The sequence below is a fragment of the Saccharopolyspora sp. 6M genome, from assembly GCF_020176775.1.
In the GTDB taxonomy this organism is placed as follows: domain Bacteria; phylum Actinomycetota; class Actinomycetes; order Mycobacteriales; family Pseudonocardiaceae; genus Saccharopolyspora_C; species Saccharopolyspora_C gregorii.
Genome location: NZ_JAIUJZ010000021.1, coordinates 1 through 57493, shown reverse-complemented (window position 1 = coordinate 57493; position 57493 = coordinate 1). Strand labels below are relative to the sequence as shown.

Sequence of the window (57493 nt, the reverse complement as noted above, 5' to 3'; positions counted from 1 at the left end):
GCCCTGGCACAGCCATGATCGTTTCTCATGCGGTGGCGGCGGTGCTGGCCCTGGTGCTGCAGCGCTTCGCCGATCGGAACCGGGACCGGCGCGGCGCGGCGGCGCTGCTGGCGGTGCTGGTGGCGGTGTTCGGCACCCTCTGGTTCTGGTGGTGGTTGTAAGGCCCTCGGGCTCCGCGCTCGACGTCGTCCGCGAGGTCACCGCCGACCGGCTGGGCGATCCTGGTGCGGGCGGCGTGGGGAGGCTCCGGGCCGCGCTCGTCCCGAACACCGACGGCGAATCCGGCATTCCGGGCTGAAGCCGGGACCGGACGAACCGCAACACCGGCCGAATCCCAACACCGGCCGACCAGCCCGGCACCGGCCGAGTCAGCCCAGCGCGACCAGGTTCGGCCCGCGCTGTTCCAGGACGGTCGTGCCCGCGGAGTCCAAGCGCACCGGACCGTCCCAGCCCTGCCGGTCCACCGGGATCAGCCGCTCGCGCGCGCCCGTGAACCGGTCCAGCACCGCGATGCCCGCAGGCATCGGGACGAGCAGCTTCCCGCCGTGCAGCGCACCCGGCCCGAGCGCGCCCGGCACCTCCCACAGGGGCGCGAAGGTGGCGGCGTCCAGCGCGACCGTCGTGGCACCGTTGTTCCAGTACAGCAGGCCGCCGAAGGTGGCCCCGGGAACGTCGCCGATCTTGTCCTTGACCTGCCGGTACTGGTGGTCGTCGAGCACCGCGACGCGGAACGGCCGGTCCGGTCCGGCGGTGGCCAGCCCGTCCAGCACGCGCTGCTCGGTGATCGCCGGGTCGAACCGGTGCAGTGCGGCGGAGATCGACCGCGCGGCCCCGGCCTGCTCCGGACCGGGGACGGGGCGCAGGTTCACCGTCCACACCCGGTCGGCCGCGACGGCCTCCACCCCGGCGTCGGGGAAGGGCGCGCCCGCGGTGGGCAGCGGGTACTCGGCCTCGATGCCGCCGGTGGAGTTCGCGTACATCACGAGGGAGCCGCGGTCGCGTACGTACACGGCGGTCTGCTTGGTGGAGACCGCGACGGCGGTCGCCTCGGAGCCGCCGAGGACGGCGCTGCTGACCTCCTCCGGCTCCTCGTCGTCCTCCGGCTTGGTCTTGAGCACGGTGATGCGCTGCGCCGGGTCGTCCGGGCAGTCCTCCACCACCGCGATCCGCTCGCTGCCGACCGCCACCGACGGGTAGGTGCAGTTCGGGCGGCGGAGGTTGTTCCCCGCGTTCTTCAGCGCGGGCATGATCCCGTACTGCTGGGTGCGGACCAGGTCGGAGCGCCAGCTCTCCAGCACCCGCTCACCGGTCGCGGTGAGGTACTTGCCGTCGTCGAGCAGCCGGGTGCCGAACGGGGCGTCGGCGTTGCGCGCGGGCCCGCGCACCCCGGTGTCGCCCTGCAACGAGCTGACCTCGCTGCAGTTGGCCGATTTCCGGTACACGGCCACCGCGCGGTCCCACCCCTCGCCGACGGTGCACAGCGGCAGGTCGCGGGAGAAACGCCAGCGCACCGCGCCGGTGCCGGGATCCCGGCCGGACACGGTGCCGCCGTCGCCGGTGATCGCGGTCGAACCGGCGACCACCGGGACCGGGGTCGCCGGGCTCGGCGCGCGCCACAGCTCGTGCAGCGCGGCCGGTACCCGGGTGGGGGAGGTGAGGACAGGGGCCGGTGCGGCCGCGGGCTCGGACGTGGTGGCACGGGCGTCGCTGCGCCACCAGATCACCGCGGCGGCCGCGAGGACCACGACCAGGATCAGCACCACCGCGACGAGGTCGGACCGCGTCCGCCGTTCCGGCCGTACCACTGCACTCCTCACTGACTGCTCTCGGAAAGCCCGGCCGGTCCACGGGCCACCCGCTCCCGGGCAGCCCGCTCGCGGAACGGGATCAGTCGCCGGACGACTCGCCGCCGCCGGAACCGGCGCCACCGCCGCCGCCACGACGCCTGCGGCGCCGCTTGCGGGGACGGTCCGCGGATTCCGCGGTGCCGTCGCTCTGCGCGGTGGACTCGGCGGGCTGGGCCTCGCCGTCCGGGTTCACACCGCCGCGGGTGCGCCTGCGCTGCCGGGACCGGCCGCCGGGACGGGTCTCGCCCGCCGCGGACTCGCCGCCGGACTGCTCGCTACCGGAACCGCTGCGGGTGCGGCGGCGCGGCTTGCGGCTGCTGGAGCGCTTCGCGTCCTCGTCGGGTTCGGCGCCGAGGCCGGCGCGGGTGCGCTTGGACAGCGGGAGCCTGCCGGTCGCGTCCGCCGGGATGTTCAAGTCCTCGTACAGGTGCTTCGAGGTGGAGTAGGTCTCCACCGGCTCCGGCTTGCCCAGGTCGAGCGCCTCGTTGATGAGCTTCCAGCGGCTCTCCTCGTCCCAGTCGACGAGGGTGACGGCGACGCCCTCCCGGCCCGCGCGACCGGTGCGGCCGATGCGGTGCACGTAGGTCTTCTCGTCGTCGGGGCACTGCAGGTTCACCACGTGGGTCACCCCGGCGACGTCGATGCCGCGAGCGGCGACGTCGGTGGCGACGAGGGTGTCGACCTTGCCGGAGCGGAACGCCCGCAGCGCCTGCTCCCGGGCGCCCTGGCCGAGGTCGCCGTGCACCGAGGCCGCGGCGAAACCGCGCTCGGCGAGCTCGTCGGAGAGCTTCTGCGCGGTCCGCTTGGTCCGCGTGAAGATCATCGTCAGGCCGCGGTCCTGCGCCTGCAGCGCCCGGGCCAGCAGCTCCGACTTGTCCATGGCGTGCGCGCGGTACACGAACTGCTTGGTGCGCTCGTGGATCGCGTTCGCGTCCGCCTCCTCCGCCCGGATGTGCGTGGGCTGGTTCAGGAAGGTGCGGGCCAGCGTGATGATCGGGCCCGGCATGGTCGCGGAGAACAGCATCGTCTGCCGCTGCTCGGGGACCATGCCGAGGATCCGCTCGATGTCCGGCAGGAAGCCCAGGTCCAGCATCTCGTCGGCCTCGTCGAGCACCAGGCCGCGGACCTTGCCCAGCACCAGGTGCTGCTGCTCGGCCAGGTCCAGCAACCGGCCCGGCGTGCCGATCACCAGGTCGACGCCCTGCTTGAGCGCGTCGATCTGCTGCTCGTAGGGGCGGCCGCCGTACACCGCGAGGGTGCGGATGCCGAGGTGCTTGCCCGCGTCGGTGAGGTCGCGGGCGACCTGCACGCACAGCTCGCGGGTGGGGACCACGACGAGCGCCTGCGGCGTCCCGTCGCCGGGGACCTGCAACCGCTGCAGCAGGGGAACGCCGAAGCCCAGCGTCTTCCCGGTGCCGGTGCGGGCCTGCCCGATCAGGTCCTCGCCGCGCAGCGCCAGCGGCAGCGTCAGCTCCTGGATCGCGAAGGTGTGCTCGATGCCGGCCTCGCGGAGGGCGCGCACGATCTCCTCGTGCACGTCCAGCTCGGCGAAGGTCGGGGTGTTCGGGACGGTGCTCTCCGCGTGCAGCGGTGCGGCCTCCACGGCGGGGGCGCCGTTCTCGCTGTGCTCGATCGCGTGCACGTCCTCGGTTGTGCTGGTGGTCTCGGGGGCCTCGGGGGCCCGTTCGTTGCTGAGGGTCAGAGTGATCGCCTCTCTCAGTACCGGCGCGCTGCGGCCGATCGCTCGGCTGCACTCGTGGTGACGTCCTCCGGCATGGTGGCCGCGTTCGAGCCGCGGCCGGCCGCGTTGTTCGCGTGCTGCATGCTCGTGGTCACCGGTGCGATGGTCGCGCGCCCCTGTTCGATCAGCGGTTGTCCGCTGCTGGTTCGGTCGGCATCGTGGTGCGGCTCACGCCGTCGCCCACGCCCCCGGCTGCTCCGGCCGATGAGCCGGGCACAGGTGGCGCCCGCGCCCGGGCCTCCCGCACGGACCCCGGGCGACCGGCTGCTCACGGGGTGGGACCGTGGCCCGCGTCGAGCCCTGCCGGGTCCCGCGCGGGGAGAGGGGTCCACTGCCGGTTGCCTGATGCCGCATGGCTTCTGCGTCCGCCAGGATACCTGGTCCGAACCGGATCGAGGTCGGCGATGTGCGATGAGCTTTCGCGGAACGTCCCGCACCACCAGCGGCGAGCTCCCGGAGCGCCCGTCGGCCGCCGCGCGTGTCGGCCCGTGCCGCTGCGCGGACCGGGCGCGCGGGGTGGCGGTTAAGGTGCCCGGTATGAGCGAGCTCGACCCCTCCGCCGCCGGATCCACCGACTCCACCACCTACGCCGAGGGGGTCGTGGACCTGCTGGCCGCGCTCGCCTACGGCGAGCTGTCCGCCTTCGACCGGCTCGCCGAGGACGCCCGCACCGCGCCCACCCTGTCGGGCCGGGCCGCGCTGGCCAGCATGGCCGCCGCCGAGATCGGCCACTACCGGATGCTGGACGACGCGCTCGCCCGCCGCGGGGTCGCGGTGGACGAGGTGATGGCCCCGTTCGCCGAGCCCTTCGACGCGTTCAACGCCTCGACCGCCCCGCACTCGTGGCTGGAGTCGCTGGTGAAAGCGTACGTGGGTGACGGGCTCGCGGCCGACTTCTACCGCGAGGTCGCGGAGTGGCTGGACGATTCGACGCGGACGCTGGTGCTGGACGTGCTGGCCGACACCGGGCACTCCGCGTTCGCCGAGCGCGAGGTGCTGGCGGCCTGCGCCGAGGACCGCTCGCTGCGGGACAAGCTGACGCTGTGGGGCCGCAGGCTGCTGGGCGAGGCGGTCACCCAGGCGCAGCGCGTGGTGGCCGAGCGGGACGCGCTCGCCGAACTGATCATCACCGGGTCGGGCGATCTCACCGGCATCGTCGCGCTGTTCCGCCGCTTGCAGAACAACCACACGAAGCGGATGGCGCGGCTGGGCCTGGGCTGACGGGTTCCCGATGTTCGCCACCGGCGAAGGCGGGTCCGGCGTGGACTGGGATAACCTCTCGGACGTACGCATCGGTTCGCGAATTGTGGAGGTCAAGCGTGGAGGTCAAGATCGGCGTCGTGGACAGCCCGCGTGAGCTCACCGTGGCCAGCGGTCAGTCCTCGGCCGAGGTCGAGTCGCTGGTGGCCGACGCGCTGAAGACCACCGACGGGGTGCTGTCGCTGACCGACGAGAAGGGCCGGCGCTACCTGGTGCCCGCCGCCAAGCTGGCCTACGTCGAGATCGGCCCCTCGGAATCCCCGCGGGTCGGCTTCGGCGTCCAGTGATCTGCCGCGATGCCCCCGGCCGGAGAGCGCTCCGCCGGGGGCATCGTCGTGCCCGGGGTCGTCCACATCGGACTTCGGGGTTCCGTCAGAACGGCGGTCGGCCCACGCCGGTGATGCGGTAGCGGTGCCACGGGTCCGGCTCGGACAGGCTGCCCGCCGCCTCGCCGCGCGTGGTGCGCACCACGACCTCGGTCCGGCGCCCGGCCGCGAGCTCGGCGACCGCGTCGTCCGCGGCGACCCGGCCGTACCAGTGGAAGCGGCCGTCGATCGGCTGGAAGTGCCCGCGCAGCACCACCGACACCGGGACCTCGCGTTCGGCGGTGAACAGCACCGCCTCGCCCTCGTACTCCTCGTCGGGGCCTGCGTCGACGGTGGTCTCCTCGGACATGGTCGCTCCTTCCGCGGTCAGCTCCCGCCGCCGGTGTCGGTGATCAGCCGCAGGCCGGTGCTCGGCTCCAGCGGCTCGTCCGGGTCGAGCACGATGCCGCCGGAGCGCAGCACCCCGTCGATGGCGTGCCAGATGATGCGGGTCAGGTAGTCGGTGAGGTCGTCCCGGCTCATCGACTGCCGCTCCAGCCACCAGTCGCCGCTGGCCTGCACCATGCCGACGAGGCCGTGCGCCCACGGCTCCACGCCGCCGGAGTCCAGGCCCAGCGCGCGCAGGTACTCGCCGAGCAGCCGGGACAGCGAGTTCGCGATCTCCGTCTTCTCCGCGGTGACCGGGTCGGAGCGCACCGGCTTGTCGGTGAAGGTGCGGCGCACGACGAACCGGTACAGGTCCGGGTACTGCTCCAGGACGCCGAGGTAGGCGTCGAGCATCCGGCGGATGCGCTCGTTGGGGCTGCCGTCGGCGGCGATCTCGGGGGCGAGCCGCCGCATCAGCAGTTCGGTGCCCCATTCGCCGACGGCGACGTAGAGGTCGCTCTTGTCGTGGAAGTGCCGGTACAGCACGGGTTTGCTGACGCCGGCCTCGGCGGCGATCTCGTCCATGCCGACGTCGGCGCCGTGCTGGCCGATGGCGCGCACGGTGGCTTCGACGAATTCGGCGCGGCGGGCTTCGCGGTGCTCCCGCCAGCGCTCCCGGCGGGCGTCGCCGCGCGGCGGTGGGTCCGGGACGACCTTGACAGGCCGGGTGTGGTGGCTCACGCTACCCAAGGTAGCTGTTACTAGAAGTAACATGCAATGCCGGTGGCAGCCAGGGAGGCCCCGAGATGACCAGGACCGCGCAGGTGAACGACCGGGAGAAGACCGCCGCCCGGCTGCTGAAGTCGTCGGCGAAGAACAGCTACGACCCCGAGGTCGACATCGACTGGGACGCGCCGCTGCTCGACGACGCCCCCTACATCCCGTTCCACCGCAGCAGCCTCTACGGCACGGACCTGTGGGAACGCCTCGACCGGGCGCAGCGCGTCGAGCTGACCAAGCACGAGTTCGCCAGCATCGCCTCCAACGGCCTGTGGTTCGAAGTGCTGCTGATGCAGATCCTGCTCAAGGAGTTCTACGACTCCGACCCGCGCACCGACCACGCGCACTACGCGCTCACCGAGATCGCCGACGAGTGCAGGCACTCCACCATGTTCGGCAAGGCCGTCCGCCGCGTCGGCGCCCCCGCCTACGGGCCGGTGCCGCTGCTGCGCCAGGCCGGGCGGGTGCTGCCCGCGATCCTCAAGGGGCCCTCCGCGTACGCCGCGATCCTCGTCGCCGAGGAGATCCTGGACCGCTTCCAGCGCGACCAGATGAACGACGAGTCCGTGCAGCCGCTGGTGCGCATGGTCAACCGCATCCACGTGCTCGAAGAGGCGCGGCACGTCACCTTCGCCCGCGAGGAGGTGGTCCGGCGGATGGCCGGGTGCGGCCCGGCCGAACGCGCCTGGCACCAGTTCGCGACCGCGCTGGTCTCCTACGCGATCTGCTTCAGCCTGATCAACCCGCGGGTGTACGCGGCCGTCGGCCTGCGGCCCAGGGACGCGCACGCCGCGGCGTGGCGGAACCCGCACTTCCAGCACACCCTGCACTGGGGTGGCGAGAAGATCATGGGCTTCCTGGACGAGGCGGGCCTGATCGGCGGGCCCGGCATGCCCTTCTGGCGCAAGTCGTTCCTCATCCGCTGACCCCTCCTCCCAGAACAGGACCGCCATGACCACCACCGCCTCCGGCGCGGACACGAGCACCTTCACCACCGGCGACGGCGTCCGGCTCCGGGTGCACGAGCACGGCCCCGCCGACGCGGGCAGCACGCTGCTGCTCGTGCACGGCTGGACCCTCACCACGCACACCTGGGACCGGGTCATCGACGAAGTGCTGCACCAGGCGGACGTCCGGGTGCTGCGGTTCGACCTGCGCGGGCACGGCGAATCCGATCCGGCGCCCGCGGGCTCGGCCACCATCGAGCGCTGCGCCGACGACGTCGCCGAGCTCATCGAGCAGCGGGTGCCCACCGGGCCGATCGTGCTCGCCGGGCACTCCATGGGCGGTATGACGATCATGGCCCTGGCCGAGCGGCACCCGGAGCTGTTCGCGGCGCGGATCGCCGGCGCCGCACTCGTCGCCACCTCCAGCGGCGACCTGGTCGCACCCACCCTCGGCCTGCCCGCGCCGGTCGCGGCCGTCGCGAACCGCGCCGAGCTCGGCGTGCGCGGCCTGCTGGCGAAGGCGGGCGGCGGGCGGCTGGCGCGGAACTCCCGGCCGCTGCGGCCCGGCATGCGCTGGCTGCTGTTCGGCGGTTCTCCGGCCGCGGAGGACGTCGCCGCCACCGCCGACTGGGTCGCGGCCTGCCACCCCGCGAGCCTCGCCGGGTTCCGCGCCTCGCTCGCCGAGCACGACCGGGTGCACGCGCTCGCCGCGCTGCGGGACATCCCCGTCGTGGTGCTCGCCGGGCTCAAGGACCGGCTGTGCCCGCTGCCGCACGCCCGGCGCATCGCCGACGCGCTGCCGGACGCGCGCCTGCTGCTCTACTCCGGCGCCGGGCACATGCTGCCGCTGGAGCGCACCGACGAGGTCGCCGACCGCATCGTCGAGCTGATCCCCGGCTGAGCGGGACCGCGCCCGCGCCGGATGAACGGCCCGCTCGACATCGGTCGGGCGGGCCGTCCGCGGCTCAGCCGTTCTGGAGGGGGAAGCCGGAGAGGCCCTTCCACGCCAGCGTCGTGATCAGCGTGATCGCCTCGTCGCGGCGCACCGACTCGGTCTCGTCCAGCCAGTAGCGCGCGGTCACCTGGCTCAGCCCCACCAGGCCGAACGCCAGCAGCCGCGCCCGCTCCGGGTCGAGGCCCGCGTCCGCGGTGACGGCCTCGGCGACCGCGTCCACGCAGTCCGACAGCGCGCCGTCCACCGCCTTGTCCACCGACGGCTCCCCGCGCAGGTCCGATTCGAAGACGAGCCGGAACGCCTGCCCCTCGCCGTCGACGAACTCGAACAGCGCGCCGACCGCCGCGCGCACCCGCTGCTTGTTGTCCGGAGTGGTCTCGATCGCCTGCCGGACCCGGCGCACCAGCTCGCCGCCGTGCATCTCCACCAGCGCCAGGTACAGCTCCAGCTTGCCGGGGAAGTGCTGGTAGAGGACGGGTTTGCTGACGCCCGCGTGCTCGGCGATGTCGTCCATCGCGGCCGCGTGGTAGCCGTTGGTGACGAACACGTGCTGGGCAGCGGTGAGCAGTTGTGCCCGGCGGGCGTCGCGGGGCAGCCGAACGCCCCTGCTCGGCTGCGCGGCGGTCTCCGTCATGCCTGCCTCCACCCGTCCTTCCGTCACGTGCTGGGCTTCTCCAGCCGGGAAGCACAACCTTACTCGCCGGTAAAGGCCGTTCTCGACCTCATCCGGCGCCGCGTCGCACTCCCGGGGCATGCTGAAACCATGCGGACGAGCCCGCGACACCTCGACGCGGCGGCACCCGGCGGCGGGCTGACCAGGGTTCCGCTCCGGCTCGGCGCCGTCCCGGCGCGGTTGCCCGGCGTGCCGTCGCCCGGCAGGCACGTGCCGTTGATCACCGAATCCGGTCCGTTGCGGGTGCACGTCCGCGAGACGGGCGGGCCGGGCGCGGAGACCGCCGTCTACCTGCACGGACTCGCCGGATCCGCCTCGAACTGGACGGACCTCGCGGCGGCGCTCGCGCCGAACCTGCGCGGCCTCGCCGTGGACCTGCCCGGGTTCGGGCGCTCGGTGCCGCCGGACCGCTTCGACTACTCCGGCGAGCAGCACGCGCACGTGGTGATCCGGCTGCTGGAGGAGTCCGGGGCCGGCGCGGTTCACCTGGTGGGCAACTCCTTCGGCGGAGCGGTGGCGGTGCTCGTCGCCGCGCACCGGCCGGACCTGGTGGCCTCGCTGACGCTGATCTCCCCGGCCGTGCCCGACCTGCGCCCGGACCCGCGGCGGATGTCGGACCCGCGCATCCCGCTGACCCGGCTGCCGCTGCTCGGCCCGGCGGTGCGCCGCAGGCTGGCCGCGGTACCGCCGGGGGAGCGGGCCCGGCGGCTGCTGGAGCTGTGCTTCGCCGAGCCGGGCGCGGTGCCCGCGGACCGGTTGGACGCCGTCGTCGAGGAGTTCCGGGAGCGCGCCGGGTTCGACTGGGCCGAGGCCGCGCTGGACCGCACCACGACCGGGCTGGTCCGCTCCTGGCTCGCGCCGCCGTGGCGCTCCCCGTGGCGGCTGCTGCCGCTGGTGCAGGCCCCGAGCCTGGTGGTGTGGGGCGCCGCCGACCGCGTCGTCGGCGTCCGCAAGGCGCCGCGCACCGCCCGCGAGCTGCGGCGCGGACGGCTGCTGGTGCTGCCGCGCACCGGGCACGTCGCCCAGCTGGAGCGGCCGCGGGTGGTGGCCGCGGCGGTGCTCGGCATGCTCGACGAGGTCGAACTCGGGCATTGGTGACCAGCCGCCCCGAAACGGGTGATCTTCGAATCGGCGGCGGATCCCGCTGGCCACAGCCTCGTTGGCCACGATCGTGCTGTGGCAGGCTTGTACCGTGCCGCGCCCCCCGAGACGACCCCGTGACGCCGCCGCAGGCCGTTCGGACCCGGCGGGCGGTTCCGCCGCCCCCCACGCGCGCCGCACGCCCCGCCCCGACGAACCGCTGGCGGCCTCGTGGCGGCCGTTCGACGAGCGCGACTACGACCTGGACGAGCCGGAACCGCCGCGGCGCACGCGGAACGGGGCCTGGTCGCTGTACGGCTGGCGGATCTACGCGGTCCCGCTGCTGGTGGTGGTCACCGCGCTGGCCGTGTTCCAGTCCGTCGACCCGGACGCCCAGCAGCTCGGCGAGGGCGGCACCTCGCACCTGCGGGCACCGGACGTGCCGGAGGCCCCGGTCGTGACCGAGGCGCCGCCCGGCCGGACCTACCGCGCGGACATGTTCTCCGCCGAACTCCCGCCGGGCTCCCCGGTGCCGGAGGTCGGCGGGCGCACCTTCACCGTGCTGCCCGGCACCTCGCCGAAGGTCGGCACCGGCGGCGACCTGTACCGCTACACCGTGGAGGTCGAGGTCGGGGTGAAGCTCGCGGAGGGCAACGACTCGTTCGCCCAGCTCACCCAGGAGACCCTCGCCGACCCGCGCAGCTGGACCAACCCGGAGGCGGGCGACATCGCGCTGCAGCGGGTGGACGGCTCGGCGTCCCCGGACTTCCGGGTGACGCTGGTCAGCCAGAACACGGCGCGGGAGATCTGCGGCTACGGCAGCGGGTTGCCGTTCGACACGTCCTGCCGGATCTCCGACCGGGTCTACATCAACGCGGCCCGCTGGGTGCGCGGCGCGGTCGCCTTCGAGGGCGACATCGGCACCTACCGGCGGTACGCGATCAACCACGAGGTGGGCCACGTCTTCGGCAACGGGCACGTGCCGTGCGGGGAGCAGGGCGGCTTGGCGCCGGTGATGATGCAGCAGACGTTCAGCACGTCGAACAACGAGCTGCACGAACTGAACAAGGCGGTGCCGCAGGGCACCGAGATCCCCGCCGACGGCTTCGTCTGCAAGTACAACGCCTGGCCGTTCCCCGTCGGCGGATCCGGCAGCTGAGGCGGGTGCGCTCGACCACTCCGTTCCCGCATGGTGGGAGTAGTTTGGGAAGCGGGAAGACCATCCGCCACTCTGGCGTTGCACCTTCCGCGCCCGTCCGGCCCCGCCGAACTCGGGCGCGGACGCTCGTCGTGCTCGCGCCAGCGGGTGAACGACGAGGTGAGGACCACTGAGGAGGAGCTGGGAGATGTCCGGCGATTCAGCCCAGGCAACGACGCTACCGCCGCTCGTCGAGCCGGCGGCGGAGTTGACCAAGGAAGAGGTCGCGCGCTACAGCCGCCACCTGATCATCCCGGATGTCGGGATGGACGGGCAGAAGCGGCTGAAGAACGCGAAGGTCCTGGTGATCGGCGCCGGTGGGCTCGGCAGCCCCGCGCTGCTGTACCTGGCCGCGGCCGGGGTCGGCACCATCGGCATCGTCGAGTTCGACGCCGTCGACGAGTCGAACCTGCACCGCCAGGTCATCCACGGCCAGTCCGACCTGGGCAGGCCGAAGGCGGAGTCGGCGCGCGACTCGATCGCCGAGATCAACCCGTTCGTCAAGGTCAACCTGCACCAGGTGCACCTGTCCTCGGACAACGCGCTGGGCATCTTCGCCGACTACGACCTGATCCTGGACGGCACCGACAACTTCGCGACCCGCTACCTGGTGAACGACGCGGCGGTGCTGTCCGGCAAGCCCTACGTGTGGGGCTCGATCTTCCGGTTCGAAGGCCAGGTCAGCGTGTTCTGGGAGGAGAAGGGCCCGAACTACCGGGACCTCTACCCCGAGCCGCCGCCGCCCGGGATGGTGCCGTCCTGCGCCGAGGGCGGCGTGCTGGGCGTGCTGTGCGCCTCCATCGGTTCGATCATGGCCACCGAGGCGGTCAAGCTGATCACCGGCATCGGTGAGACGCTGCTCGGGCGCCTGATGATCTACGACGCGCTGGAGATGAGCTACCGCACCGTCAAGATCCGCAAGGACCCGAACGCGACGAAGATCACCGAGCTGATCGACTACGAAGCGTTCTGCGGCGTCGTCTCGGACGACGCGCAGCAGGCCGCGGTGAACAGCACGATCACTCCGCGTGAGCTCAAGGAGAAGTTCGACCGCGGGGACAAGTTCGAGCTGATCGACGTCCGGGAGCCGCACGAGTACGAGATCGTCAAGATCGACGGATCCACGCTCATCCCGAAGGACCGCATCCTGTCCGGCGCCGCGCTCGCGGAACTGCCGCAGGACCGGCAGATCGTGCTGCACTGCAAGTCCGGCGGCCGCTCCGCCGAGGCGCTCGCCGCGCTGCACAAGGCCGGGTTCTCGGACGCGGTCCACGTCGGTGGCGGTGTCCTCGGATGGGCGAACGAGGTCGACCCGAGCCTGCCGACCTACTGATCGACCCCGCCGCCCGCGTCCGGGCGGTGCGCGGTGGCCGAGCCACCGCGCGAAGAACGGCGACATTCCCTGCTCAGCGCAGGTGGTACCGGCCCGGCCCCCGCACACGAGGGGGCGGGGCCGGTCGTCGTCGGGCCGCGCCGCCGCCCGGTTCACGATTTCCCCCGGACCATGATCTGCGGAGCGCCTGACCCCCATTCGGGGATCTCCGATGTAGCGTCTGCGCCGTGACTGGAACTCCGGAGCCGCCCCCGTCGCACGTACGAGCGGCGTTCGGTGCGCGCGGGGAGGACGCCGAACTGCTCAACGGCGGCGTCGCCTGGCGTTGCGGCGAGGTCGTGCTCAAACCGGCCGCGAACACCGCCGAAGCCGCCTGGGTGGCGCAGACCCTGGACCTGCTGGAACCGGACGAGGTGCGGGTCGGCAGACCGGTCCGCTCGACCGACGGCCGCTGGGTGGTCTCCGGCTGGTCCGCGAGCCGCGACATCACCGGACGGCCGGAACCGCGGCACGACGAGGTCGTCGCCATGTCGCTGCGGCTGCACGCGGCGAGCAGCGTGCTCACCCGGCCCCGGTTCCTCGACGCGCGGCAGGACATCTACGCGCTCGCGGACCGGATGTCGTGGGGCGAGGAGGACTACCCGCTGCCGCTGGACAAGGGCGGCCGGCTCTACGACGTGCTCGCCGGATCGCGGCGCCGCACCCAGCTGCGCCCGCAGGTGGTGCACGGCGACCTGTTCGGCAACGTGCTGTTCGCGGGCAACGCCCCGCCCGGCATCATCGACTTCTCCCCGTTCTGGCGGCCCGCGGAGTGGGCGGCGGCGGTCGCGGTGATCGACGCGCTGTCCTGGGGCGGCTCGGACGCGGCGATCGTGGAGCGCTGGTCGCACCTGACGGACTGGCCGCAGGCGCTGCTGCGCGCGCTGCTGTTCCGGCTCGCGGTGCACGCGCTGCACCCGCGGTCCACCACGGCCTCGCTGGGCGGGCTGGAGCACGCGTCGCAGATGGTGCTCGAAGTGCTCTGACCCGCCCCGGCGCGCCCGCCCGCGCGGGTGTGACGATGGTGCGGTGGCAGAGGACGTCGAGGACACCGAACCGCTGCGCGGGTTCACCGCGGGCATCACCGCCGAGCGCAAGGCGGCGGAGCTGGGCGCGCTGCTGGCCCGCCGCGGCGCCCGGGTGCGCTACGGCGCGGCGATGCACACCGTCCCGGTCGGCGACGACGCCGAGCTGACCGCGGCGACCGAAGCGGTGCTGGCCCGGCCGGTGCAGCACGTGGTCGCGGTGACCGGCAGCGGGTTCGGCGGCTGGATCGAGTCGGCTCGGGCGCGCGGCGCGGGGGAGCGGCTGCTGGCGCACCTCGGCTCGGCGGAACTGCTGGCGCGGGGCGCGAAGGCGCGCGGCGCGATCCGCGGCGCCGGGCTGCGCGAGAGCTACACGGCGCCGACCGAGGAGGTCGCCGACGTGCTCGACCGGCTGCTCGCGCAGGGCGTGGCCGGGGCGCGGGTCGTGGTGCAGCTGCACGGCGATCCGATGACCGACTTCCGGGAGCGGCTGCGCGCGGCGGGCGCCGAGGTGCTGCCGATCGTGGTGTACCGCTGGACCGACCCGGTCGACCTCGGGCCGCTGGACGCGCTGATCGACGCGGTGATCGACGGCGAGGTGCGGGTGCTGCCGCTGACGAGCGCGCCCGCCGCGACGAACTTCCTGGCGCGGGCGCGGCGGACCGGCCGCGGCGAGGCGCTGCTGGCGGCGCTGCGGACGAACGTGCTCATCGCCTGCGTCGGCCCGGTCACGGCGGCCCCGATCGCCCGCGAAGACCTGCCGCACGTGCTGCCGGAGCGCGCCCGGACCGCGGCCCTGGTCCGCCTGATCGCGGACGAGGCACCCCGCTTCGCCCGCGGCGACGGCTGATCCCGCGGCGCTCGATCCACCTCGGCGGTTGACCCTGCGGCCGATCCACTGCGGCGGTCGGTCCACGGGGCGGTCGGCGCTGCGACGGCCCGACTACTGCGGCGGCCGGTCCTGCGCGGCGGCCGGTCCACCGGGACGGCTGATCCCGCGGCGCTCGGTCCCGGCGGCGGGGACGATCAGGCCGGGCCGGACCAGCGGTAGCGGCGCATGTTGACGCGCGGGCCGTCGGCGAGCACGCCCTCCGCCCGCAGCAGCTCCAGCTGGCGCCTGCGGAGGTGCTCGGCGGTCCTGCCGTCGGAGCGCAGCACCCGGTGCCAGGGGATGTCGGCACCGTCCTCGGCGAGGATCCGGCCGACCAGCCGCGCGGAGCGCAGACCGGCCAGCTCCGCGACGTCGCCGTAGCCGAGCACCGATCCGGCGGGGATGGAGACGACCACGGCCCGCACCCGTTCCAAGGTTTCCTCGTCCACCCGGGCAGTCTCGCAGAGCAACGGGCCCGGCAGGACCAGGTGATCGGAGCGGCGGGCCGGCGCCGGGGAGCAGCCGCTATTACAAGCGGCGAATGCCATCGAGCACGGCCTGCAGCAGGTCGTGGTCCGGTGGGCGCTGCGGGGTCAGCGGAACGCTCAGCGCACCCTCGTCGAGCAGGTCCGAGACCAGGACCTTCGCCACCACCACCGGGATCTCCAGCGCCGCGGCCAGGTCGGCGATCGACCTCGGCCGCGCGCACAGCAGCAGGATCCGCTCCCGGTCGGCGTCCCACTCGGCCGCGTCGTCCGGTTCCGGGACCGCGACGACGAGGGTGCCGCGGTCCAGCTCGGCGGCGGCCGCGCGGGTGCGGCCGCGGGTCATCGCGTACGGGCGCACGAGCGGGCCGGCGGCGCTGTCGCGCCACCCGTCCCCGCCCGTCCGCCGCGAGGTCACGTCGCCGTCGGCGTCAGCCGGGAGCGGGGTGCGGACTCGATGGCCCGGCCCGCCCGCTGGACGAACAGGTTGATCTCGTAGGCGATGAGGCCCACGTCGGCGTGCTCCTCGCCCAGCAGCGCGAGGCAGGAACCGTTGTCGGCGGCGGTGACGAACAGGAACGCGTGATCCATCTCCACCACGGTCTGCCGGATGCAGCCGCCGCCGAACCGGCGACCGGTGCCGCGCGCCAGCCCGTGCAGCGCGGACGCCGTCGCCGCCAGCGCCTCGGCGTCCACAGCGGACAGTTCCGGCGAGTGCTCGACCACCAAGCCGTCGGTGGAGAGCACGACGGCGTGGCGGGCCCCCGCGACTCGGCCGACCAGATCACCCAGCAACCGGCCCAGCTCGAAGTCGGTCGTGGTGCTCATGTCCTGCACTGCGCATCCCTCACTCATCGGTCGTGCCCGAGTCCGGGTCGGTCTTGCGGCCGCGGTCGGTGCCGCGCTGGATCGCCGACATCAGGGACCTGATCTCCGCGGCGGAGCGGGATCCCGCTGTCGACGCGTCCTCCTCTTCGGGTCGTTCGCGGGCCAGCTCGGGGGCGAGGCTGGCCTTCTTGCGGCGGCGCGGCAGCGGGACCGGTGGAGCGCCCGGTTCCGCGGCGCCGTCCGCTCCAGTGTCGTCGGTCGTGGCCTGGTCCGCGTCGGTGGCGCCGGAGGGCGCGGGGCCGGTGATCGACCGATGCCCGGTGGGATCGGTGATCGCCGGATCCGGGTCTTCCGGCCAGGTGACCGGATCCGCGTCGCCGGCGGGTTCCTCGGTCGGCCATGCCGCGTCGAACGCCGGTTCGGCGTGTTGCCCGGGCTCGATCGGTTCCCCTCCGTCCGCACGGTAGCCGCGCTCCGGCGGGGAGTCGTCGCCCGAAGCGGTGACTTCGGTTGACCTCTCGGGTGGCGTTCGTTCCAGCGTCGCGGAGTCGTCGGCGCGGGTGCCCGCTAGGTCCGGATCCTCCGCGTCGGACGGCCAGGGATGCTCGTCGGAGTCCGCGGCCGCCGGGGTTCCTCCCGCGGCGGGAGCGTCTTCGCCGTCCCGGGAGCCGGGGGCGGGGTTCGCGGTGGCCGGATCGACGTCCTCCGGGTCCGGGGCCGCCGCCTCCGCCGCGGTCGAGTCCTCGGGCCCGGATTCGTCGGCGGCGCGGTCGTCGGCGGCCGGGCCGGCATCGGGGTGTTCTGCCGTCGGGAACGCCGGATCGGTGCTCTCGGCGGCGGCGGTGGTCGTGCCGACGGGGTCGGCGTCCGCCGCGCTGCCGGTGGATTCCGCCGCGGCCGCGCCGGAATCCGGTCCGGAGACCTCGTCCGACCGCGCGTCCGCGGTGTTCGCGACGCTGGTGCGCGCGGTCTCGGCGTCCGCGGGCCAGGCGTCCGCGGGCAGCGCCGTCTCGAAGCCGGTGTCCGCGAGCTCGATCGCCCCGGCGGTCGCCGCTTCCTCCGCGCGGATCCGCGGGAGCTGCGAGGTGTGCGCCTCCGCCGGGTCCGGCTCGACCGGTTCCACGATGAGCTTCGACGGCAGCAGCACGACCGCCCGCGTCCCGCCGTAGGCGGAGGTGCGCAGCTCCACCGAGATCTCGTGCCGGTCCGCCAGCCGCGCCACCACGAACAGCCCGAGCCTGCTGTCGGAGCGCAGCGCCATCGCGTCGAACTCCGGCGGCCCGGACAGCATCGCGTTCGCCGCCTCCAGGTCCTCGTCGGCGAGGCCGAGCCCGCGGTCCTCCACCTCGACGACGACGCCGCGGGCCACGGTGTGGCTGTGGATGTTCACCCGGGATTCCGGCGGGGAGAACGAGGTGGCGTTGTCCAGCAGCTCCGCCAGCAGGTGCACGGTGTCGGCGACCGCGTCGCCGTGCAGCGCCAGGTCCGGCGGCCGCTGCACCCGCACCCGCGCGTAGTGCTTGGTCTCGGCGACGGCGCTGCGCAGCACGTCGGCGAGCTCGATGGGGCGGGACCAGCGGCGGCCCGGCCGGCCACCGCCCAGGATGATCAGGTTCTCGGCGTTGCGCCGCGCCCGGGTGGCGAGGTGGTCCAGGCCGAACAGCAGCGCCATCCGGTCCGGGTCCTGCTCCTCGCGCTCCAGCCGGTCGATCGTGGTGAGCAGCCGGTGCACCAGCGCCTGGCTGCGCCCGGCGATGCCGAGGAACACGGTGTGCACGCCTTCGCGGGCCTGCGCCTCCTGCACCGCCGCGGACACGGCGGTGCGCTGCGCGGTGTTGAAGGCCTCGGCGACCTGACCGATCTCGTCGCGGCCGTAGTCGAGGTGGGCGACTTCGCGATCGAGGTCGACGCGTTCACCGCGGCGCAGCCGGGCCACGATCTCCGGGAGCTGCCCGTCGGCCAGCACCAGCGTGTCGTCGCGCAAGCCGTTGAGCCGCCGGGACAGCCCGCGGGACACCCGCAGCGCGACGAGGATCGCCGCCAGCACCACCAGCAGCGCGAGCACGCTGCCCACGGCCACCTGGAGCAGGTTGCGGTCCCCGGCCTCCATCCCGGCCGCGGCGGTGCGCTGCGCCTGGGTGGAGGCAAGCGTGGTGAGGTCGTCGGCGACGAGGTCGCTGGTGATCAGCCAGTCGTTCACGTCGATCGACGGCGGCCCCGCGACGGACGGGTCCGAATCGGACCACGGCCCGAGCGCGACGAGCTGCTCCTCCAGCTCGGCGAGGTGCCGGAACTGCGGGGCGGAGGTGATCTCGGTGTACCGGGCCCGCACGCCCGGCGGCGCCGAGTCGGCCTGGGACCGCAGTTCCAGGTGGTAGGCACCGCTGAGCCGGGTGAACTCCAGGTGGTCGGCGGCGGTGAAGGTGCCGCCGCGCAGCCCGTCGGTGACCAGCGAGGCGGCCCGGGACATCCGGTCGGCGGCGGTGAAGAACCCGGCCGCGCGCAGCCCGCCCTGGGTGACCGTCGAGTCGGGGAACAACCGCGCCTGCTGCTCGAACAGCGCGGACCCGGCGTCGACGAACCCGTTGTAGTAGCCGTGGATCCGCGCCCGGTCGGTCTGCGCACCGTCCACTTCGGCCCGGATCACGGGTAGTTCGGCGATGATCCCGTCGAGCGAGCGCATCCGGTCGGCGACCGCGTCCGGCGCCTGCTGGAGCGTCGGGTCGGCGGCTTCGCGCATCGCGGTCAGCGCCCCGTCGGTGGCGGCGCGCTGCCGGTCGAGCCGGTCGCGCACCGAGCCGGGCGCGGCCTGGTCCGGCGCGGTCGCGTACAGCAGGCTCAGCGTGCGTTCCTTCTGCGCCGAGGCCAGGACCCGCATCGCGGGCAGCGACACGTCGCGCACCCCGGCGGCGATGCCGCGCAGGTGGAACCCGTCGTAGAGGGTGACGCCGCTGATCGTCGTCCACAGCACCAGCAGCGCGATGCCGGGGATGAGGACCACGCCGTAGAGGCGGTCGCGGATGCTGCGGCGGCCCTTGCGCCAGTCATCGAGCTTCTGCACTACGTCCCACCCGTGTGTGCCGGTGCCCGCGACGAGGCGCGTCGCGGTGGTCTCGGCGGCGTGCGAGGCACCGACGCCGTCCTGAGCGGACGTCGTGCTGAGGGAGACGGGTTCGCGGGGCGTGGCGATCGGACGCGCGGCCCGGTGTCCCCCGACTTCGCTGTTCCCGCATGAAACCGCCGCGATGATAGCACGGCAAGATCAACTGGGGGGACGGTGGAGCGGTGTGGCGCCGCACGGCCCAGCCGGTGCTGGACCGTGCGGCGCAGTCCCGCGCGAGCTGCCGGATCAGCCGGCGAAGCCCGCCACGATGGACGAGTACTCCCACGGCTGCTGCTCGGCGCCGCTGCAGCTGCTGGCGTCGCCACCGCCGTCGCACGGCCGGTCGCGGTTGACCGACCAGAAGGTGAAGCGGCCGAGGCCCTTCTCCTTGGCGTAGTCCGCCATCTTCTGGAAGGCGGCCACGTCGACGTGCTCGGCCTCTTGGTCGGTGTCGCCGTTCATCGAGGAGATGCCGACGTGGGCGTAGGCGGCGGCCTCGTCGTAGCCGAAGGTCGTCGCCACCTGCTCCTTGAGCGCCTCGGTGGTGGTGATGGTGTCCTGCGCCATGTCGGTGCCGTTGAAGTCGAACGGCATCTGCGTCCACACGTCGATGTCCGCGCCGATCTCGGCGGCCTTCGCCAGCATCGCCGTGCCGTTCTCGTTCGGCCCGGTGGTGGTGGTGCCGAAGGTGACGACGGTCTTGATGCCCGGGTTCGCCTCCTTCGTGATCTTCAGGGCCTCGATCACGCGGTCCCGGGAGGCGGGGTTCTCGACCTCGGTGCTCTCGATGTCGACGTCGATGGCCTTGAGGTCGTAGGCGTCGATCAGCTTCTGGTAGGCGCCGGCCAGGGACTGCGCGTCGGTGCAGACCTCGCCGAGCTTGTTGCCGCTCCAGCCGCCGATCGAGGGGACGACGTCGCCGCCACCGGCGCGGATCTCGTCGATGGTGGCCTTGTCCTGGCCGTCCAGCGGCCGGGTGCCGTCCCAGGCCGGGTTGCAGGTGCCGTCGGCGTTGATGAAGGCGAGCGTGAAGTCCTTGACCCCGCTGGCCTGCTGCACCTCGCCCGGCGACGGCGGGTTGCCCCAGCCGTTGTAGAGGTAGGGCGAGGCCGCGACGGGGCTCTCGGCCTTCGGCGCGACGTCCTGGTTCGCGCTGAGCGCGGGCGCGGCGGACAGGGTGGCCGCGCAGGCGACGGCGACACCGGTACCGGCCAGGGTGAGCACGTTCTTGCGGAGCTTGCCCACTGGTCCTCCTTCGGGGTTCCCGTGTTCTGGGGGCCGCGGTCGGGGTCCGCAGCACAGCGGGACTCTCGCAGAACCCAAAATTGGTTCGTACCACCAAAAGAATTATTCGCCTGGGCCCTTCGGGGCCTCGGCGCCGCTTTTCTGTCCTGTTCTGTATCGGCCCTGGCCAGCGAATTGATGTGTCCACAAGGGAGTTCCTGATCCGCATTCACAGCAGAATGGGAAAAGGGTGGGAAATTACCGTTTGCCCGACCGCGCGGTGGGCGGCACCGCGCCGCGCGGCCCCGGGTCGGCTCGCGGAACCCCGGCCCCGCGTGCGGTTCGCCAGGATCGCACGGCGTGGCCTGCGGCTTCGGTGTCGGCGGCCCGTGATTCCATCGGGGGCATGCCCGCCTCGAACAGCGCCCCCGGCCGGGAGCGCGAGACGTCCCGCCGCTCCGCGCCGGGAGAGCAGCACCGCCGCTCCGCACCCGTCCTGGTGCGCCGTTCCGGCGGGGAGCGGCGGCTGCGCTGGGACGAGCCCGCCCGGCGCGTGCTGGACGGTGACGGCGGCTTCGTGCGGGTCCTCGGCGGGCCCGGCACCGGCAAGAGTTCGCTGGTAGCCGAGGCCGCCGCCGACCGCATCCTGCGCGGCGGCGCCGACCCGGAGAACGTGCTGGTGCTGACCTCCGGCCGTGCCGCCGCGACCCGGATGCGCGCGCAGATCACCCGGCGGCTCACCGCCGGAGCCGGGCTGCGCACCGCGCCGGAACCGCTGGTGCGCACCGTGCACTCGTACGCGTTCGCGGTGCTGCGGCTGCAGGCGGTGCGCACCGGGGCCCCGCCGCCCCGGATGCTCAACGGACCCGACCAGGACGCGCTGGTGCGCGAACTGCTCGACGGGGACATCGAAGGCGGCGCGCGGGACTGGCCGGAGTCGCTGCGCGCCCCGCTGCCGGTGGAGGGCTTCGCCGGGGAACTGCGCGACCTGCTGCTGCGGGTCGCCGAACGCGGCATCGGCCCCGCCGAGCTGATCGAACTGGGGGAGCGGCACGACCGCCCGGAGTGGGTGGCGGCCGGCCGGTTCGGCGTGCAGTACGAGCAGGTGACGCTGCTGCGCGGTGGCGGGCACGGCGGCGCCGAGCTGGACGCGGCCGAACTCGTGGCCCAAGCGCTGCTGGCCTTCGACACCGACCCGGAGCTGCTGGCGGCCGAGCAGGACCGGGTGCGCCACCTGCTCGTCGACGACGCCCAGCACCTCGACCCGCAGCAGTTCGCGCTGCTGCGCAGGCTCGGCGGCACCGCCCGCGAGTTCCTGCTCGCCGGGGACCCGGACCAGGCGGTGTTCTCCTTCCGCGGCGCCGACCCCGGCTGCCTCACCGGAGCCGCGGCGGACCGCACCGAGGTGCTCACCACCGGGCGCCGGATGTCCCCCGCGGTGCACGCCGCCGTCGGCAGGCTGATCGACGGCCTGCCCGGCGCCGGACCGCAGCGCGCGCTGCGCCCACCGGAGGGTGACGGCGGCTCGGTGCAGGTCCGGCTGCTCGGCACCCAGGCCCAGGAGGCCGCGTGGGTCGCCGACCAGCTGCGCCGCGCGCACCTGCTGGACGAGGTGCCGTGGTCGGACATGGCGGTGATCGTGCGCTCCACCGGCCAGTCGTTGCCGGTGCTGCGCCGCGCGCTGCTCGCCGCCGGCGTGCCGCTGGTGCTGCCGGTGGACGACGTGCCGCTCGCGCACCGCACCGCGGTCCGGCCGCTGCTGACCCTGGTGCACTGCGCGGCGAACCCGGCGGCGCTGGACCCGGACGCCGCCGAGCAGCTGCTGACCTCCCCGCTGGGCGGGGCCGATCCGCTGGCGCTGCGCCGGTTGCGGCGCGGGCTGCTGCGGCTGCAGAAGGCCACCGGCGGCCAGCGCTCCAGCGGTGAGCTGCTGGTGGAGGTGCTGCACGACCGGGACCGGCTCGCCGGGCTGGAGGACGCCGCGGCCCGCCCGGCGCGGCAGGTCGCCGCGCTGCTGGCGACCGCCGCCGAAGTGTCCGGCAAGGGCGTGGAAGAGGCGCTGTGGCGGGTGTGGAAGGCCTGCGACCTGGAGCGGCGCTGGGTCGCCGCCTCGGAGCGCGGCGGCATCGCGGGCGCCCAGGCGGACCGGGACCTGGACGCGGTGGTGGCGCTGTTCGACGCCGCCGCCCAGTACGCCGACCGCAAACCCGGTTCCGACATCGCCGGTTTCGTGGAGGAGCTGCGCAAGCAGCGCATCACCGGCAGCAGCCTCGCCGCGACCGCCCCGGCCGGTGACGCGGTGTCGGTGCTGACCGCGCACGCGTCGGCGGGCCGCGAGTGGGAGGTGGTGGCGATCCCCGGCGTGCAGGAGGGCACCTGGCCGGACCTGCGGCTGCGCGGGTCCTTGCTGCACACCGGCCGGCTGGTGGACCTGCTGGCCGGGGTCGACGAGCAGGAGCGGGTGTCGGCGACCGCGCCGCTGCTGGCCGAGGAGCGGCGGCTGCTGCTGGTCGCGGCGGGCCGCGCGCGGCGGACGCTGCTGGTGAGCGCGGTGCGCGGCGAGGACGAGCAGCCGTCCCGGTTCCTCGACGAGCTGGAGGGCGTCAGCACCGACGCCGAGCAGCGCCCGCTGCTGCGCCCGGAACGCGGGCTGGTGCTGGGCGAACTCGTCGCCGAGCTGCGCAAGGTGGTGTGCGACGGCGAGGCCAAGCCGGGCCGCCGGGAGCGCGCGGCGACCCAGCTCGCCCGCCTCGCCCGCGCTGGAGTTCCCGGCGCCGACCCGGATTCCTGGTACGGCCTGCCGGAGAGCTCCACCGCGCAGCCGCTGACCGGGCCGGGCGAAGCGGTCCGCATCTCACCGTCCACAGTGGACGTACTGAGCAAGTGCCCGCTGCGCTGGATGGTGCAGCGCCACGGCGGGGAGGATGCCGCCGAACTCGCCTCCGTCACCGGGACCCTGGTGCACGCGCTGGTGGAGAAGGCCGCCGAAGGCGCCGACCGCGAACAGCTCCGCACCGCCCTCGACGAGGCGTGGCAGCACGTCGACGCCGGGGCGCCCTGGTTCTCCCGGCACGAGCGGCGCCGGGTGGAGGGCATGCTCGACGCGTTCCTCGGCTGGCTGGAGAGCTCCCGCGCCGAACTCACCCAGCTCGGCGTGGAGCGGGACCTGGACCTGGAGGTGCCGAGCCGCGAAGGCGGCCCGCGGCTGCGGCTGCGCGGCCGGGTCGACCGGCTCGAAGCCGACGGCGACGGCAGGCCCGTCGTGGTGGACGTGAAGACCAGCAAGTCCGCGGTCAGCGGGGACGAAGCGCAGGAGCACCCGCAGCTCGCCGTGTACCAGCTGGCCGCCGCGCTCGGTGCCTTCGCAGGGGAGTCCGGGGACTCCGACGGGGACGACGAGCGCGCCGAACCCGGCGGCGCCCGGCTGCTCTACGTCGCCAAGCCGTCCCGGCAGGGCGGGTGGACCGAACGCGCGCAGGACGGGCTCGACGAGGAACGGCTGCGGGTGTGGCTGGACGTCGTGCAGGACGCGGGCGCCGCCAGCGTCGGTCCCGCCTACGTCGCCGCCGAGAACTCGGACTGCCCGCGCTGCCCGGCCCGCCCGTCCTGCCCCGTCCACCCGGAAGGCCGCCAGGTCGGGCAGTGACGGGACGTCCGAGCGGTATGGCCTGCGTCACCTCCGGCTCGCTAGCCTGGTGATCCCGCGGGTGATCGGCTCGGTCGGCCGCGCGCAGCTCGATACCGCGAAGAGGTGGTCGCAGTGGCCGACGAACTCGCAGGGAAGACCATCGGCGAACGCATCCAGATCATCCGGGAGCGGCGCGGCAAATCCCGGCCGGTCGTGGCCGGTCTCGTCGGGCGATCACCGGAGTGGTTGAAGGCGGTGGAGAAGGGGCGGCTGCACACACCCCGCTGGGAGAAGCTCGTCGAGCTGGCGAGCGCGCTGGGCGTGCGGGACGTCGCCGAGCTCACCGGCGGCGCGCCGCTGGGCGGCTTCACCGAGCGCTGCTCGCACGACGCCGTTCCCGCCGTGCGCGAGGCCATCGAGGAGACCGCGCTGACCGTGTCGGCGGAGTCCTGCCCGGCACCGGCCGCGTTGCGGGAGCGGGTCGCCGATGCCTGGGCGCTGTGGCATTCCTCGCCCACACCGCGGAAATCGGTCGGTCGGGTGCTGCCGCAGATCATCCGGGACGGCCGCACCGCGGTCCGGATGCTCGACGGCGCGCAGCGGCGCGAAGCGCACGTCGCGCTGTCCGCCGCGTACGCCCTCGCCGAGCAGCTGCTCGCGTGGGTGGCGGACTCGGCGCTGCTGCGGCTGGCGGCCGACCGGTGCATGACGTCGGCGGAACTGGCCGACGATCCGGCCGCGCTCGCCGGGGCCGCGTGGGTGGTGGGCAACGTGTGGCGAGCGACCGGTCGCGAGGACGACGCCGTGCGTCTCGTGGACGACGCGGCCGCGCTGCTCCAACCGCGGCTGGATTCGGCGGACGACTCGGTTCGCGCGCTGTGGGGCGCCTGCCGGCTGCACGGCGCGATCAGCGCGGCCCGGACCGGTCGCGAAGGCGACGCGCTGCGCAGGCTCGACCAGGCCGAGGCGATGGCGGATCGGCTGCCGCAGCGGTACGCGCACCCGTGGACGCTGTTCGGCCGGGCCAATGCGGCGGTGACCTCGGTGTCCGTGCAGGTCGACCTGCACCGCTCGGCGAGCGCGATCGACGCCGCCGTGCAGGTCGACCCGGACTCGGTGCCCTCGGTGGACCGGCGCGCCCGGCTGTGGCTCGAAACGGCCCGCGCCTACCACCAGCGCGAGGACCGCGCCGCGACGCTGCACGTGCTCCAGCGGGCGGTGCAGGCGGGGGAGGAGTCGATGCGCTGCCACCCGCTGGCCCGCGGCATCGCCGGTGAGCTGGTCACCTCCGGCGGCGGGATGGTGCGCACCGAGGCCCGCCGGCTGGCGGGACGACTGGGACTTACGGTCTGACCCGCTCGGTGAGGTACGTTCCGTGCCCCGTCGCGGCGGGGTGGCGATCGCCTCCCGGACTCGGCGCGATTCCGCCGACACTCCTCGCATGACCGATTCGACGGCTCCGCTCCCGACGCCCACCCCCGTTCCGGTGCGCTACCGGGCCGGCGAGGTGGGCGAGACCCGCCGCGTCGTGCACACCGCCACCTGGACGCCCGCGTGGTGCTACCGGGCGGTCTGCGGGGAGGAGATCGACGTGCACCGCGCCGAAGTCGTCGCCGCCGGCATGCCGTGCGTGGCCTGCGTTCGCGCGCTCGCCCTGCGCGATGGTGGCCGGTCACCGGAGTAGGAGCACCGACCCGGCTCGTCGTCGTGATCCCCGACCCGGTGGCGAGCCGTGCTCGGTCGGTGACCGCACCCCCCGCGGTCCCGGCCGGGCGAACGGGTCGGGCCGGCGATGCCCCGGCACAGCCCTCGCCGGTCCGCGGCCGGTGGCGCGACACCCCCGGCGCGCCGCCGGCCACCCCGCCTGCGGGGTGAGATTCGCGATCAGGTCGGGCCGGAGCTCGAAAGGGGGCGCGGCGGGCCGCTACGTTGGTCGTGGATCCGGCAATGAAGGGGAAGTCATGGCGCAGCACTCGAACGGCCTGCACCACCACGGATACGTCGAGCGGTCCGCGCTGACGCACGCGTTGAGCGCCGCGGAACGGCGGATGCTCGACCCCGACGAGGTCATGCACTCGCCCGACGAGGTCGCCGCCTGGCTCGCCGGAACGCTGCGCGCCGCCATGGGACTCACCGAGGACGAGGTCGCGTTCACCGACGAGATCGAGATCTGGCTCGCCGAATCGCAGCGCGGCGAGACGATCGTGACCGGCCTCAACGACGGGCCGACGATCACCGCGGAGGCCGTGTACGACAGCAACTGCGAGTGCGAGCGGCAGCTGAAGCCGGTGTCCCCCACCAAGAAGCGCCGCTGAGCCCGCCGGTGCGGCCGGTCGTCCCGCGCGGGCCGACCGCAAGCTCCCCGCAAGATCGGATGCCCCGCCCGGACGGCGCCGCCGGCGGGGCGCTCAGCTGCGGCGACGGTGGTGAGTGCTAGAACCGGCGGGGAACCGGTGACGTGAGCGTGGAAGGGGATCGGGGCGTGTCGGAACTGCTCAGCCCGCACCGCATCGCCCAAGGGCTCGGGCTGCACCCGCCGACGCCCGAGCAGGCCGCGGTGATCGCCGCACCCGCCGAACCGGCGCTCGTCGTCGCGGGCGCGGGCGCGGGCAAGACCGAGACGATGGCCGCCCGCGTGGTGTGGCTGGTCGCGAACCGGCTCGTCACCCCGGAGCACGTGCTCGGCCTCACCTTCACCCGCAAGGCCGCCCGCCAGCTCGCCGACCGGGTGCGGGCGCGGCTGCGGCGGCTCGCCGGATCGGGCCTGCTCGACGAGGTGGACCCGAGCGGGGCGCTGCGCACCCAGGTCCTCGCCGAGGAACCGACCGTGCTGACCTACCACGCCTACGCGGGCAGGCTCGTCGGCGAGCACGGGCTGCGGATCCCGGTGGAGCCGGGCGCGCGGCTGCTCACCGGGACCGCGTCCTGGCAGCTCGCGCACCGGGTCGTGTCCACCTGGACCGAGGACCTGGACACCGAGAAGGTGCCGTCCACCGTCACGAGCTACCTGCTGTCGCTGGCCGGTGAGCTCGCCGAGCACCTGGTGCGCCCGGAACACCTGCGGGAGCACGCCGAACGGCTCAGCCGCCTCATCGAGGACGCGCCGCGGGCGAAGCGGCAGCGGGCCGAACTCCCGCAGGAGCTCACGAAGATCATCGCGGCGCAGCGGTTGCGGGCCGCGCTGCTGCCGCTGCTGGAGGCCTACCAGCAGCAGAAGCGGCGCGAAGCGGCGATGGACTTCGCCGACCAGATGTCGCTGGCCGCGCTGCTCGCCACCGAGCACCCCGAGGTGGTGGCGGGTGAGCGGGAGCGCTACGGCGCGGTGCTGCTCGACGAGTACCAGGACACCGGCCACGCCCAGCGCGTGCTGCTGCGCGCCCTGTTCGGCGGCGCCGCGCCCGGCACCGATCCGCTGCCGGTCACCGCTGTCGGCGACCCGGCGCAGGCCATCTACGGCTGGCGCGGTGCGAGCGCCGCGAACCTGCCCCGGTTCACCACCGACTTCCCGCGCGCCGAGGACGGCACCCCGGTGCCCGCCCGCCGCTACGGGCTGCTGACCAGCTTCCGGAACCCGCCGGAAGTGCTCAGCCTCGCCAACGCGGCCTCCGAGCCGCTGCGCGCCGCCGGGCTGGAGGTCGACGAGCTGCGCGCCCGCGACGGCGCCGGGGCGGGCGACATCCGCGCCGTGCTGGTCGAGGACGTGCGCACCGAACGGGACTGGGTGGCCGACCGGATCGCCGAGCAGTGGCGCGCGGCGCTCGACGAGACGGGCGCCCCGCCGACCGCGGCCGTGCTGGTGCGGCGGCGCTCCGACATGGCCGGGATCGCCGGTGCGCTGCGCGAACGAGGGCTGCCGGTGGAGGTCGTGGGGCTCGGCGGGCTGCTCGACGAACCGGAGGTGCGGGACCTGGTGAGCGCGCTGCGCGTGCTCGTGGAACCGCTGGCCGGGTCGGCGGCGATGCGGTTGCTCACCGGTTCGCGCTGGCGCCTCGGCGCCGCCGACGTGGCCGCGCTGTGGGACCGGGCCCGGCGGCTCGGCGCGGGCGCGGCCGAGGGCGGCGAGGAGGTCGCCGACCAGCTGCCCGGCGAGCACGCCGAACAGGCCGGGCTGGTCGACGCGCTCGACGACCCCGGCGCGCCGGAGGGCTACTCGGCCGCCGGGTACGAGCGGATCCGGCGGCTCGGCAAGGAACTTGCCGCGCTGCGGCGCAGGCTGGACCAGCCGCTGCCGGAACTCGTCGCCGACGTCGAACGCACCCTGCTGCTGGACATCGAGAGCCTCGCCCGCCCCGTCGGCGCCGGTCGCATCCACCTGGACGCGTTCGCCGACGTCGTCACCGACTTCGCCACCGCCAGCCCGTCCGCCCCGCTGTCCTCGCTGCTCGACTACCTCACCGCCGCCGAACGGGCCGAGGACGGGCTCGAACCCGGAGAGGTGGAGGTCGCCGAGGACCGGGTGCAGGTGCTCACCGCGCACGCCGCGAAGGGCCTGGAGTGGGAGGTGGTCGCGGTCCCGCACCTGGTGCAGCAGGTGTTCCCCGGCCGCAGGCACTCCGGTTCGTGGCTGACCTCCGTCACCCAGCTGCCCGCGACGATGCGGGGTGACGCGCAGGACCTGCCCGACCTGGACCTGGACCGGCTGGGCGGGATGGACCGCAAGGAGATCGCCGACGAGCTCAAGCGGCACGACGGCGAGTTCGAGGACCGGCGGCTCACCGAGGAGCGGCGGCTGCTGTACGTGGCGCTGACCCGATCCGAACGCGTGCTGCTGCTGTCCGGGCACTGGTGGCAGGAAGGCGGCAAGAAGCCGAAGGGGCCGTCGCCGTTCCTCACCGAACTGGCCGACGTGCTGCGCGGCACCGGCGCGGGCGAGATCCAGCGGTGGGCGGACGAACCCGGCGAGGACGCGGAGAACCCGCTCGCCGACGCGCTGCTGTCGATGTCCTGGCCCGCGGACCCGCTGGGGGAGCGGCGCAGCGCGGTCGCGGCGCGGTCCGATCTGGTGCGGGCCGCGATGGCCGCGCCGGAGCCCGCGGCGGACCGGAGCGTCCCGGCCGGGGCGTCCCGGTCGGGGGTGGTGGGCCAGCTCGGCGAGGAACCGATCCCCGAGGAGCCCGGCTTCCCGGAGGAGCCCGGCTTCCCCGAAGAACCGGACTTCCCCGAAGAGCCCGAGTTCCTCGACGCGTCTGAACCGCCGGACGACCTGGAGTCGCCGGACGCGCCTGAACCACCGGACGACCTGGAGCCGCCGGACGATCCCGAACCACCGCCGGAACCCGGCTTCCTCGACGAGCCGGCACCTCCCGAGGAACCCGGAACCCCCGCCGAGCCCGCCGCACCGGACGTCCCGGCCGAGCCCGAACTCCCCGAAGCGGCACGGGTTTCCGCGGACTTCGACGACCCCGGCCCGGCACCCCTCGACGACCCCGAGGTCGACCCCGACGAGCTCAGCTGGGCCCGCGACGTCGACGTGCTGCTCGCCGAACGCGAGGCCGCCGCCCGCCGCCGCGAACAGGTCGTGCTGCCCGGCCACCTCTCGGTCAGCCGCCTCGTCGAGCTCGCCGCCGACCCGGAGGCGCTCGCGCGCCGGTTGCGCAGACCGCTGCCGATGCCGCCGAACCCGATGGCCCGCCGCGGCACCGCGTTCCACGCCTGGCTGGAGCACCGGTTCACCTCCAGCGCGCTGCTCGACGTGGACGAACTCCCCGGCGCCGCCGACGAGACCGCGCCGCCGCGCGAGGACCTCGCCGGGCTGCAGGAGGCGTTCCTGCGCGGTTCCTGGGCCGACCGGGTGCCGCACCGCGTGGAGGTGCCGTTCGAGACCCAGGTCGAAGGCGTCGTGCTGCGCGGCCGGATGGACGCCGTGTTCGCCGACTCCGACGGCGGCTGGACGGTGCTCGACTGGAAGACCGGCGCCGTCCCCGCCGACGACCAGGTGCCCGCGCTGGCCGTGCAGCTGGCCGCCTACCGGATCGCGTGGGCGGAACTCGCCGGCGTGCCGCTGGAGCGGGTGCGCGCGGCGTTCCACTACGTCCGGCACGACACGACGCTCAGCCCCGCGGACCTGTTCGACGGGGACGGGTTGCGCGAGCTGCTCACCTCGGTGCCGGACGTGTGAAGCACGATCGGGTCGAGACCGTCCACGACACGGGTGAGATCCACACCTTCGGGTGGCGGATCTTGTCGTAGCCCGTTCGGACGCATGAACATGCTCGGGATGGATCAGAACACGGAGTGGAAGCTCAACACCCCGCCCGAGGCGGAAGTCGTCGTGGACACCGACGTGCTGTCGCTGCGCGTGCCGCTCGTCCGGGTGAGCCGCGACGACGCGGGCACCTGGTCGTTCACCGGCCCCGGCGGCGAATCCCGGCCCACCAAGCGGACCATGCTCAACGCGGTCGTCGGCGCCTGGCCGCACGTGGCGGCGCTGTCCGACCTGGAACCGGGCGGCAGCGTCGTGTGGTCCTGGGCCAAGCACGGCTGGACCGGCGAGTTCGAGTGCCGCTGCGGCAACTGCGACCAGCCCGTCGCCGCCGACCTGGACCGGCGCACCTGGCCGCCGGACCTGCACCCGAACACGCTGATCAGCGTGGAGAAGACCACCCTGTCCGGGCAGGCGCCGCTCACCGACATCCTGTCCACCGCGGGCGGGATCGCGTTCCTCGGCCCCGGCGACCACCGCCGCACCAGCGAGCTGATGACGCCGGTCGCGGTCGCCAACGTGATCCGCCGCTGGCCGCACACCATGCAGGCGCTGCGGGCCGCGAAGGAAGGCCGCGGGCTCGGCTGGAACCCGCACGGGATGAACTGGCACGAGTACGTGCTGGCTTGATCTCCCCGCACCGGGGGAGCGACCGGCGGCGGTACCGCTGGGGGCCGCCGCTGCGCGGGCTCAGCCCGTCGGATTCTCCGCCAGCTCCGGATCCCGTTGCAGCACCAGGGAATACAGCACTTCCTGCAACCAGCGGCCGAACAGCGAGGAGCTGAACTCGGGGGAGCGGTCCTCCGGCGGCAGCAGCACTTCGGACGGTTCCCCGCCGTGGTCGGCCACCACGCCGATGCCGTAGTAGTCCAGTTCGGTCATCGGCCACGGCCGGTACGGGTGGCCGCGCGGCAGCACCACGCTGCACGGCGCCAGCGTCATCAACGTGCCGCACGCCCGCGGCCCGTACTTCGCCTTGCGCACCGGAACCAGGATCCCGACGACGTCGACGGCCGCGACCGGCAGGTGGTCGTGCATGGACGGCTGCGACCAGGACCGGAACCACATCGGGTCGTCCTCCGGGGCCCAGCCGTGCTCCCGGCGCCAGAGGTGCACGTCCCGCCGGATCCGGGTCACGGCCGCGAACCGCGCTCCGAGCACCTCGACGTGCGGAACCAGATGACCCTGCCAGCCGAGCGCGTCGGCGGCGTGCTCAAGCTGCTGCACCGGGAGATGGTAAACCGGTCGACCCGTCGTGGACTACGTCCGGTGGCTACTTCGTTGCGGTTGAGCGAACTCGCAGGGCCCAGGCGATCAGCGGTAGTTGCAACGGGAGCCTGCCGTAGGCGATGGCCCGCTGCGGCAGCGGTTTCCGCCGGTAGTCCCACGCCATCTGCACGTTCGCCGGGAACACCGCGACGAACAGCCCGGCGGTGAGCAGCCCGCCCCACCGGCGCGTCCGCGGATTCGCCACCGCAGCGGCACATCCGAGCTCCGCGACCCCGGACAGGTAGGTCCAGGTGCGAGCGGATCCGGGCAGCTGCTGGGGCACGATGCCGTCGAACGGTTTCGGCTTCGCGAAGTGCAGCACGCCGGCGGTGGCGAGCACGCCGGACAGCAGCTGCGCCGAACGGGGGAAACTCATGCGTCGCAGCGTTGCACGATGCGCCGCCGGTCGGCAATGGCCCGGGTGACGCGGCGCACGGGAGGTCTCGCGGTGATCGCCTGCCCCGCGGGTTATGTTCGGCGGCAGCAGATCCAGCGGAAATCGGGGGAATCGTGGGCGAAGACGCCGAAACCGGGCGCGAGGCGGCGCCGTGGTGAGGCGCGGCGGGCCCATCCGTGCCAGCCACCTGATCAGCGGCCGGATGCGCCTCCCGATCACCGAGCGGCTCACCGACCGCCCGGACCACACGCTCGTCGGCGTGATCCGGATGCCGGAGGCCGCGATCAGCCCGGTGCGGTCCATCGTGCGCCGCATCATCGGCGCCACCCTCGCGCTCGCCGCCACCGTCGCCATCGTCTACGTCGGCCGCGACGGCTACCGGGACACCGCGGGCGGCGAGCTGAGCCTGCTCGACGTGGTCTACTACGCGACGGTGTCGCTGTCGACCACCGGTTACGGGGACATCACCCCGGTCAGCCCGCTCGCCCGGCTGGTCAACGTCCTCGTCATCACCCCGCTGCGGGTGCTGTTCCTGATCGTGCTGGTCGGCACCACGCTCGAAGTGCTCACCGAACGATCCCGGCAAGCGTTCAAGATCCAACACTGGAGGACGAAGGTGCGCGACCACGTGGTCGTCATCGGGTACGGGACGAAGGGCCGTTCCGCGGTCACCGCGCTGCTCGGCGACGGCGCCGACCCGCAGCGGATCGTCGTCGTGGACACCGATCACGCGGCGCTGGAAACGGCGTCCTCGCTGGGACTCGTCACCGTCAACGGATCCGGCACCCGCTCCGACGTGCTGCGCGTCGCGGGAGCCACCCGGGCGCGCGCCATCGTGGTCGCGCCCGCCCGCGACGACACCGCCGTCCTCGTCACCCTCACCGCCCGGGAACTCGCGCCGAAGGCCCAGCTGGTCGCCGCGGTGCGGGAAGCGGAGAACGTGCACCTGCTGCGCCAATCCGGCGCCGACTCCGTCGTCGTCTCCAGCGAGACCGCGGGCCGGCTGCTCGGCATGGCCACCACCACGCCGTCCGTGGTGGAGATGTTCGAAGACCTCCTCACCCCCGACGTCGGCCTCGCCATAGCGGAGCGGGAAGTCGAAGCCCAGGAGGTCGGCGGCTCGCCCCGGCACCTGCCCGACATCGTCCTCGGCGTGGTCCGCGACGGTCGGCTGTTCCGGGTGGACGCCCCCGAAGCCGACGCCATCGAGGACGGCGACCGGCTGCTCTACGTCAAGAAGGTCACCCCCGCCGAGTCGTGACACCCGGTCACCGGCGCTGAACGCCGGGCTGTGACGGCCTTTTCCGAAGTTCTGGCAACATTGCGGTGTGAGGCGACGAGGCGGTTCGGCATCGGTGGCGCTGATCCTGGTGGCGCTCGGCCTGCTCGGGATCGTCGTGGTGGCGTTCTCCTGGTGGCGGCTGCCGAACATCGGCTCGGCCGACGGCGGTGCGCAGCAGGCGACCGCGACCGTGCTCGAATCCACCCCGTGCGGCAAGGAATCCGAAGGCGACCTCGTCGAAGTGCGGGTGGACGGCGAGACGCGGCAGCTGCGGCTGGACGGCTGCGGGCACACCAAGGGCCAGACCATGCAGGTTCAGGTCCCCGCGAACGGCAGCGCCGTCCGGCCCGGCGGGGGCGTCGACGGCGGCGGGCTGCACGCGCGGGCCAGCTGGGTGCTCGGCACCCTCGCCGCCATCGCGGGCGGTGGCTACGCCCTCCTCATCACCAGACCCCGAGCCCTCGGCTGATCACCTGTCTTTCCACTTCGGTTGCGAGGCGGGTCGGGGGGGGGGGGGGGGGGGGGGGGGGGGGGGGGGGGGGGGGGGGGGGGGGGGGGGGGGGGGGGGGGGGTGGGGGGGGGGGGGGGGGGGGGGGGGGGCGGCCCCGGCCGGCCGCCGGCCCCGCCCCCCCCCCCCCCCGGCCCCGCGCCCCCCCCCCCCCCCCCCCCCCCCCCCCCCGCGCGCCCCCCGCGGCGCCCCCCCCACCCCAGCGCTGCGCAAGAAGAGTTGAGCAGCGCGCGTTTTGGGCGGACGTCAGTCCACCTGGTCCGGGTCGGCCAGCCAGGTGTTGCACTCGGTGACGCGGTTCTTGTAGAAGCCCTGGTCCACCCAGGCGGTGTTGGTGGCGACGCTGCCGTGGTCGGGCTGCGGGTTGTACTCGTCGCCGCGGCCGCGGGCGTCCGCCAGCGCCGCGAAGATGATGTCGTTGTCCATCCCGCCGTTCTGGAACGACGCCAGCGCCATGCCGCCGAAGCAGGTGGCCTGCAGCTCGGAGCGCCGCGTCAGCTCCAAGCCCGCCGGGCTGGTGCCGTTCGCCTCGTACGTGGCCTGGGTGTAGGCCTCGTTGATGCCGCTCATGCTCTGCACCGCGTGCCCGAACTCGTGCGCGAACTGGCCGAGGAACACGCCCGGCTCGGTGCGGCCCTCCTTGTCGGCGTAGTAGCGGGCCGTCATGTAGATCGTGTTGTTGCCCGGGCAGTACATCGCGGTCTGGTCCCAGGTGCGGGTGCCGCAGGGGCTGGTGACGGTGCTGTCGGTGGTGACCACGTCCGGCATCCGCACCGGCAGGTTCGCCTCCTCCAGCGCCGGGGTCCACATCTCCATCAGGCAGGGCAGCGCCGCCTCGTAGAACGCCGACTGCGAAGCCGTGTCGGTGGCGAACCGCGGCAGCGGGCAGGGGGTGTTCACCGCGCCGTTGCCGTTGATGTTGATCGGGTTGTCGCCGAGGGTCGCGACGGAGCGGGCCGGGGTCGAGTCGACGGAGGCCGACGTGCTCGGCTCGGTGGAGCTGGTGGGGGCCGAGCTGGTCGCCTCGGAGGTCGGCGCCGCGGAGGTCGTCGCGTTCGCCGAGCCATCCCCGGTCTCGTGCACCGGGCCGGGGTAGTCGGCGGCGGTGTCGCGCTTGGTGAGCGCGGTCACGCTGATCGTGCCCACGCCGACGAGGAACAACGCGGTGATCACCAGGGCCAGCACCAGCGCCCACGGGGACTTGCGCGGCGGAGGCGGCGGCGCGGGCGGGTGACCGCCGGGACGATGCCAGGGCGGGGCCCCGTTCCACTGCTGCCCGTTCCACTGCTGTCCCGTCCACTGCGGTCCGCCCCACTGCTGCTCGTCCGGGCGGGGCGCGTTCCACTGCTGGCGGGACCACTGCTGCCCGTCGGATTGCGGCGGGGGCGGCAGCTGCGGCGGGAGGTAGTGCGGTCCCGGCGCGCCGCCGGACTCGGTCGGGGGCAGCGGTTGCGCGGCCGGGGGCGGGCCCACCGGGCGCTCACCCCACGGGGGCTGTGGCTGCGTCATGACCGATCTCCCGGCTTCGCCGACGACTGGAGCGGACCGAGCTTAGCGGTGCCGGGACCGGGTCCCGTGCGCTGATCGCTCCACATCGGAGCAGGTGGCGGCGCGGCGGCGGCGCGCACCGGCCTGCCCGGGTTCGGGCGCGCGGGATCCGCGGGTGCCGGCCCGGCGGCGCCGCCCAGGACCGGCGCGCAGCTCGGCACGCCCGCTCGGGGCAGGCCGGGTCTGTCCGATGTGGACTGAGCGGTGCGTGCCGTCCGGTGGGCCGTGGCGGTCCCGGAATCCGGGTCGGAACCGGCGCTTCCGGTCATCGGTCGGCTCCTCGGCTCGTCGGGTCGGACGGAGATCGAGGGTAACCAGGCGGAGCTAGGGTCGTGCCGTGTTTCGCGAACCGCGTTCGGGACCGGGTGGGAAACCCTCGCCGACCTCGCTGCTCGCCGCGGTCGCGGTGCTGGCCGCGGCGCTGCTCACCGCCGCCCCGGCCGCCGCCGCGCAACCGGTGAACGTGCTGCCCGGCACCGCCGCCACTGACGTGCGGGCCAAGCTGGAGCGCGACGGCGCGCTCACCGTCACCGAGCGGATCGCCGTCCCCGCCGGGAATCCGGTGCACCGCACCATCCCGCTGCGGCAGCCCGCCGCCGACGGCGGCGACCGGGTGTTCTCCCTCGCCGACGTGCGGCTCGACGGCGGAGACGTGCAGGTCGGGCCGGACGCGGTGCGGCTCGTCCTCCGGCCCGGCGAGGCGACGTTCCGGTACGCGGTCCGCGGCGCCGTCGCCGACGACGGCCCGGAGCAGGAGGTCCGCTGGCAGTTCTCCGGCGGCTGGGACGTGCCGGTGGACCGGATCTCGGCTTCGCTGCTCGCCCCGCAGGTGCCGCGGGACATCACCTGCCTGGCCGGGCCGGTCGGCGGCGACGAGCGCTGCGACCGCTACGAGATCGGCCGCGCCCAGCAGGTGCAGGCCCTCCAGTTCGGCCTCGCACCCGGTGATCGGCTGGTGCTGTCGATCCGGGTGCCGGGCGGGGCGGTGCCGTCGAACGCCGTCGTGGAGCGGCCCTTCGACCCGGCCCACGCGTTCTCGCCGCACCCGGGTGCCATCGCGGGCGTGGCCGGGGTCGGGCTGCTGCTGATCGGTGCGCTCGGGACGCTGCGGCACCTGCGCCGCCGGGACGCCCGCACCGCCGCCGCGGCGACCGGGCCGGCCGAGGTGCTGACCACGACCGCAGCCGGGACCACCTTCACCTCGCCGGACGGGGTGCTGCCCGGGCACGTCGGCACCGTCCTCGGCGAACGGGCGGAGCTCGTGGACGTCGCGGGCACCGTCGTGGACCTCGCGGTGCGCAACTACCTGGGGATCGAGGAGCTGGCCGCGGACTGGCGCATCGTGCGCCGCAGCCCGCCGGACGCCGCGTTGCGCGATCACGAGCGAGCCGTCCACGACCTCCTGGTGGGTGAACGCGATCAGGTGTCGCTCGGGGAGCTCGGTCGCGGCGACCTCGCTCCGGTGCGGGAAGCGCTCTACGCGGAGGTCGTCGCGCGAGGCTGGTTCGCCCGCAGGCCCGACGCGGCGCGGAACCTGCTCTGGTGGGGCGGGATCGGCATCGCGCTCGCCGGGGCGCTGCTCGCGGTGCTGCTGGTGCTCACCGGGCCGCTGGGGCTGATCGGCGTCGCGGTGGCGGTCGGCGGGCTCGTGCTGACCGCCGCTTCCCGCTCGTTGCCCGCCCGCACCGCGCGGGGCGCCGTGCTGGCCGGGCGGCTGCGAGGTCTGCGGGCCCACCTGATTTCGGTTCCGGTGGCCACCTTCCCCGCCGCCGATCGGGAAGCGGCGTGCTTCCGCGCGCTGCCGTACGCGCTGGTGCTCGGCGAGGTCGAGCGGTGGCTGGCCGCGTGGGCGGACCTCGACGCCGCCGACGCGCCCGTCGCGCACTGGTACCGCGAGCGGGGAGCGGTCGCCGACCTGGCGCACCTGCGGGCGGCGCTGCCCGCGTTCGCGGACCGGCTGTGCACCTGCTTCGCCGCGCACCGGTCGCCGCCCGGTTCGCCCGAACCAGTGACCACCGGAGCGGCGTCGCGCTAAAGTGTTCGTCATTCACTGGGGAGATCATCGGAGTCCAGAGGGGCCTGGGGATGACAAGCGCAGAGGCGGGCGGCTTCGCCGCGGCGAAGGAAGGTCTGAAGGCGATCGGCGCCCAGACCCAGTCGATCAACCAGCAGGTCAGCGCGGGCAAGCTCGCCCTCGACCCCCAGGTCGCCGAAGACGCGGCCAAGAGGGTGGAAGAGGAGATCGAGGCGCTGCAACAGCTGTTGAAGAAGACGCAGGCTTTGAGCGTCGTCAAAGGGTTGGGTGACTATCCCGACGGTCAGCAGTTGGCCCAGCGGTTCCAGGACAAGGCCACCGACAGTAATTCGGGAGCGGCGGAATTGGTGCGAAACCTTCAGGAAGAGCTTCAGAAACAAGCTGATGCCTTCCGTGGGGCTGCCCGTGATTACCGTGCCACCGATGAGCAGAACGCCGATGATCTTAGGCGAGGTATGCAGTGATTAATATTTCCCGTCCGCTAGTTGCAGCCGCCTCGGTATTCGCCGTGTTCGGCCTTTCATCTTGCGCATTGGGGTCCGGTGTCGATGGAGGCGGCGAGGGTGCTGGGTCGCCGACGTCGTCCGGAGTCGATGCTGCGTTGGAGAGCTTCGATCCGTGCACGTTCTTCAAGCCTGACGAGTTGACTTCGTACGGCGTCTCCACGCAGGCCGAGGAGTTCACGCAAGTGAGCTTCCAGCCGGGATGTACGTGGAATGGCGAAAAGATGGACATCGCGCTGCAGAAGAACGCGGACGAGACCATTCAGAGCCTTGAAAAGGGTGGGTCGTACGACTCATACGAGCACATCAAGATCGCTGGCCGGGACTCCGCGCGGATGATCGCTCCGGGGTTCACCGGGCAGGGCGCGTGCATCACGGTCGTACCTGCTGGCGGTGGCGTCGTCCTCTACCAGCTCACCGCCTACATGCGCGACTCCGTCGCCGACCCGTGCGGCGAGATCGAGAAGATCGCCGAGCAGACCGCGTCGCGGCTTCCGGAATGATGTGGGGGAATCATGGGCCTGATCAGCATGATCGACAACGCCGGTTCGCGCGTCTTCGGATACGAGAGCTCGGCTGAGAAGGAGCGCAAGGAGCACAGCGAGGAGGCGAACCGGATCGCCCAGCAGCAGCAGGCGCAGCTCGCCCAGCAGAACGCCGGGATGGACGTGCAGGGCTTCGACAAGCCGGCGATCACGCAGTGCGTCAACTGGGGCGGCTTCGACCACGCGCAGATCTACTCGACGAACCAGGACTCGATCGACCAGGGCAAGGTCGGCGAAGTCGCCCAGGTGTGGATCGAGTTCGCGAAGGAGTTGCGCGGTCGCGGCGAGAACTACGCGACGGACGTGCAGCGCATCGTCGAGGGCGGCTGGGAGGGCGAGGCCGCGAACACCGCCAAGGAGGTCGGCAAACCCGCTTCGGAGTGGATGCGGGCGAGCGCCGACGCCTTCGAGGTGACCGGCAACAACTTGAACGCCGCCGGTGAGGCCGCCGGGCAGGCGCGGAACATGGTGGACCAGCCGGACGGCTACAGCGTCGGCCGCGGTGTCGCCGCCTCCATCCCGTTCGGTCCGGCGGGTGCGGGCTTGGACGCGCTCGGGCAGATGGAGGAGCGCGAGCAGGCGGAGAAGGCCGCGCAGGAGACGATGGGCCGCGTCTACAGCCCGACGCTCACCCAGGTCGACTCGAACATGCCGCAGTACACCGGCCCGGACGGTTCGACGAAGGAACCGCCCGCGGCGACGCAGCCGGCCGGTACGGACTGGGGCACCGGTCCCGGCGCGAACGGGGTCGGTCCCGGCACCGGTGGTGGCGGTATCGGCGGCGGTACCGGTGGTGGCATCGGTGGTGGCGGCCTGCCCGGCGGCGGCTACGGCTCCGGTGGAACGGGTGGTTTCGGCGGTGCCGGGAGCCACCCGGGCTCGCCGTCCGGGTCCGGCAGCCAGTGGTCCGGGCCGGCGTACGGCCCCGGGGCCGGTGGCGTTCCCGGCGGCCCGGGTGGTCTCGGTTCCGGTGGCAGTGGTGCCGGTGCAGGTGGCGGCATCGGTGCCATCGGTGGTCTCGGCGCGGGCGGCGCCGGAGCCGGTGGCGCGGGCCGCGGCGCGGGTGGCCTCGGTGCGGGGGGCGGTGCCGGTCGCGGTGCGGGCACGAGTGGCGTCGGCGCGGGCGGCCGCGCGGGTGTCGGCGGAACGGGTGCCGGTGCGGGCGCGGGCGCGGGCGGTGGCGCGCGCGGTGCGGGTGCCGGTCGCGGTGGCATGGGCGGCGGCATGGGTGGCGCCGGTCAGCGCGGCCAGAGCGGCGAGGACGCCGAGCACGAGCGCCCGTCGTGGCTGGAGGAGCACGACGACATCTGGATGAACGACATGCCCAAGACCGCACCGCCGGTCCTGGGCGAGTGATTCGACGCCGACCGGCCGCGGGGGGCCGATCGGCCACCGCCAGGGGTCGGCGGCTTGGTATCTGCACTTCACAGGGGAGAGAACGCAGTGACCGCTTTGGGCTCGTGGCAGTTGCCTCCGGTGCACCTGGACGTGGCGCTCAAGTACCTGGGGATCGAACGGTTGACGCTGCCGTTGACCAGCAGGTCGGCCGGGTACACCGCCGAGCAATTCACCCGCATCGCGAAACCCGAACTGGAACGGATGCACGCGAGCGGCGTGGCGGTGGCCGACGAGATCGCACCGCCGCTCGCGGCGGCGCTGAAGGTGCTCGCGACCCCGTTCCTGTGGGTCGATTCGATCTGGTTCCCGCAGGTCGGCGCGGACCACTGCTGGCGGGCGCTGGCCGCGTTCACCGAGGGGAACCGGGTGGTGCTCGGGGTGCAGGCCCCGAGCGAGGACCCGAACCGGGGCGGGCTGCTCACCGTCGAGGTGCACCAGAACGTGCCGCTGCCGCAGGTGCTGCTGGGCACGCTGCCCCCGGCGCGGCCCGGCGGTCAGGGCCCGGTGCGGGTGCCGGCGACCTCGCTGGTGCCGCCGCAGCAGGAGGACTTCGACCGGTCGAGCATGCTGCGCTCGGTCGCCGAGGAACGCGGCAGCACGGGTGACCGGCAGGTGCGGCTGTACGAGGCCATCGGCGGGGCCCCGCACCACCGCATCGGCCAGCTCGCCGCGAACTTCCGGGACCGCAACGGCCGCAAGCACCGGTCGAAGGTCGTGTCCTGGTTCGACAACCTCGAACCGGACGGGCGCTACCTGAACCGGGTGGAACGCGGCAGTTCGGGCGAGCAGGTGCTGGCGCTCCTCCCGGCGGACGCGCGCGCCATCGGCGGCGAAGTGGACGCCCTGGTCGCCCAGGTCCGCGGCTGAGCGTCGGGCCCGCGGTGCTCACCGCGCGTGGTCGTCCGCGCTCGTCGACGGGTGCGGCCGCGGCGGTGGGCGCCCGGGTACGGCGGTCCCGTGGCCTGCGGCGTCGGTGGTGCCGGGTGCGCCTCCCGGCGCGCGTCCCGCGGAGCGGGGCCGGGCACGCAGCGCAGCGAAGGGGGTACGCGGCGCGTCACCCAGCGCACGTAGGCTGCGAGGCATGGTCGAACCCCCACTGCATCGCGTCACCCTGCCGAACGGGCTACGCGTGGTGCTCGCGCCGGACTCGGCGCAGGGCGCCTCCGGTCAAGCCCCCGTCGTGGGCGTCAGCGTGCACTATGACGTGGGCTTCCGCTCCGAACCGGAAGGCCGCACCGGCTTCGCGCACCTGTTCGAGCACCTCATGTTCCAGGGCAGCGAGAGCCTGGAGAAACTGGCGCACTTCCGCCACGTGCAAGGCTCCGGCGGCACGTTCAACGGTTCGACGCACCAGGACTACACCGACTACTTCCAGGTGCTGCCGTCGGCGGCCCTGGAGCGGGCGCTGTTCCTGGAAGCCGACCGGATGCGGGCGCCGAAGCTCACCGAGGAGAACCTGCGCAACCAGGTCGACGTGGTGAAGGAGGAGATCCGGCTCAACGTCCTCAACCGCCCCTACGGCGGGTTCCCGTGGATCCTGCTGCCGCCGGTGCTGTACTCCACCTTCGCCAACGCGCACAACGGCTACGGCGACTTCACGGACCTGGAGCAGGCGACGGTCGACGACTGCGCCGCGTTCTTCGACACCTTCTACGCGCCGGCGAACGCGGTGCTCACCATCGCCGGTGACTTCGACGTGGACCACGCGACGGAGCTGGTGCACCGGCACTTCGGCGACGTCCCGGCCCGCGAGGTGCGGTCGCGCCCGTCGTTCGCCGAACCGTTCCCGACCGAGCAGCTCACCGGCGTGCACACCGATCCGCACGCGCCGCTGCCCGCGATCGCGCTGGGCCACCGGCTGCCGGACCCGGTCGGGGAGCTGGACCAGTACCTGGCGAACATCGTGCTGGCCGCGGTGCTCACCGACGGCGACGCGTCCCGCTTGCAGCAGCGCATGGTGTACCGGGAGCCGCTGGTGGTGGACGTGCACGCGGGCTGCGGCCTGATGGGCGCGCCGCTGGACGCCCGCGATCCGGACACCTTCACCCTCACCGCGATCCACACGCCCGAGGTGGACGCGGAGCGGGTCGTGGCCGCGGTGGACGCCGAGCTGGAGTCGATCGCCGCGAGCGGTCCGACGGCGGAGGAGCTGTCCCGGGTGACGTCCCGCTGGGCCGCTTCGCTGCACCGCGAACACGACAGGGTCATCTCCCGCACCCTCGACCTGGGCAGCGCCGAGCTGATCCACGGCCGCGCCGAGCTGATCTCGGAGCTGCCGCGGCGCATCGCCGAGGTCGGTGCCGACGAGGTCGCCGCCGCCGCGAAGGCCCTCACCCCGGACGCGCGCGCCACCCTGCGCGTGCAGCCCGACTCGAACTCCGCAGGAGGTGCGGCATGACCCAGGCCACCCACCGCAGCGCCGAGGAGATCGGCCGCACCGAGGCAGGCCCGCGTCCGCTGCCGCCGCTGGGCGAGCCGCGCGCGCTGCGCACCCCCGACGTGGTCGACACCGAGCTGCCGAACGGGCTGCGGCTGATCGCCGCCCGGCACGGCGTGGTGCCGATGGTCGAGGCCAGGCTGCGCATCCCGTTCGCGGGCGAGGACCCGATGCACCCGGCGCGCGCCGAGGTGCTGGCCGAGACGGTGCTGACCGGCACCGCCGCCCGGGACCGGGTCCAGGTGGACACCGACCTGGCGGCCGTCGGCGGCGAACTGCACGCCGTGGTCGACCCGGAGCGGCTCAGCTTCGTCGGCAGCGCCCTGTCCAGCGGGCTGGGCACGCTGCTGGAGGTGCTGGGCGACGCGCTCACCGGCGCCGCCTACGCGGCCGACGAGGTCGCGGGGGAGCGGGACCGCCTGGTGGAGCGGCTCGCGGTGGCCCGCTCGCAGCCGCGCGTCATCGCCCGCGAGGAGCTGCAGCGGCACCGCTACGGCGACCACCCGTTCGTCCGCGAGGTGCCGCAGGCCGCCGACGTCGGCCAGGTCGGCCCGGAGGACGTGCGCGAGCTGCACGCCCGCGCGGTGCTGCCCCGCGGCGCCACCCTGGTGCTGGTCGGCGACATCGACCCGGACACCGTGGTGGACGAGGTGACGCGGATCCTCGCGCCGTGGGACGCGGCGGGCACCGCCGCCGAGCTCCCCGCGCTGCCGCGGCTGCAGGGCGGCGACGTGCGGCTGGTGCACCGGGACGGCGCGGTGCAGTCGCAGCTGCGGATGTCCGCGCAGGGCCTGCACCGCACCGACGAGCGCTACCCGGCGCTGCAGATCGCGAACCTCAGCTTCGGCGGCTACTTCTCCTCGCGGCTGGTGGAGAACATCCGCGAGGACAAGGGCTACACCTACGGTGCGCACTCGTCGTTCGAGTTCACCCGCGGCAACGGCACGATCCTGGTGGACGCCGACACCGCCAGCGAGGTCACCGCGGCCGCGCTGCTGGAGATGCGCTACGAGTTCGGCCGCCTCGCGCTGGTCCCGCCGACGGCGGCCGAGGTCGAATCGGCCCGGCAGTACGCCATCGGCGGCCTGCTGACCTCGACGTCCTCCCAGTCGGGCCTGGCGTCGATGCTGTCGACGCTGGCCGCGTGCGGGTTGGACCACCGCTGGCTGAGCGCGCACCCGGACCGGCTGCGCGAGGTCACCGCGGAGCAGGTCGCGGAGGCGGCGCAGCTGTACGCGCCGACCTCGTTCACCGGCGTGGTGGTCGGGGACGCGGCGAAGATCGGCGACCAGCTGCGGGCGCTGGGCGGGGTGGTGCTGCCGTGACCGAGACGTGCGCGGCCGCCGTCTCCGACGGCCCGGGCTTCCGGCTGGACTCGGCGCCGCTGCTGTCCCGCTCCACGGTGGACCGCACCGAGCTGCTGCGGGACGGCCCGGCCGCCGAGCAGTGGACCGCGGGCAGGGTGCTGCTGGTCGACGGCAAGGGACGCGCCCAGATCGCACCGAACGGGCGGCTCGTCTACGAGGACGCCGCGGTGTTCGGCGAGCAGCCCACGCCGCGCGCGGTGCTGCTCGGCGCGCAGGACAACACCACCTACTGGGCGCTGCGCACCGAGCGCGACGGGGCGCAGGAGGGCTGGCAGGACCTGCGGGTCGCGGGCGCCCAGCTCGACGACACCGACGCGGGCCTGCTCACCACGGCCGTCGGGCTGCTGAACTGGCACGACCACTCCCGCTACTGCGCGGTGTGCGGCGCGGCCACGAACCGGGTGAAGGTGGGTTGGGCGCGGCGCTGCTCCGGTTGCGACCGCGAGGAGTACCCGCGCACCGACCCGGCCGTGATCTGCCTCGTCCACGACGGCGCCGACCAGGTGCTGCTGGCGCGGCAGCCGGTGTGGCCGCCGGAGCGGTTCTCGGTGCTGGCCGGGTTCGTCGAGGTCGGCGAGTCCCTGGAGGCCTGCGTGCGGCGCGAGGTCCAGGAGGAGGTCGGCGTGCTGGCCACCGAGGTGCGCTACCTCGGCAGCCAGCCGTGGCCGTTCCCCCGCTCGCTGATGCTGGGCTTCGCCGCGATCGCCGACCCGGCGGTGCCGCTGCGCCCCGCGGACGGCGAGATCGAGGAGGCCCGCTGGGTGTCCCGGGCCGACGTGCAGGCCGCGATGCGCACCGAGGACGGCATCATCCCCGGCCTGCGGCTGCCGCCGAGCGTGTCCATCGCGCACCGGATGCTGAAGGGCTGGGCGTTCTGGGCCTAGGTCCCTGCCTGCGGTCCGGCGGTTCCCCGCCCGTGCCCGACGGCGAGCACGGGGCCGGGGACGGCCGGCCCGCCGGTACCGGGTGCCGTGCGTGCCGCGCCGCGGCTCGGACCGGTCCTCGCCCGCCGGGGCCCGGATCCACGACGCGGCCGGCGTGACGCGCTGGAACGTGCCGCGGCCTCTGCTCCATCGGAGAGGTTCCGAGCGGGCCGCGCGCGTCGACGCGCGGTGGGGTTGCCGCCGCCGGGCGGGGCGGTTCTGCGAGGATGCCCGGCATGGCCGATCAACCGCGACTGCTGGAAGGGCTCGATCCGGAGCAGCGGGCGGCGGTCACCGCGCCACGCGGCCCGGTCTGCGTGCTCGCCGGCGCCGGTACCGGCAAGACCCGCACCATCACGCACCGCATCGCGCACCTGGTGCAGCTCGGCCTGGTCGTCCCGCAGCAGGTGCTGGCCGTGACGTTCACCGCCCGCGCCGCGGGCGAGATGCGCACCCGGTTGCGCGCTCTCGGCGCCGCCGGGGTGCAGGCGCAGACCTTCCACGCCGCCGCGTTCCGGCAGTTGCGCTACTTCTGGCCCCGGGTGCACGACACCCAGGTGTGGCCGCTGGTGGACAACAAGTTCCGGCTGGTCGTGCAGGCAGCGAACCGGGTGGGCCTGTCCACCGAGAAGGAGTCGGTGCGCGACCTCGCCGGTGAGATCGAGTGGTCCAAGTCCTGCCTGGTCTCGCCCGACCAGTACGCCACCGCCGCCGCTCGCGCGGGCCGCGACGTGCCGGTCGTGCCGCAGCAGCTGGCGAAGGTGTTCGCCACCTACGAGCAGCTCAAGAACGACGCGCGGATGCTGGACTTCGACGACCTGCTGCTGCACACGGTCGCCATCCTGGAGGAGCACCCGGAGGTCGCCGAGGAGTTCCGCGGCCGCTACCGCTCCTTCGTCGTGGACGAGTACCAGGACGTCAACCCGCTGCAGCAGCGGGTGCTCGACGCGTGGCTCGGCAACCGGGACGACCTGACCGTGGTCGGCGACGCGAACCAGACGATCTACTCGTTCGCCGGGGCCGCCCCGAAGTGGCTGGTCGGCTTCCCGAAGCGCTTCCCGGACGCGACCGTGGTCCGGCTGGAGCGCGACTACCGCTCGACCCCGCAGGTCGTGGCGCTGGCCAACAAGGTCATCGGCGCCGCCCGCGACCGCCCGGCGGGCACCCGGCTCAAGCTCATCGGGCAGCGCCCGGACGGTCCCGAACCGGACTTCGCCGAGTACGACCACGAACCGGCCGAGGCGGAGGCCATCGCCCGCAAGATCGCCGCGCTGGCCGGGCGGGGCGTGCCGCTGTCCGAGATCGCGGTCCTGTTCCGGGTGAACGCCCAGTCCGAGGTGTACGAGAAGGCGTTGTCCGACGCGGAGATCCCGTACCAGGTGCGCGGCGGCGAACGCTTCTTCAACCGCACCGAGGTGCGCCAGGCCGTGGTGGCGCTGCGCGGCGCCGCGGGCCGCGGCGACGAGCCGGGCGCGGACCTGCCCGGTTCGGTGCGGGCGGTGCTGGGCGACGTCGGGCTCACCGACGAGCCTCCGGTGGGCGGGTCGGCCCGGGAGCGCTGGGAGTCGCTGATCGCGCTGGTCGAGCTCGCCGAGGAGCTCGCGGCCGTCGCCCCGGAGGCCGACCTGGCCCGCTACGTCGCCGAGCTGGAGCAGCGCGCCGAATCGCAGCACCCGCCGACGGTGGAGGGCGTCACGCTGGCCTCGCTGCACTCGGCGAAGGGCCTGGAGTGGGACGCGGTGTTCCTCGTCGGGCTCGCCGAGGGCACCCTGCCGATCCAGCACGCCGAGGACGAGGCGGGCGTCGAGGAGGAGCGCAGGCTGCTCTACGTCGGCGTCACCCGCGCCCGCGAGCACCTGCACCTGTCCTGGGCGCTGGCCAGGGCCGCCGACGGGCGCCGCTACCGCCGCCGCAGCAGGTTCCTCTACGGCGTCATCCCGGACCGGCACCCGGCGGCGATGCCGGCGAAGACCAGGACCCCCGAGCCGGGCCCGCCGCGCAAGCAGGCCACGCCGCGCTGCCGCACCTGCGAGTCGGTGCTGGTGAGCACGATGGACATCAAGCTGGGCCGCTGCTCGACCTGCCCGTCGGACGTGGACGAGGGCCTGCTGGACCGGTTGCGCGCCTGGCGCAGCGACCGGGCTCGGCAGCTGAAGGTCCCCGCCTACGTGGTGTTCACCGACGCCACGCTCACCGCCATCGCCGAGCAGCGCCCGTCCGACGAGGCGGCGCTGGTGGCGATCTCCGGGATCGGCGCGAGCAAGGTCCGCAAGTTCGGCGACGACGTGCTCTCGCTCGTCCAGCGCGAGCACGGCCGAAACTAGCCGCTGAGCAGGAGTTTCTCCTCCATCGGCGGAATCTCGGAAAATCGGTTGCGGCGCGCTTCCCGCGCCTCATAGTCTGCACAGCACAAGCCGAGGTGTTCGGAACCCGGCGCGATCCGGAGGGGAGGTGGCAGCGATGACCGGCATTCAGACGCTCGGTACCCCTGGCCTCCTCATGTCCGGGGGTATCGCGCTGTTCCGCGGTCGTTCCACGACCCTGCCCGGTTTCGACCGCGCCATCGCCACGCCGCGTCCGACGGACGGCGGCCGTCCGGTCGATGGCCGCACCGCGCCGGTTCGCGCGGAGCTCGATCCTTGATCCGCTGATCTAGGACGCGCTCCAGGCTCTTCTTCAGAGGCCGCGAACCCCGCAACCGGGTTCGCGGCCTTTTTCGCGTCCGCACTTCGCGAAGCAGCGCCATTCGAATGTGTTCCTGGGGAGTTCCCCACCGTCGGTCCGGGCACGTGCACTGCCCTGAACGGTCAGGAGGAGAGATGTTGACCACCAGCGTCCGGGTAGCACCCGAGCGAAGAGCTGACGACGCCGGAGGTGGCGGCGCGGTCGGCGCGCTGCTGGACGAGGTCACCGACCAGGGCGAGGGGGTGCCCTGCCGGCAGGACCCGGATCTGTGGTTCGCCGAGAGCCCCGGTGACCTGGAACGGGCCAAGACCCTGTGCGGGCACTGCCCGCTGAAGCAGCATTGCCTGGAAGGCGCGCTGTCCCGCGGCGAACCGTGGGGAGTCTGGGGAGGCGAGATCTTCGAACGCGGCGCGGTCGTCGCCCGCAAGCGCTCCCGCGGCCGCCCCCGCAAGAACCCGGCCCCTGCCGAACCGGCCGTTCGCGGCCCCCGATCCGAGGAGAACGCGGCATGACCTTCCCCGCCCGCACCCGCAACCACGTGAACGACCTGGTCGAACCGAACGCGAAGGACACCACCCGAATGCTCATGCCCGAAGACATGGCGCGGATGCGACATCACGACCTGCTGGTCGAGGCGCACCGGCACCGGCTGGCCCGCCAGGCCACGGCCGGGCGCTGGTGGCGCCGGTTGGCGCACTACGCGCAGCAGCGAGCGGACCACGCGGAGGGGGCGATCACCGAGCCGTAGAGTGCACGTTCGTGGCTCACTCGCACGACGGAATCGACTGGGACGCCAAGATCGCGCGGCTGCGCGAGGGCGACGAGCTGGCCGGGCCGGAGACCGCCGATCTGGTGCGCGACCTGCTCCGGCCGCAGGACCGCACGGTGATCGACGTCGGTTCCGGGGCGGGTGGCGCCGCGACCGCGTTCGCGGACGCCATGTGGGACACCGGGGGCACGGTGATCCTGGTGGACTCCGCGCCGGAGCTGCTGGCGGAGGCGGCGCGCAACACCGCCGCCACCGCGGGCCCCGACGTGCGGGTGCTGTCCGTGCAGGCCGACGTCGCCCGCGGCGACCTGTCCGCGGTCGGCCAAGCCGACCTGGTGTTCGCCTCGTTCGTCGTGCACCACCTGCCGGACCAGCTCGCCGGCCTGCGGCGGCTGGTCAAGCTGGTGCGCCCCGGCGGGCGGCTCGCCCTCGTCGAATCCGGCCTGGAGCCGCGCGTGCTGCCCTGGGACGTCGGCGTCGGAGAGCCCGGCCTGGAGGCGCGGCTGGCGGCCGCCCGCGCCGAGTGGTTCCGGGAGATGCGCGAGCAGATGCCCGGTTCGACGCGGCTGAAGGTGGGGTGGGCGCAGGCCATGGCCGATGCGGGCCTGGACGACGTGCTCACCTGGACCCAGCTCGTGGACCGCCCCGCCCCCGTGTCCGGGGCCGCGATGACCGCGGTGCTGCGCAGGCTGGAGTGGCTGCGCCGGGGAGCGGAGGGGCGGGCTGCGCAGGCCGACCTCGACGCGGTCGACGCACTGCTGGACCCGGACGGCCCGCACTACGCGGGGAACCGGGACGACGTGCACTACCTGCTCGCCCAGACCATCCACGTCGGCACGTTGCGCTGACCCGCGGACGGGTTCGTGGCGCGAGGAGACCCGGTGGCGGTTCCGGTGCTGACGGGGCACCGCTCCGACCTCGAAGCCTCGACGGGCCTCAGTCGGCGGCGGGTTCGGGATCGGCGAAGCCGGGTTGCCAGCGGTCGATGATCGCGCGGGCCGCGAACTCGGCGTCCAGCTGGCACAGGATGCCCGTGGCGCCGAGCGTCACCCGGTGGATCAGCAGGTAGTCCGGGGGCAGGTTCAACGCCCGCCCGGTGCGGAAGTCCGGGCTGCGCAGGTCGCCGACCCGCTCGGCCTGCTGCTGCATCCAGGACCGGGTGAAGTGGAACCGCTCCTCCCGCACCGGGTCCACGAACGGTCCCAGGTAGGCGAGCACGTCCTCGGCGCGCAGCTCGCTGCCGGTCTGCACGAAGCGGTCGGCGCGCAGCAGCTCCAGCAGCTCCTCGGCACGTCCCTCCACCGCGAGCCGCAGCATCCGGCCCATCTCCGCGGGCAGCCCCTCGGGCAGCCGCGCCACCGCGCCGAAGTCCAGCACGATGAGCCGGCCGTCCGGTGCGAGCAGGAAGTTCCCCGGGTGCGGATCGGCGTGCAGCAGCCCGGACCGCTCGGGGGAGGAGAAGTGGAACTCGGCCAGCAACCGCCCGGCCCGGTCCCGCTGCTCCCGCTCGCCGTCGGCGATGACCTCGGAGAACGGGGTGCCGGTGATCCACTCGGAGACCATCACCTGCGGAGCGCTGGCCACCACCTTCGGGATCAGCACCTTCTCGTCCCCGTCGAAGGCCGCGGCGAATGCGCGCTGGTTGTCGGCCTCGGTGCGGTAGTCGAGCTCCTCGACCATCCGGTCCTGCAGCTCCGCCAGCAGCGGTTTGATCTCCGCGCCGGGAGCCAGCGACTGGAACAGCCGGGAGAACCGGCTCAGCTGGCGCAGGTCCGAGCGCAGCGCCTCGCCCGCGCCCGGGTACTGGATCTTGACGGCGACGTCCCGGCCGTCGTGCCACACCGCGCGGTGGACCTGCCCGATGCTGGCCGCGGCGGCCGGGACGTCGTCGAATTCAGCGAAGCGGTCCCGCCAGGTCCGCCCCAGTTGTTGCTCCAGCACCCGCCGCACGCTGGTCCCGGACATCGGGGGAGCGGCGGACTGCAGCTTCGTCAGCGCCTCGCGGTAGGGCTCGGCCATCTCGTCGGGCACCGCGGCCTCGAACACGCTCAGCGCTTGGCCGAACTTCATCGCGCCGCCCTTGAGCTGTCCCAGCACCGCGAACAGCTGCTCGGCCGTGCGCGCCGAGAGTTCCGCGTTGATCTCGTCGGCGGACTGGCCGCTGAGGCGCTTGCCCCACCCGGCGGCCATCCGCCCCGCGACGCCCAGCGGAAGGCTGGCCAGTTTGGCGGTGCGGTGCGCCGCCCGGCGGGGAATGTCGGTCACGAGGGCTCCTTTGCCGCGCGCAGGAGAACCGCCCCGGCTCCGAAAGGGGATCGGATTCCGGGGCCGGAGCACATCGTAGTGGTTCACCGACCGGTTGTGGGGTGCCCGAACCCCGCGTGGGTCGTGGCCCGTCCCGGAACGCGCCGGTCACGACGCGGGCGGGACGCGGTTCCACGTGCGGCGGGCCTCCGGTCGAGCCGGGCCGCACGGGTTCCACCACCGGTCCTCAGGCCTTGCCGAGGATCCGGGTCATGCGGGTCCCGCACACGGGGCAGGTGCCCTTGGCCATCCGTCGGCCGTTGGTCTCCGTGATCTCGCCGTTGAAGTCGCGCTTCTCCCGGCATTTCACGCAGTAGCCGTTGTAGGTGTCGGCCACGGCGTCCTCCTTGGTGTTGTGATCGCTACGGCGCGTGCCCGGCCGGACCGCGCTGGAGGAACCGTACAGGTGGCCGTATCGATATCACTGCATTGAGCTGATCGCATGTTAGGGGGAATGGAGTAATTCGTTAGGTGATCACGCGCAGTAGGCATGTGGAAAACCGCACTGCGATGTCCGGACGTCGGTGCCACTCGCTAAGGTCAGATCTCGTGGCAGAACCGCAGGTCGAGGTGCGTCGCAGCAAACGGCGGCGACAGACGGTCAGCGCGTACCGGGACGGCGACAAGGTCGTCGTGCTGCTTCCGGCCCGGATGAGCAGGGCCGAGGAGAAGAAGTGGGTGGCGGAGATGCTCAGCCGCCTGCAGCGCAGCGAGACGCGCCGCCGCTCCCCGGCGCGCGACTCCGACGCGGCCCTCGCCGAACGCAGCCGGGAACTGTCCGAGCAGTACCTCGACGGCCGCGCCGAACCCCGCTCGATCCGCTGGGTGCCGCCGATGCGCACCCGCTGGGCCTCCTGCACCCCCAGCACCAAGCACATCCGGATCAGCGAGCGGTTGCGGGACGTGCCGAGCTGGGTGCTGGACTACGTGCTGGTGCACGAGCTCGCGCACCTGCTGGTCCCCGGGCACGGCGACGACTTCTGGAAGTGGGTCAACCGGTACCCGAAGACCGAACGGGCCGTCGGCTACCTCGAAGGCATCTCCGCGGCCGCCAACCTCGGCCTCACCATGGACGGTGACCCGGAGGGCTGAGCGCGGCCCCTGAAACGCGAACGGCGCCCCGGAGGAGCACACCTCCGGGCCCCCGTCGCGTCGGATCACTTCGAGTCGGGGCCGGACTCGTCCTCGTCGTCGGACCTCTTCGAGTCCTGCTCGCCGGATGCGGAGCCCTGCTCGCCGGAAGCCGCGGCCTGCTCCGCCTCCTCGGCGCGCTTGATCGCCGCGATCGGGTCGTCCAGGTCCGAGGAACCGCCCCAGCGGTCCGCGAAGTCCAGCGGCTCGTCCAGGTCGGCGGCGTCCGGCAGCAGGTCCGGGTGGTCCCACACCCGGTCCCGGCTGTCCAGGCCGTGCCGCTCGGTCATCAGCCGCCACAGGTTCGCGGCGTCCCGCAGCCGGCGCGGCCGCAGCTCCAGGCCGATCAGCGTCGCGAACGTCTGCTCGGCGGGGCCACCGCCGGCGCGGCGCCTGCGGATGGTCTCGCTCAGCGCGTCCGCCCCCGGCAGCCGTTCGCCGAGCGCGTCCGAGACCACCACGTCGACCCAGCCCTCGACCAGGGCGAGCAGCGTCTCCAGCCTGGTCAGCGCGGCTGCCTGCTCCGGCGTGGTCTTCGGTTCGAGCAGGTTGGAGCCCATCAGCTCCTGCATCGAACTCGGGTCCGTCGGGTCGATCTTGCTCGCCAGGTCTTCCAGCGAGGAGGTGTCGACCTGGATGCCGCGTGCGAACTCCTCCACGGTCGCCAGCAGCCGCTGCCGCAGCCACGGCACGTGGCTGAACAGGCGGTGGTGCGCCGCCTCCCGCGCCGCGAGGAACAGGGTCACCTCGTCCAGCGGCCGGTCCACGCCCTCGGCGAACCGGGCCACGTTCGCGGGCAGCAACGCCGCGGTGCCCTCCGGCGCCAGCGGCAGGCCCACGTCGGAGGAGGTCAGCACTTCGGCGCCGAGCTGCGCGAGGCTCTTGCCGAGCTGCGAGCCGAAGCCCAGCCCGCCCATCTGGCCGAGCATGGACAGCAGCGGCCCGGCGGCCTGCTTGGCCTCCGCGGGCAGCGCCTCCATCCAGGCGGTGGACATCCGCTGCGCCACCGGGTCGCACAACCGCTGCCAGGTCGGCAGGGTCTGCTCCACCCAGTCCACCGACGACCAGACCTTCGTGGTGCGCGCGCCCGCGGGCAGCGCCGTCGTCGGGTCGAGCCACAGCTCCGCGAGGTGGACCGCGTCCTGCGCGCCCTTCACCTCCTGCTGGCTGGGCCGCTCGGTGCGCTCGTTCGAGTGCAGCTGCTGCACCGCGAGCTGCTTGGCGAGGTCGTAGTTGACCGGCCCGGAACCGCCGCTGCCCGAATGGCTCAGCACCTGCCCCAGCTGGGAGAACATCTGTCCCAGCTGCCCCATGTCGAAGTTCATCCCGCCGGGCATGCCGCCCATGCCGCCACCCGGCAGCGCGCCGCCGCCGAAGCCGAACCCCGGACCGGGGTTCTGACCGGAGTCACCGGCGCCACCGGAGCGCCCTTCCGACGACTCCCCCTTGTCGCGGTCGTCGTCGGGATCCTGCGGGCTGAACCCGAACGGCATGTCATTCATGCCTCCACCGTACGCGGATCGCGTCGAACCGGATAAGTCGCTCGGCGACCCGCGGGGGCCGATGTCGCAGCGTGCGGCTCGGTTCCGCGATCACCCGCCCGGAGATCGCGCCGGAGGCGGCCACGTACCCTGTCGCCTCGTGAGCCGTCGAACCTGGACGTTATTGACCAGCGTCATCCTGGTGGCCGCTTTCGGGCTGCTCGGGGCGTTCGCCCCGGTGCCGTTCGTGGCGCTCGGTCCGGGACCGACCTACAACACGCTGGGCGAAGAGGCGGGCACGCCGGTCATCCGGATCGACGGCCAGCGGACCTACCCGACCGCCGGGCACCTGAACATGACCACGGTGTCGGTGACCGACCACCTGTCGATGCTGGGGGCGCTCGGGCTGTGGGTCAGCGGCCGGTACGCGCTCGCGCCGCGCGAGGTGTACTACCCGCCGGAGAAGACCGAGCAGGAGATCGAGCAGGAGAACACCCAGGCGTTCAACGACTCGCAGACCGACGCGGAGACCGCGGCGCTGCACCACCTGGGCTACCCGACGAAGGTGCTGGCGGGCACGGTCGTCACCGGCAGCCCCGCCGACGCGGTGCTCGAACCCGGCGACCAGCTGATCGCGGTCGACGGCAAGCCGATCACCGATCCGCCCGCGCTGCAGGCCGCGGTCGCCGCCGGCAAGCCCGGCGAGCAGGTCCGGCTGACGTTCCGCCACGGCGACGAACCGGAGCGCACGGTGCCGGTCGTGCTGGGCACGAGCTCCGACGGCCGTCCGCAGGGCTTCCTCGGCGTGGGCGCGGTGGGGCGCCCGGACGTGCCGTTCGACATCAAGATCAGCCTCGCCGACGTCGGCGGACCCTCGGCCGGGCTGATGTTCTCGCTGGCGATCGTGGACAAGCTGACGCCCGGCGAGCTCAACGGCGGCAAGTTCGTCGCGGGCACCGGGGAGATCGACGCGGTCGGCAACGTCGGCCCGATCGGCGGCATCCCGTTCAAGATGACCATGGCGCGGGAGGCCGGGGCCACCACGTTCCTGGTGCCCGCCGGGAACTGCTCTGAAGCGAAGTCGCAGGCGCCGGACGGGCTGCAGCTGGTGCGCGTCGGCACCCTCGACGAGGCGACGCAGGCGCTCGACACCCTGCGCGACGGCGGCGCCCCGCCCAGCTGCTGATCCGGTCGGGCCGCCGGTCCGCCGCCGCGGGCCGGCTAAGCCGTCGCGAAGGTCTCGTGCAGCGCGCGCAGCAGGTTCGGCGCCAGCGACGGGTCCTGCACCAGCTCGCCGTCGCCGCCGCTCTCCCGCAGCCGCAGCACGCAGGTCTCGTTCCCGACCCGCAGCACCGCGGCCACCAGCCGCGCCTCCTGCCGGTCCGGGTGCTCCGCCGCCGCGCGGCGGGCCTCCTCGTCGTCGTCGGTGGGCAGCCCGGCCTCCGCCTCCGGCGGCAGCACCACGATCTCCTGCACCAGCGCGCACCCGACGACCTGGTCGGGCCACTCGATGCGGGCCAGCGCCTCCGCCAGGTCCTCCGCGGGCAGCGACTCCTGCGCGATCGGGGTCAGCGCCGTCTCGGCGTCCAGCTCGGCGGCCAGCGACGGCTGGGCGGCCAGCAACTGCCCGGTCGGCACCAGCGCGAAGATCTGGGTGGGCTGGTCCCAGCCCGCTGCGGCCACGAACTCCTCGACCTCGCGGGCCGCGCCGGGAAGGGCGGCGGCGAGGTCCTCACCATGAGCGGCTGACATGCCGCACATCGTCGCACCCCGCACCCGGCCGTCCCGCGCCCGACCGGCGCACCCCGCCGCCCGGACCCGCCACGACCGGGCGGACCCGCCATGACCAGGAGAAGCGATGTCGGATTCGCCGGAATTCGAGTGCGATCGGGGGAACCCTCGGCGGCATCGTAGAGTTGAACATCGCGAGGGGAGTCGTCCCCGGCCCGTCGATCGTCGCCTGGAGTGTGCGCTGTGGCCATGCGGCCTGTAATGCCGAAACTGTCCCGGCGGAGCCGGATCCTGCTGATCATCGGCGTGGTCGTGCTCGCCGGCCTGATCATCTGGTCCAGCTTGGTCGGCGCCTACGTCGACTGGCTCTGGTACGGGGAAGTCGGCTACCGGGGGGTCTTCACCACCCAGCTGCTCACCCGGATCGGCCTCGGCGTCGGAGCCGCGCTGTTCCTCGGCGCCGTGCTGCTGCTGAACCTGTGGATCGCCTACCGCACCCGGCCGGTGTTCGTGCCGATCAGCGGACCCGACGACCCGCTCGCCCGGTACCGCACCCTGATCAGCGCCCGGCCCGCCGCGTTCGCGCTCGGCATCCCCGCCGCGGTCGCCGTGCTCGGCGGCCTCGCCGCGCAGGCCGACTGGCAGACCCTCCAGCTGTTCCTGCACAGCGTGCCGTTCGGGCAGACCGACCCGGAGTTCGGCCACGACATCAGCTTCTACACCTTCCAGCTGCCGTTCTACCGCTGGCTGCTGTCCTGGGCGTTCGTCGCGATCACCGTCGCCTTCATCGGCGCGCTCGTCACGCACTACATCTTCGGCGGCGTGCGGCTCGCCGGTCGCGCCGGGCAGCTGTCCGCGCCCACCCGCGTGCAGCTGGCCGTGCTCGCCGGGCTGTTCGTGCTGCTCAAGGCGGTCGACTACTTCTTCGACCGGTACGACCTGCTGCTGTCCCAGCGGAACTCGCTGTTCACCGGTGCCACCTACACCGACCTGAACGCGGTCATGCCTGCGAAGCTGATCCTGCTGTGCATCGCGGTGTTCTGCGCCCTCGCGTTCTTCGCCGCCGTGTTCCTGCGCGACCTGCGGATCCCCGCGCTCGCCACCGTGCTGCTGGTGCTCTCCAGCGTGCTCGTCGGCGCGGTCGGACCGGCGCTGCTGGAGCAGTTCTCCGTGCGCCCCAACGCCAACCAGCGCGAAGCCGAATCCATCCGCCGCAACATCGCCGCCACCAGGCAGGCCTTCGACATCGGCGAGGACAAGGTCGAGGTGCACGACTACCCGGGCGTCACCAACCTCCGGCCCGAACAGGTCGCCGACGACGCGGGCACCATCCCGAACATCCGGCTGCTCGACCCCAGCGTCCTGTCCGACACGTTCACCCAGCTCACCCAGCAGTACAACTTCTACGGCTTCCCCGACAAGCTCGACGTCGACCGGTACCGGGACGCCAAGGGCGAGCTGCAGGACTACCTCGTCGCCCTCCGCGAGATCAACACCGCCGGTCTGGCCGCGAACCAGCAGTCGTGGATCAACCAGCACATGGTCTACACCCACGGCAACGGGTTCGTCAGCGCGCCCGCGGACCGCGTCGACTCGACGCTCGAAGAAGGCCGCACCCAGGGCGGCTACCCGGTGTTCTCCGTCAGCGACGTCGCCAACGACGGCCGCGGCGAGATCCCCGTCGACCAGCCGCGGTCCTACTTCGGCGAGCTCGCCTCCACCTACGCGATCGTCGGCGGCGACCCGGGTGAGGCGCCCCGCGAGTACGACACCGACAGCAGCGCCTACACCTACACCGGCCAGGGCGGCGTGCCCCTCGGCAACTGGTTCAACCGGCTCGTGTTCGCCGCGCACTACACCGAGCGCAACATCCTGTTCAACCAGGCCATCGGCGAGAACTCGAAGATCATCTACGAGCGGAACCCGCGCGACCGGGTGCAGAAGGTCGCGCCCTGGCTCAAGGTCGACGGCGACCCGTACCCCGCCGTCGTCGACGGCCGCATCAAGTGGATCGTCGACGGCTACACCACGCTCAACAACTACCCGTACTCCGAGCTCACCGAACTCGGCGAAGCCACCAACGACACCCTCCCCGGCGTCCAGCGGCAGCCCAACCAGCAGATCAACTACATCCGGAACTCGGTGAAGGCCACCGTCGACGCCTACGACGGCAACGTCGAGCTCTACGAAACCGACGACACCAAGCCCGACCCCGTCCTCAAGGCGTGGGAAGGCGTGTTCCCCGGCGTCGTCAAGCCCAGCTCCGAGATCAGCCCGCAGCTGCGCGACCACTTCCGCTACCCCGAAGACCTGTTCAAGGTGCAGCGCTCCCTGCTCACCGAGTACCACGTCGACAACCCGTCCGACTTCTACTCCACGCAGACCTTCTGGGAAGTGCCCCCGGACCCCACCAGCGGAGGCCAAGGCGGCGCCGCCGACGAAGGCAACCAGCAGCCGCCGTACTACGTGCTCGCCCAGGTCGAAGGACAGCAGCAGCCCACGTTCCAGCTCACCAGCGCCCTCACCGCGCTGCGGCGGCAGAACCTCGCCGCCTGGGTCTCCGCGTCCTCCGACCCCCGCGACTACGGCAAGCTGACCGTCCTGCGCCTGCCCACCAACACCCAGACCCCCGGGCCCAACCAGGTGCAGAACCAGATGGAGTCCACCCCCGAGGTCACCGAGAACCGGACCCTGTTCAACAACCCCAACGTCAACGCGATCTTCGGCAACCTGCTGACCCTGCCCGTGAAGGGCGGACTGCTCTACGTCGAACCGATCTACATCCAGCGCAACGAGCAGGACTCCTACCCGCAGCTCGCCCGCGTGCTCGTCTCCTTCGGCGGCAACGTCGGCTTCGCCGAGACCCTCCCCAAGGCCCTCGAACAGGTCTTCGGCGCGGGCGCGGGCGACGCCACCGGCGACGGCCAGGCCCAGCAACCGCCGAACCAGAAGCCCGGCGGGCAGCCCCAAGCCCCGGGGCAGCAGCCGACGCCTGAACTCCGCAGCGCCGTCAACGACATCCAGAGCGCGCTCGAACAAGTGCGGACCGCGCAGCAGTCCGGCGACCTCGGCAACCTCGGCGGGGCGCTCCAGCGGCTCGAAGGCGCCGTCGGACGCTTCGAACAACTCCAGGGCAACGGCGGCTGATCGACCGCGGGGGGGGCCCCCCCCGCCCGGCCCCCCGGGGGGGGGGCGGACCCGGGTGGTGGAGCTGCGCCCGGCGCTGTTCGCGCCGCTGCACGCGCTGTGGCCCGCGCACATCACCCACG

The 57493-nt window shown here is 73.5% G+C and carries 52 protein-coding genes (1 of these 52 cut by a window edge); 35 read left to right on the top strand and 17 right to left on the bottom strand.

Translation table 11 applies throughout. The annotated features are described in order from the left end of the window. Positions 1-161, top strand: the 3' end of a protein-coding gene (locus LCD31_RS03730) for a hypothetical protein (RefSeq protein WP_224956016.1). The gene continues 400 nt to the left of window position 1, outside the view; the window shows 161 of its 561 coding nt (coding positions 401-561); its start codon lies off the left edge, out of view; the stop codon is at positions 159-161. Then, on the top strand, positions 152-298 hold the full coding sequence (locus tag LCD31_RS03725) for a hypothetical protein (protein WP_224956015.1): 147 nt from the start codon (positions 152-154) through the stop codon (positions 296-298). The genes LCD31_RS03730 and LCD31_RS03725 overlap by 10 nt, the downstream gene beginning before the upstream one ends. 70 nt (positions 299-368) lie before the next feature. Here LCD31_RS03725 and LCD31_RS03720 read toward each other — a convergent pair whose 3' ends face one another. Then, positions 369-1805 carry a hypothetical protein gene (locus tag LCD31_RS03720; RefSeq protein WP_224956014.1) on the bottom strand — a complete coding sequence of 479 codons (1437 nt, stop codon included), beginning with the start codon at positions 1803-1805 and terminating at the stop codon, positions 369-371. 82 nt (positions 1806-1887) lie between these two features. Next, positions 1888-3489 (bottom strand): DEAD/DEAH box helicase, encoded by a 1602-nt coding sequence (locus LCD31_RS03715; protein ID WP_224956013.1) that lies wholly within the window; start codon positions 3487-3489, stop codon positions 1888-1890. A gap of 636 nt (positions 3490-4125) precedes the next feature. On the opposite strand from LCD31_RS03715, the gene LCD31_RS03710 reads away from it, so the two are divergent. Both LCD31_RS03710 and LCD31_RS03705 read left to right on the top strand, forming a co-directional pair. Then, positions 4126-4809 carry a ferritin-like fold-containing protein gene (locus LCD31_RS03710; RefSeq protein WP_224956012.1) on the top strand — a complete coding sequence of 228 codons (684 nt, stop codon included), beginning with the start codon at positions 4126-4128 and terminating at the stop codon, positions 4807-4809. 98 nt (positions 4810-4907) lie between these two features. Continuing rightward, positions 4908-5135, top strand: a complete 228-nt coding sequence (locus tag LCD31_RS03705) for a DUF3107 domain-containing protein (protein ID WP_224956011.1) — start codon at positions 4908-4910, stop codon at positions 5133-5135. Positions 5136-5220: 85 nt separating this feature from the next. Here LCD31_RS03705 and LCD31_RS03700 read toward each other — a convergent pair whose 3' ends face one another. After that, positions 5221-5523, bottom strand: coding sequence for a DUF4873 domain-containing protein (locus tag LCD31_RS03700; protein WP_224956010.1), 303 nt, complete (start codon positions 5521-5523; stop codon positions 5221-5223). A 17-nt stretch (positions 5524-5540) separates the two neighbouring features. After that, a complete protein-coding gene (locus LCD31_RS03695) occupies positions 5541-6281 on the bottom strand; it encodes a TetR/AcrR family transcriptional regulator (protein ID WP_224956009.1) in 741 nt (246 codons plus the stop codon). 65 nt (positions 6282-6346) lie between these two features. Here LCD31_RS03695 and LCD31_RS03690 point away from each other — a divergent pair, with 65 nt between their 5' ends. Next, on the top strand, positions 6347-7246 hold the full coding sequence (locus tag LCD31_RS03690) for a diiron oxygenase (protein ID WP_224956008.1): 900 nt from the start codon (positions 6347-6349) through the stop codon (positions 7244-7246). Between the two features lie 25 nt (positions 7247-7271). Further along, entirely contained in the window at positions 7272-8168 is an 897-nt protein-coding gene (locus tag LCD31_RS03685; RefSeq protein WP_224956007.1) for an alpha/beta fold hydrolase, read from the top strand. Between the two features lie 64 nt (positions 8169-8232). Here LCD31_RS03685 and LCD31_RS03680 read toward each other — a convergent pair whose 3' ends face one another. Beyond that, positions 8233-8856: a TetR/AcrR family transcriptional regulator gene (locus LCD31_RS03680; RefSeq protein ID WP_224956006.1), complete on the bottom strand. Its 624-nt coding sequence runs from the start codon at positions 8854-8856 to the stop codon at positions 8233-8235. 129 nt (positions 8857-8985) lie between these two features. On the opposite strand from LCD31_RS03680, the gene LCD31_RS03675 reads away from it, so the two are divergent. The 5 genes from LCD31_RS03675 to LCD31_RS03655 all read left to right on the top strand — a co-directional run bounded on the left by LCD31_RS03675 (position 8986) and on the right by LCD31_RS03655 (position 14420). Then, entirely contained in the window at positions 8986-9993 is a 1008-nt protein-coding gene (locus tag LCD31_RS03675; protein ID WP_308011238.1) for an alpha/beta fold hydrolase, read from the top strand. A gap of 94 nt (positions 9994-10087) precedes the next feature. Continuing rightward, positions 10088-11134 carry a DUF3152 domain-containing protein gene (locus tag LCD31_RS03670; protein WP_224956005.1) on the top strand — a complete coding sequence of 349 codons (1047 nt, stop codon included), beginning with the start codon at positions 10088-10090 and terminating at the stop codon, positions 11132-11134. Positions 11135-11321: 187 nt separating this feature from the next. Next, on the top strand, positions 11322-12506 hold the full coding sequence (moeZ, locus tag LCD31_RS03665) for an adenylyltransferase/sulfurtransferase MoeZ (RefSeq protein ID WP_224956004.1): 1185 nt from the start codon (positions 11322-11324) through the stop codon (positions 12504-12506). Positions 12507-12733: 227 nt separating this feature from the next. Then, complete coding sequence (locus LCD31_RS03660; protein ID WP_224956003.1) at positions 12734-13531, top strand: TIGR02569 family protein; 798 nt, start codon at positions 12734-12736, stop codon at positions 13529-13531. Positions 13532-13574: 43 nt separating this feature from the next. Beyond that, positions 13575-14420, top strand: coding sequence for a uroporphyrinogen-III synthase (locus LCD31_RS03655; RefSeq protein WP_224956002.1), 846 nt, complete (start codon positions 13575-13577; stop codon positions 14418-14420). Positions 14421-14596: 176 nt separating this feature from the next. On the opposite strand, the gene LCD31_RS03650 is transcribed toward LCD31_RS03655, so the two are convergent. The 5 genes from LCD31_RS03650 to LCD31_RS03630 all read right to left on the bottom strand — a co-directional run bounded on the left by LCD31_RS03650 (position 14597) and on the right by LCD31_RS03630 (position 20102). Next, entirely contained in the window at positions 14597-14890 is a 294-nt protein-coding gene (locus LCD31_RS03650; protein WP_224956001.1) for an MGMT family protein, read from the bottom strand. 79 nt (positions 14891-14969) lie between these two features. Next, positions 14970-15344: a DUF742 domain-containing protein gene (locus LCD31_RS03645; protein WP_224956000.1), complete on the bottom strand. Its 375-nt coding sequence runs from the start codon at positions 15342-15344 to the stop codon at positions 14970-14972. Continuing rightward, complete coding sequence (locus tag LCD31_RS03640) at positions 15341-15754, bottom strand: roadblock/LC7 domain-containing protein (RefSeq protein WP_224955999.1); 414 nt, start codon at positions 15752-15754, stop codon at positions 15341-15343. Before LCD31_RS03640 ends, LCD31_RS03645 begins: the two co-directional genes overlap by 4 nt. Before the next feature lie 19 nt (positions 15755-15773). After that, the gene (locus LCD31_RS03635) at positions 15774-18815 is read right to left on the bottom strand and encodes a nitrate- and nitrite sensing domain-containing protein (RefSeq protein WP_224955998.1); all 3042 of its coding nucleotides are present in this window, start codon (positions 18813-18815) and stop codon (positions 15774-15776) included. A 288-nt stretch (positions 18816-19103) separates the two neighbouring features. After that, positions 19104-20102, bottom strand: coding sequence for a chitinase (locus LCD31_RS03630; RefSeq protein WP_224955997.1), 999 nt, complete (start codon positions 20100-20102; stop codon positions 19104-19106). A 385-nt stretch (positions 20103-20487) separates the two neighbouring features. Here LCD31_RS03630 and LCD31_RS03625 point away from each other — a divergent pair, with 385 nt between their 5' ends. The 6 genes from LCD31_RS03625 to LCD31_RS03600 all read left to right on the top strand — a co-directional run bounded on the left by LCD31_RS03625 (position 20488) and on the right by LCD31_RS03600 (position 30541). After that, entirely contained in the window at positions 20488-23727 is a 3240-nt protein-coding gene (locus tag LCD31_RS03625) for an ATP-dependent DNA helicase (RefSeq protein ID WP_224955996.1), read from the top strand. 114 nt (positions 23728-23841) lie between these two features. Further along, the gene (locus tag LCD31_RS03620) at positions 23842-25062 is read left to right on the top strand and encodes a helix-turn-helix transcriptional regulator (RefSeq protein WP_224955995.1); all 1221 of its coding nucleotides are present in this window, start codon (positions 23842-23844) and stop codon (positions 25060-25062) included. Between the two features lie 88 nt (positions 25063-25150). Further along, on the top strand, positions 25151-25393 hold the full coding sequence (locus tag LCD31_RS03615) for a hypothetical protein (RefSeq protein WP_224955994.1): 243 nt from the start codon (positions 25151-25153) through the stop codon (positions 25391-25393). Positions 25394-25670: 277 nt separating this feature from the next. Beyond that, on the top strand, positions 25671-26024 hold the full coding sequence (locus LCD31_RS03610) for a hypothetical protein (RefSeq protein ID WP_224955993.1): 354 nt from the start codon (positions 25671-25673) through the stop codon (positions 26022-26024). A gap of 167 nt (positions 26025-26191) precedes the next feature. Next, complete coding sequence (locus tag LCD31_RS03605; RefSeq protein ID WP_374201638.1) at positions 26192-29827, top strand: UvrD-helicase domain-containing protein; 3636 nt, start codon at positions 26192-26194, stop codon at positions 29825-29827. 99 nt (positions 29828-29926) lie between these two features. Then, a complete protein-coding gene (locus LCD31_RS03600; protein ID WP_224955992.1) occupies positions 29927-30541 on the top strand; it encodes a hypothetical protein in 615 nt (204 codons plus the stop codon). A 60-nt stretch (positions 30542-30601) separates the two neighbouring features. On the opposite strand, the gene LCD31_RS03595 is transcribed toward LCD31_RS03600, so the two are convergent. Together LCD31_RS03595 and LCD31_RS03590 are read right to left on the bottom strand one after the other, a co-directional pair. Then, a complete protein-coding gene (locus LCD31_RS03595; protein ID WP_224955991.1) occupies positions 30602-31138 on the bottom strand; it encodes a hypothetical protein in 537 nt (178 codons plus the stop codon). A gap of 46 nt (positions 31139-31184) precedes the next feature. Further along, positions 31185-31556, bottom strand: a complete 372-nt coding sequence (locus LCD31_RS03590; protein WP_224955990.1) for a MauE/DoxX family redox-associated membrane protein — start codon at positions 31554-31556, stop codon at positions 31185-31187. A gap of 223 nt (positions 31557-31779) precedes the next feature. On the opposite strand from LCD31_RS03590, the gene LCD31_RS03585 reads away from it, so the two are divergent. Then, entirely contained in the window at positions 31780-32838 is a 1059-nt protein-coding gene (locus LCD31_RS03585) for a TrkA family potassium uptake protein (RefSeq protein WP_224955989.1), read from the top strand. Between the two features lie 67 nt (positions 32839-32905). Next, a complete protein-coding gene (locus LCD31_RS03580) occupies positions 32906-33328 on the top strand; it encodes a hypothetical protein (RefSeq protein WP_224955988.1) in 423 nt (140 codons plus the stop codon). Between the two features lie 285 nt (positions 33329-33613). On the opposite strand, the gene LCD31_RS03575 is transcribed toward LCD31_RS03580, so the two are convergent. Beyond that, positions 33614-34876 carry a neutral zinc metallopeptidase gene (locus LCD31_RS03575; RefSeq protein ID WP_224955987.1) on the bottom strand — a complete coding sequence of 421 codons (1263 nt, stop codon included), beginning with the start codon at positions 34874-34876 and terminating at the stop codon, positions 33614-33616. Between the two features lie 376 nt (positions 34877-35252). Here LCD31_RS03575 and LCD31_RS03570 point away from each other — a divergent pair, with 376 nt between their 5' ends. From LCD31_RS03570 to LCD31_RS03510, 13 genes are all read left to right on the top strand, one after another. Further along, a complete protein-coding gene (locus LCD31_RS03570; protein ID WP_224955986.1) occupies positions 35253-36950 on the top strand; it encodes a DUF2207 domain-containing protein in 1698 nt (565 codons plus the stop codon). Between the two features lie 50 nt (positions 36951-37000). Beyond that, positions 37001-37414: a hypothetical protein gene (locus tag LCD31_RS03565; RefSeq protein WP_224955985.1), complete on the top strand. Its 414-nt coding sequence runs from the start codon at positions 37001-37003 to the stop codon at positions 37412-37414. Further along, positions 37411-37956 (top strand): DUF3558 family protein, encoded by a 546-nt coding sequence (locus LCD31_RS03560; RefSeq protein ID WP_308015817.1) that lies wholly within the window; start codon positions 37411-37413, stop codon positions 37954-37956. The genes LCD31_RS03565 and LCD31_RS03560 overlap by 4 nt, the downstream gene beginning before the upstream one ends. 12 nt (positions 37957-37968) lie before the next feature. Continuing rightward, positions 37969-39354: a hypothetical protein gene (locus LCD31_RS28885; RefSeq protein WP_255623010.1), complete on the top strand. Its 1386-nt coding sequence runs from the start codon at positions 37969-37971 to the stop codon at positions 39352-39354. An 87-nt stretch (positions 39355-39441) separates the two neighbouring features. Then, positions 39442-40263 carry an ESX secretion-associated protein EspG gene (locus LCD31_RS03550; RefSeq protein WP_224955984.1) on the top strand — a complete coding sequence of 274 codons (822 nt, stop codon included), beginning with the start codon at positions 39442-39444 and terminating at the stop codon, positions 40261-40263. A gap of 214 nt (positions 40264-40477) precedes the next feature. After that, positions 40478-41794, top strand: a complete 1317-nt coding sequence (locus LCD31_RS03545) for a pitrilysin family protein (RefSeq protein ID WP_224955983.1) — start codon at positions 40478-40480, stop codon at positions 41792-41794. Continuing rightward, positions 41791-43158: a pitrilysin family protein gene (locus LCD31_RS03540; protein WP_224955982.1), complete on the top strand. Its 1368-nt coding sequence runs from the start codon at positions 41791-41793 to the stop codon at positions 43156-43158. Before LCD31_RS03545 ends, LCD31_RS03540 begins: the two co-directional genes overlap by 4 nt. Further along, positions 43155-44084: an NAD(+) diphosphatase gene (gene nudC, locus LCD31_RS03535; protein WP_224955981.1), complete on the top strand. Its 930-nt coding sequence runs from the start codon at positions 43155-43157 to the stop codon at positions 44082-44084. The genes LCD31_RS03540 and nudC overlap by 4 nt, the downstream gene beginning before the upstream one ends. A 275-nt stretch (positions 44085-44359) precedes the next feature. Continuing rightward, the gene (locus LCD31_RS03530) at positions 44360-46447 is read left to right on the top strand and encodes an ATP-dependent DNA helicase UvrD2 (RefSeq protein ID WP_224955980.1); all 2088 of its coding nucleotides are present in this window, start codon (positions 44360-44362) and stop codon (positions 46445-46447) included. Between the two features lie 136 nt (positions 46448-46583). Next, complete coding sequence (locus LCD31_RS03525; protein WP_224955979.1) at positions 46584-46766, top strand: hypothetical protein; 183 nt, start codon at positions 46584-46586, stop codon at positions 46764-46766. Between the two features lie 176 nt (positions 46767-46942). After that, positions 46943-47320, top strand: a complete 378-nt coding sequence (locus LCD31_RS03520; protein WP_224955978.1) for a WhiB family transcriptional regulator — start codon at positions 46943-46945, stop codon at positions 47318-47320. Further along, positions 47317-47556 carry a hypothetical protein gene (locus LCD31_RS03515; RefSeq protein ID WP_224955977.1) on the top strand — a complete coding sequence of 80 codons (240 nt, stop codon included), beginning with the start codon at positions 47317-47319 and terminating at the stop codon, positions 47554-47556. The genes LCD31_RS03520 and LCD31_RS03515 overlap by 4 nt, the downstream gene beginning before the upstream one ends. 11 nt (positions 47557-47567) lie before the next feature. Beyond that, positions 47568-48425, top strand: a complete 858-nt coding sequence (locus LCD31_RS03510) for a trans-aconitate 2-methyltransferase (RefSeq protein ID WP_224955976.1) — start codon at positions 47568-47570, stop codon at positions 48423-48425. 88 nt (positions 48426-48513) lie between these two features. Here LCD31_RS03510 and LCD31_RS03505 read toward each other — a convergent pair whose 3' ends face one another. Beyond that, the gene (locus tag LCD31_RS03505) at positions 48514-49842 is read right to left on the bottom strand and encodes an AarF/ABC1/UbiB kinase family protein (protein WP_224955975.1); all 1329 of its coding nucleotides are present in this window, start codon (positions 49840-49842) and stop codon (positions 48514-48516) included. 226 nt (positions 49843-50068) lie between these two features. After that, positions 50069-50218 (bottom strand): DUF5679 domain-containing protein, encoded by a 150-nt coding sequence (locus LCD31_RS03500; RefSeq protein WP_224955974.1) that lies wholly within the window; start codon positions 50216-50218, stop codon positions 50069-50071. A 212-nt stretch (positions 50219-50430) separates the two neighbouring features. Here LCD31_RS03500 and LCD31_RS03495 point away from each other — a divergent pair, with 212 nt between their 5' ends. Further along, on the top strand, positions 50431-50973 hold the full coding sequence (locus LCD31_RS03495) for a M48 family metallopeptidase (RefSeq protein ID WP_224955973.1): 543 nt from the start codon (positions 50431-50433) through the stop codon (positions 50971-50973). Between the two features lie 65 nt (positions 50974-51038). Here the strand turns inward: LCD31_RS03495 and LCD31_RS03490 are convergent, their stop codons facing one another. Continuing rightward, positions 51039-52514: a zinc-dependent metalloprotease gene (locus tag LCD31_RS03490; protein WP_224955972.1), complete on the bottom strand. Its 1476-nt coding sequence runs from the start codon at positions 52512-52514 to the stop codon at positions 51039-51041. 139 nt (positions 52515-52653) lie between these two features. On the opposite strand from LCD31_RS03490, the gene LCD31_RS03485 reads away from it, so the two are divergent. After that, positions 52654-53679 carry a PDZ domain-containing protein gene (locus LCD31_RS03485; protein ID WP_224955971.1) on the top strand — a complete coding sequence of 342 codons (1026 nt, stop codon included), beginning with the start codon at positions 52654-52656 and terminating at the stop codon, positions 53677-53679. Positions 53680-53714: 35 nt separating this feature from the next. On the opposite strand, the gene LCD31_RS03480 is transcribed toward LCD31_RS03485, so the two are convergent. Then, a complete protein-coding gene (locus LCD31_RS03480; protein WP_224955970.1) occupies positions 53715-54245 on the bottom strand; it encodes a PPA1309 family protein in 531 nt (176 codons plus the stop codon). A gap of 240 nt (positions 54246-54485) precedes the next feature. Between LCD31_RS03480 and LCD31_RS03475 the strand changes: the two genes are divergently transcribed. Then, positions 54486-57371 (top strand): UPF0182 family protein, encoded by a 2886-nt coding sequence (locus LCD31_RS03475; RefSeq protein WP_224955969.1) that lies wholly within the window; start codon positions 54486-54488, stop codon positions 57369-57371. Positions 57372-57493: the final 122 nt, after the last annotated feature.

Bases quoted from the DNA above. Each gene is read 5' to 3' on its own strand.
- LCD31_RS03710 (WP_224956012.1), top strand. From the start codon at position 4,126: ATGAGCGAGCTCGACCCCTCCGCCGCCGGATCCACCGACTCCACCACC.
- LCD31_RS03700 (WP_224956010.1), bottom strand. From the start codon at position 5,523: ATGTCCGAGGAGACCACCGTCGACGCAGGCCCCGACGAGGAGTACGAG.
- LCD31_RS03690 (WP_224956008.1), top strand. From the start codon at position 6,347: ATGACCAGGACCGCGCAGGTGAACGACCGGGAGAAGACCGCCGCCCGG.
- LCD31_RS03685 (WP_224956007.1), top strand. From the start codon at position 7,272: ATGACCACCACCGCCTCCGGCGCGGACACGAGCACCTTCACCACCGGC.
- LCD31_RS03680 (WP_224956006.1), bottom strand. From the start codon at position 8,856: ATGACGGAGACCGCCGCGCAGCCGAGCAGGGGCGTTCGGCTGCCCCGC.
- LCD31_RS03675 (WP_308011238.1), top strand. From the start codon at position 8,986: ATGCGGACGAGCCCGCGACACCTCGACGCGGCGGCACCCGGCGGCGGG.
- moeZ (WP_224956004.1), top strand. From the start codon at position 11,322: ATGTCCGGCGATTCAGCCCAGGCAACGACGCTACCGCCGCTCGTCGAG.
- LCD31_RS03640 (WP_224955999.1), bottom strand. From the start codon at position 15,754: ATGAGCACCACGACCGACTTCGAGCTGGGCCGGTTGCTGGGTGATCTG.
- LCD31_RS03625 (WP_224955996.1), top strand. From the start codon at position 20,488: ATGCCCGCCTCGAACAGCGCCCCCGGCCGGGAGCGCGAGACGTCCCGC.
- LCD31_RS03615 (WP_224955994.1), top strand. From the start codon at position 25,151: ATGACCGATTCGACGGCTCCGCTCCCGACGCCCACCCCCGTTCCGGTG.
- LCD31_RS03610 (WP_224955993.1), top strand. From the start codon at position 25,671: ATGGCGCAGCACTCGAACGGCCTGCACCACCACGGATACGTCGAGCGG.
- LCD31_RS03600 (WP_224955992.1), top strand. From the start codon at position 29,927: ATGGATCAGAACACGGAGTGGAAGCTCAACACCCCGCCCGAGGCGGAA.
- LCD31_RS03590 (WP_224955990.1), bottom strand. From the start codon at position 31,556: ATGAGTTTCCCCCGTTCGGCGCAGCTGCTGTCCGGCGTGCTCGCCACC.
- LCD31_RS03585 (WP_224955989.1), top strand. From the start codon at position 31,780: ATGCGCCTCCCGATCACCGAGCGGCTCACCGACCGCCCGGACCACACG.
- LCD31_RS03575 (WP_224955987.1), bottom strand. From the start codon at position 34,876: ATGACGCAGCCACAGCCCCCGTGGGGTGAGCGCCCGGTGGGCCCGCCC.
- LCD31_RS03565 (WP_224955985.1), top strand. From the start codon at position 37,001: ATGACAAGCGCAGAGGCGGGCGGCTTCGCCGCGGCGAAGGAAGGTCTG.
- LCD31_RS28885 (WP_255623010.1), top strand. From the start codon at position 37,969: ATGGGCCTGATCAGCATGATCGACAACGCCGGTTCGCGCGTCTTCGGA.
- LCD31_RS03545 (WP_224955983.1), top strand. From the start codon at position 40,478: ATGGTCGAACCCCCACTGCATCGCGTCACCCTGCCGAACGGGCTACGC.
- LCD31_RS03540 (WP_224955982.1), top strand. From the start codon at position 41,791: ATGACCCAGGCCACCCACCGCAGCGCCGAGGAGATCGGCCGCACCGAG.
- LCD31_RS03530 (WP_224955980.1), top strand. From the start codon at position 44,360: ATGGCCGATCAACCGCGACTGCTGGAAGGGCTCGATCCGGAGCAGCGG.
- LCD31_RS03525 (WP_224955979.1), top strand. From the start codon at position 46,584: ATGACCGGCATTCAGACGCTCGGTACCCCTGGCCTCCTCATGTCCGGG.
- LCD31_RS03520 (WP_224955978.1), top strand. From the start codon at position 46,943: ATGTTGACCACCAGCGTCCGGGTAGCACCCGAGCGAAGAGCTGACGAC.
- LCD31_RS03515 (WP_224955977.1), top strand. From the start codon at position 47,317: ATGACCTTCCCCGCCCGCACCCGCAACCACGTGAACGACCTGGTCGAA.
- LCD31_RS03490 (WP_224955972.1), bottom strand. From the start codon at position 52,514: ATGAATGACATGCCGTTCGGGTTCAGCCCGCAGGATCCCGACGACGAC.
- LCD31_RS03480 (WP_224955970.1), bottom strand. From the start codon at position 54,245: ATGTCAGCCGCTCATGGTGAGGACCTCGCCGCCGCCCTTCCCGGCGCG.
- LCD31_RS03475 (WP_224955969.1), top strand. From the start codon at position 54,486: ATGCCGAAACTGTCCCGGCGGAGCCGGATCCTGCTGATCATCGGCGTG.